General features: G+C 57.3%; 53 protein-coding genes, 1 tRNA gene, 1 other RNA gene and 2 pseudogenes (1 of these 57 cut by a window edge). 26 read left to right on the forward strand and 31 right to left on the reverse strand.

Going from position 1 to position 56093, the window contains the following annotated elements; genetic code table 11:
* Positions 1–158: 158 nt before the first annotated feature.
* Positions 159–896 (forward strand): DevA family ABC transporter ATP-binding protein, encoded by a 738-nt coding sequence (locus ACVWVQ_RS03370; RefSeq protein ID WP_414355769.1) that lies wholly within the window; start codon positions 159–161, stop codon positions 894–896.
* Here the strand turns inward: ACVWVQ_RS03370 and ACVWVQ_RS03375 are convergent.
* A complete protein-coding gene (locus tag ACVWVQ_RS03375; protein WP_457506874.1) occupies positions 893–1864 on the reverse strand; it encodes a GDP-L-fucose synthase family protein in 972 nt (323 codons plus the stop codon). The two genes, ACVWVQ_RS03370 and ACVWVQ_RS03375, sit on opposite strands and share 4 nt — an antisense overlap.
* Before the next feature lie 134 nt (positions 1865–1998).
* On the opposite strand from ACVWVQ_RS03375, the pseudogene ACVWVQ_RS03380 reads away from it, so the two are divergent.
* Positions 1999–3241 (forward strand): annotated as a pseudogene (locus tag ACVWVQ_RS03380) (RNA-guided endonuclease InsQ/TnpB family protein).
* 23 nt (positions 3242–3264) lie between these two features.
* On the opposite strand, the gene ACVWVQ_RS03385 reads toward ACVWVQ_RS03380, so the two are convergent.
* On the reverse strand, positions 3265–4245 hold the full coding sequence (locus ACVWVQ_RS03385) for an alpha-ketoacid dehydrogenase subunit beta (protein ID WP_414407965.1): 981 nt from the start codon (positions 4243–4245) through the stop codon (positions 3265–3267).
* A 183-nt stretch (positions 4246–4428) separates the two neighbouring features.
* On the opposite strand from ACVWVQ_RS03385, the gene pdxA reads away from it, so the two are divergent.
* The 3 genes from pdxA to ACVWVQ_RS03400 all read left to right on the forward strand — a co-directional run bounded on the left by pdxA (position 4429) and on the right by ACVWVQ_RS03400 (position 7331).
* On the forward strand, positions 4429–5517 hold the full coding sequence (pdxA, locus tag ACVWVQ_RS03390) for a 4-hydroxythreonine-4-phosphate dehydrogenase PdxA (protein ID WP_457506877.1): 1089 nt from the start codon (positions 4429–4431) through the stop codon (positions 5515–5517).
* A gap of 29 nt (positions 5518–5546) precedes the next feature.
* The gene (locus tag ACVWVQ_RS03395) at positions 5547–6662 is read left to right on the forward strand and encodes an aldo/keto reductase (RefSeq protein ID WP_414375131.1); all 1116 of its coding nucleotides are present in this window, start codon (positions 5547–5549) and stop codon (positions 6660–6662) included.
* Positions 6663–6749: 87 nt separating this feature from the next.
* A complete protein-coding gene (locus ACVWVQ_RS03400; RefSeq protein WP_457506879.1) occupies positions 6750–7331 on the forward strand; it encodes a hypothetical protein in 582 nt (193 codons plus the stop codon).
* Positions 7332–7366: 35 nt separating this feature from the next.
* Here ACVWVQ_RS03400 and ACVWVQ_RS03405 read toward each other — a convergent pair whose 3' ends face one another.
* Positions 7367–7597, reverse strand: a complete 231-nt coding sequence (locus tag ACVWVQ_RS03405) for a DUF2555 domain-containing protein (protein WP_457506881.1) — start codon at positions 7595–7597, stop codon at positions 7367–7369.
* 354 nt (positions 7598–7951) lie between these two features.
* Between ACVWVQ_RS03405 and ACVWVQ_RS03410 the strand changes: the two genes are divergently transcribed.
* On the forward strand, positions 7952–9730 hold the full coding sequence (locus ACVWVQ_RS03410) for a flavin reductase (protein WP_457506883.1): 1779 nt from the start codon (positions 7952–7954) through the stop codon (positions 9728–9730).
* On the opposite strand, the gene ACVWVQ_RS03415 is transcribed toward ACVWVQ_RS03410, so the two are convergent.
* The 4 genes from ACVWVQ_RS03415 to apcD form a co-directional block, all read right to left on the reverse strand.
* The gene (locus tag ACVWVQ_RS03415; RefSeq protein WP_457474468.1) at positions 9708–10280 is read right to left on the reverse strand and encodes a Uma2 family endonuclease; all 573 of its coding nucleotides are present in this window, start codon (positions 10278–10280) and stop codon (positions 9708–9710) included. The genes ACVWVQ_RS03410 and ACVWVQ_RS03415 overlap by 23 nt on opposite strands.
* A gap of 307 nt (positions 10281–10587) precedes the next feature.
* Positions 10588–11988: a chlorophyll a/b binding light-harvesting protein gene (locus ACVWVQ_RS03420; RefSeq protein WP_457387765.1), complete on the reverse strand. Its 1401-nt coding sequence runs from the start codon at positions 11986–11988 to the stop codon at positions 10588–10590.
* A 39-nt stretch (positions 11989–12027) separates the two neighbouring features.
* A complete protein-coding gene (locus tag ACVWVQ_RS03425) occupies positions 12028–12513 on the reverse strand; it encodes an allophycocyanin subunit beta (protein WP_099812041.1) in 486 nt (161 codons plus the stop codon).
* Positions 12514–12780: 267 nt separating this feature from the next.
* On the reverse strand, positions 12781–13254 hold the full coding sequence (gene apcD / locus ACVWVQ_RS03430) for an allophycocyanin subunit alpha-B (protein WP_099812040.1): 474 nt from the start codon (positions 13252–13254) through the stop codon (positions 12781–12783).
* A 331-nt stretch (positions 13255–13585) separates the two neighbouring features.
* On the opposite strand from apcD, the pseudogene rpsU reads away from it, so the two are divergent.
* Positions 13586–13729, forward strand: a pseudogene (gene rpsU, locus ACVWVQ_RS03435) (30S ribosomal protein S21).
* On the opposite strand, the gene ACVWVQ_RS03440 reads toward rpsU, so the two are convergent.
* From ACVWVQ_RS03440 to ACVWVQ_RS03455, 4 genes are all read right to left on the reverse strand, one after another.
* On the reverse strand, positions 13726–17448 hold the full coding sequence (locus ACVWVQ_RS03440) for a PAS domain S-box protein (RefSeq protein WP_457506885.1): 3723 nt from the start codon (positions 17446–17448) through the stop codon (positions 13726–13728). The pseudogene rpsU and the gene ACVWVQ_RS03440 sit on opposite strands and share 4 nt — an antisense overlap.
* 180 nt (positions 17449–17628) lie before the next feature.
* Complete coding sequence (locus ACVWVQ_RS03445) at positions 17629–18216, reverse strand: hypothetical protein (RefSeq protein ID WP_457506887.1); 588 nt, start codon at positions 18214–18216, stop codon at positions 17629–17631.
* 92 nt (positions 18217–18308) lie between these two features.
* A complete protein-coding gene (locus ACVWVQ_RS03450) occupies positions 18309–18923 on the reverse strand; it encodes a Uma2 family endonuclease (protein WP_457394103.1) in 615 nt (204 codons plus the stop codon).
* Positions 18924–19043: 120 nt separating this feature from the next.
* Positions 19044–20354, reverse strand: a complete 1311-nt coding sequence (locus ACVWVQ_RS03455) for a serpin family protein (RefSeq protein ID WP_457506889.1) — start codon at positions 20352–20354, stop codon at positions 19044–19046.
* A gap of 21 nt (positions 20355–20375) precedes the next feature.
* On the opposite strand from ACVWVQ_RS03455, the gene ACVWVQ_RS03460 reads away from it, so the two are divergent.
* The 11 genes from ACVWVQ_RS03460 (at position 20376) to ACVWVQ_RS03510 (ending at position 30605) form a co-directional block, all read left to right on the forward strand.
* Positions 20376–20552 carry a hypothetical protein gene (locus ACVWVQ_RS03460; protein WP_457506891.1) on the forward strand — a complete coding sequence of 59 codons (177 nt, stop codon included), beginning with the start codon at positions 20376–20378 and terminating at the stop codon, positions 20550–20552.
* 72 nt (positions 20553–20624) lie between these two features.
* Positions 20625–21149 carry a DUF192 domain-containing protein gene (locus ACVWVQ_RS03465; RefSeq protein WP_414344197.1) on the forward strand — a complete coding sequence of 175 codons (525 nt, stop codon included), beginning with the start codon at positions 20625–20627 and terminating at the stop codon, positions 21147–21149.
* Between the two features lie 145 nt (positions 21150–21294).
* Positions 21295–22590 (forward strand): bifunctional sterol desaturase/short chain dehydrogenase, encoded by a 1296-nt coding sequence (locus ACVWVQ_RS03470; RefSeq protein WP_457506938.1) that lies wholly within the window; start codon positions 21295–21297, stop codon positions 22588–22590.
* Positions 22591–22770: 180 nt separating this feature from the next.
* Entirely contained in the window at positions 22771–23541 is a 771-nt protein-coding gene (locus ACVWVQ_RS03475; RefSeq protein WP_414351985.1) for a DUF4397 domain-containing protein, read from the forward strand.
* Positions 23542–23715: 174 nt separating this feature from the next.
* Positions 23716–24615, forward strand: a complete 900-nt coding sequence (locus ACVWVQ_RS03480) for an FAD-dependent thymidylate synthase (protein WP_457506893.1) — start codon at positions 23716–23718, stop codon at positions 24613–24615.
* A 77-nt stretch (positions 24616–24692) separates the two neighbouring features.
* Positions 24693–25151, forward strand: a complete 459-nt coding sequence (locus ACVWVQ_RS03485; RefSeq protein ID WP_457506895.1) for a class I SAM-dependent methyltransferase — start codon at positions 24693–24695, stop codon at positions 25149–25151.
* Between the two features lie 18 nt (positions 25152–25169).
* On the forward strand, positions 25170–25430 hold the full coding sequence (locus tag ACVWVQ_RS03490; RefSeq protein WP_457506897.1) for a hypothetical protein: 261 nt from the start codon (positions 25170–25172) through the stop codon (positions 25428–25430).
* A gap of 353 nt (positions 25431–25783) precedes the next feature.
* Positions 25784–27343 (forward strand): sugar transferase, encoded by a 1560-nt coding sequence (locus ACVWVQ_RS03495; protein WP_457506899.1) that lies wholly within the window; start codon positions 25784–25786, stop codon positions 27341–27343.
* A gap of 10 nt (positions 27344–27353) precedes the next feature.
* A complete protein-coding gene (purC, locus tag ACVWVQ_RS03500; RefSeq protein ID WP_457410550.1) occupies positions 27354–28100 on the forward strand; it encodes a phosphoribosylaminoimidazolesuccinocarboxamide synthase in 747 nt (248 codons plus the stop codon).
* Positions 28101–28117: 17 nt separating this feature from the next.
* Positions 28118–29608, forward strand: a complete 1491-nt coding sequence (locus ACVWVQ_RS03505) for a DUF2157 domain-containing protein (RefSeq protein WP_457506901.1) — start codon at positions 28118–28120, stop codon at positions 29606–29608.
* A gap of 703 nt (positions 29609–30311) precedes the next feature.
* The gene (locus ACVWVQ_RS03510; protein WP_457506903.1) at positions 30312–30605 is read left to right on the forward strand and encodes a hypothetical protein; all 294 of its coding nucleotides are present in this window, start codon (positions 30312–30314) and stop codon (positions 30603–30605) included.
* Between the two features lie 95 nt (positions 30606–30700).
* Here ACVWVQ_RS03510 and hemC read toward each other — a convergent pair whose 3' ends face one another.
* Positions 30701–31687, reverse strand: a complete 987-nt coding sequence (gene hemC, locus ACVWVQ_RS03515; protein ID WP_457506905.1) for a hydroxymethylbilane synthase — start codon at positions 31685–31687, stop codon at positions 30701–30703.
* Between the two features lie 278 nt (positions 31688–31965).
* Between hemC and ACVWVQ_RS03520 the strand changes: the two genes are divergently transcribed.
* The 4 genes from ACVWVQ_RS03520 to serS all read left to right on the forward strand — a co-directional run bounded on the left by ACVWVQ_RS03520 (position 31966) and on the right by serS (position 36478).
* Complete coding sequence (locus tag ACVWVQ_RS03520) at positions 31966–32427, forward strand: YlqD family protein (protein WP_011433386.1); 462 nt, start codon at positions 31966–31968, stop codon at positions 32425–32427.
* A 187-nt stretch (positions 32428–32614) separates the two neighbouring features.
* Entirely contained in the window at positions 32615–34081 is a 1467-nt protein-coding gene (locus ACVWVQ_RS03525; RefSeq protein ID WP_457506907.1) for a glycosyltransferase, read from the forward strand.
* A gap of 63 nt (positions 34082–34144) precedes the next feature.
* Positions 34145–35137, forward strand: coding sequence for a ketol-acid reductoisomerase (gene ilvC / locus ACVWVQ_RS03530; RefSeq protein ID WP_457506908.1), 993 nt, complete (start codon positions 34145–34147; stop codon positions 35135–35137).
* Positions 35138–35170: 33 nt separating this feature from the next.
* Complete coding sequence (serS, locus tag ACVWVQ_RS03535) at positions 35171–36478, forward strand: serine--tRNA ligase (RefSeq protein ID WP_457474637.1); 1308 nt, start codon at positions 35171–35173, stop codon at positions 36476–36478.
* A gap of 344 nt (positions 36479–36822) precedes the next feature.
* On the opposite strand, the gene ACVWVQ_RS03540 is transcribed toward serS, so the two are convergent.
* The 12 genes from ACVWVQ_RS03540 to ACVWVQ_RS03595 form a co-directional block, all read right to left on the reverse strand.
* Complete coding sequence (locus ACVWVQ_RS03540) at positions 36823–37227, reverse strand: hypothetical protein (protein WP_457444170.1); 405 nt, start codon at positions 37225–37227, stop codon at positions 36823–36825.
* 62 nt (positions 37228–37289) lie between these two features.
* Positions 37290–37387, reverse strand: an RNA gene (ffs, locus tag ACVWVQ_RS03545) — signal recognition particle sRNA small type.
* Positions 37388–37459: 72 nt separating this feature from the next.
* Entirely contained in the window at positions 37460–38176 is a 717-nt protein-coding gene (locus ACVWVQ_RS03550; protein ID WP_457385246.1) for a carbon dioxide-concentrating mechanism protein CcmK, read from the reverse strand.
* A 32-nt stretch (positions 38177–38208) separates the two neighbouring features.
* Positions 38209–38892, reverse strand: coding sequence for a hypothetical protein (locus tag ACVWVQ_RS03555; protein ID WP_457506910.1), 684 nt, complete (start codon positions 38890–38892; stop codon positions 38209–38211).
* A gap of 66 nt (positions 38893–38958) precedes the next feature.
* Positions 38959–40920, reverse strand: a complete 1962-nt coding sequence (locus ACVWVQ_RS03560) for a ribulose bisphosphate carboxylase small subunit (protein ID WP_457506912.1) — start codon at positions 40918–40920, stop codon at positions 38959–38961.
* Between the two features lie 71 nt (positions 40921–40991).
* A complete protein-coding gene (locus ACVWVQ_RS03565; RefSeq protein WP_011433394.1) occupies positions 40992–41291 on the reverse strand; it encodes a EutN/CcmL family microcompartment protein in 300 nt (99 codons plus the stop codon).
* On the reverse strand, positions 41291–41632 hold the full coding sequence (locus ACVWVQ_RS03570; protein WP_011433395.1) for a carbon dioxide-concentrating mechanism protein CcmK: 342 nt from the start codon (positions 41630–41632) through the stop codon (positions 41291–41293). The genes ACVWVQ_RS03565 and ACVWVQ_RS03570 overlap by 1 nt, the downstream gene beginning before the upstream one ends.
* A 71-nt stretch (positions 41633–41703) precedes the next feature.
* Complete coding sequence (locus ACVWVQ_RS03575) at positions 41704–42012, reverse strand: carbon dioxide-concentrating mechanism protein CcmK (protein ID WP_011430450.1); 309 nt, start codon at positions 42010–42012, stop codon at positions 41704–41706.
* Between the two features lie 510 nt (positions 42013–42522).
* Positions 42523–43248 (reverse strand): energy-coupling factor ABC transporter ATP-binding protein, encoded by a 726-nt coding sequence (locus tag ACVWVQ_RS03580; protein WP_457506914.1) that lies wholly within the window; start codon positions 43246–43248, stop codon positions 42523–42525.
* 7 nt (positions 43249–43255) lie between these two features.
* On the reverse strand, positions 43256–44083 hold the full coding sequence (locus ACVWVQ_RS03585) for a cell division protein FtsQ/DivIB (RefSeq protein ID WP_457506916.1): 828 nt from the start codon (positions 44081–44083) through the stop codon (positions 43256–43258).
* Between the two features lie 57 nt (positions 44084–44140).
* A complete protein-coding gene (gene ndhO / locus ACVWVQ_RS03590) occupies positions 44141–44359 on the reverse strand; it encodes an NAD(P)H-quinone oxidoreductase subunit O (RefSeq protein ID WP_414343789.1) in 219 nt (72 codons plus the stop codon).
* Positions 44360–44488: 129 nt separating this feature from the next.
* Positions 44489–44893 carry a hypothetical protein gene (locus ACVWVQ_RS03595; RefSeq protein ID WP_414424310.1) on the reverse strand — a complete coding sequence of 135 codons (405 nt, stop codon included), beginning with the start codon at positions 44891–44893 and terminating at the stop codon, positions 44489–44491.
* Between the two features lie 1615 nt (positions 44894–46508).
* On the opposite strand from ACVWVQ_RS03595, the gene petE reads away from it, so the two are divergent.
* Both petE and ACVWVQ_RS03605 read left to right on the forward strand, forming a co-directional pair.
* Positions 46509–46919, forward strand: a complete 411-nt coding sequence (gene petE, locus ACVWVQ_RS03600; RefSeq protein ID WP_011433401.1) for a plastocyanin — start codon at positions 46509–46511, stop codon at positions 46917–46919.
* 183 nt (positions 46920–47102) lie between these two features.
* Positions 47103–47333, forward strand: a complete 231-nt coding sequence (locus tag ACVWVQ_RS03605; protein ID WP_011433402.1) for a hypothetical protein — start codon at positions 47103–47105, stop codon at positions 47331–47333.
* A gap of 36 nt (positions 47334–47369) precedes the next feature.
* Here the strand turns inward: ACVWVQ_RS03605 and ACVWVQ_RS03610 are convergent, their stop codons facing one another.
* Complete coding sequence (locus ACVWVQ_RS03610; RefSeq protein ID WP_011433403.1) at positions 47370–47582, reverse strand: DUF2997 domain-containing protein; 213 nt, start codon at positions 47580–47582, stop codon at positions 47370–47372.
* An 88-nt stretch (positions 47583–47670) separates the two neighbouring features.
* On the opposite strand from ACVWVQ_RS03610, the gene ACVWVQ_RS03615 reads away from it, so the two are divergent.
* Positions 47671–48720: a potassium channel family protein gene (locus tag ACVWVQ_RS03615; protein ID WP_457506919.1), complete on the forward strand. Its 1050-nt coding sequence runs from the start codon at positions 47671–47673 to the stop codon at positions 48718–48720.
* A 23-nt stretch (positions 48721–48743) separates the two neighbouring features.
* Here the strand turns inward: ACVWVQ_RS03615 and ACVWVQ_RS03620 are convergent, their stop codons facing one another.
* From ACVWVQ_RS03620 to ACVWVQ_RS03630, 3 genes are all read right to left on the reverse strand, one after another.
* Entirely contained in the window at positions 48744–49412 is a 669-nt protein-coding gene (locus ACVWVQ_RS03620; RefSeq protein WP_414399728.1) for a PHP domain-containing protein, read from the reverse strand.
* A gap of 111 nt (positions 49413–49523) precedes the next feature.
* Positions 49524–50684 (reverse strand): pyridoxal-phosphate-dependent aminotransferase family protein, encoded by a 1161-nt coding sequence (locus tag ACVWVQ_RS03625; protein WP_457506921.1) that lies wholly within the window; start codon positions 50682–50684, stop codon positions 49524–49526.
* A 34-nt stretch (positions 50685–50718) separates the two neighbouring features.
* Positions 50719–50790 (reverse strand) — tRNA-Cys (locus ACVWVQ_RS03630).
* 157 nt (positions 50791–50947) lie between these two features.
* Between ACVWVQ_RS03630 and ACVWVQ_RS03635 the strand changes: the two genes are divergently transcribed.
* Positions 50948–51913, forward strand: a complete 966-nt coding sequence (locus ACVWVQ_RS03635) for an ABC transporter permease (RefSeq protein WP_414357663.1) — start codon at positions 50948–50950, stop codon at positions 51911–51913.
* Between the two features lie 286 nt (positions 51914–52199).
* On the opposite strand, the gene ACVWVQ_RS03640 is transcribed toward ACVWVQ_RS03635, so the two are convergent.
* The 3 genes in view from ACVWVQ_RS03640 to ACVWVQ_RS03650 are tightly spaced (at most 36 nt apart) and all read right to left on the reverse strand, a layout consistent with a single transcriptional unit that may run on beyond the window.
* Entirely contained in the window at positions 52200–53378 is a 1179-nt protein-coding gene (locus ACVWVQ_RS03640; protein WP_457506923.1) for a CO2 hydration protein, read from the reverse strand.
* A 36-nt stretch (positions 53379–53414) separates the two neighbouring features.
* Positions 53415–54923 carry an NADH-quinone oxidoreductase subunit M gene (locus ACVWVQ_RS03645; protein WP_457506924.1) on the reverse strand — a complete coding sequence of 503 codons (1509 nt, stop codon included), beginning with the start codon at positions 54921–54923 and terminating at the stop codon, positions 53415–53417.
* Positions 54924–54935: 12 nt separating this feature from the next.
* Positions 54936–56093, reverse strand: the 3' portion of a protein-coding gene (locus tag ACVWVQ_RS03650; protein WP_457387805.1) for an NAD(P)H-quinone oxidoreductase subunit F. The gene runs 690 nt beyond the window's last position; 1158 of the gene's 1848 nt are visible here — the last part of the coding sequence; its start codon lies off the right edge, out of view — the gene reads right to left on this strand; it ends in the stop codon at positions 54936–54938.

A 56093-nucleotide genomic window follows, 5' to 3' on the forward strand; every position in this document is an offset into this window, starting at 1 on the left:
ATGGTGAAGGGTTTGAGCTAGGCTGTCTAAAAACTTCTGGGATCCTCATCAACGCTCTCCGGCCAAAGGTTTCTAAATGGTCTCATCTCAACGCTCCAAATGACGGCCTAAGTGGTCAATGAGTTGTCAACGCAAAGTTTTGAGATTTTGAGTTTCCTATGCTGACTCCTCTTCTCGATCAAGCTGCCCTTGCTTCTGCCCAGAATGCCGTTGAGCCAGTGGTGAAAGCCGAAGGTGTAAACCACTATTTCGGCGAGGGATCCCTGCGCAAGCAGATTCTCTTCGACATTAGCTTTGCCCTGCAGCCAGGGGAGATCGTGCTGCTGACTGGCCCTTCCGGCTCCGGCAAAACCACCCTGCTGACGCTGCTGGGGGCCTTGCGCTCGGTGCAGGAGGGCAGCTTGCGGGTGTTGGGACAGGAGCTGCGGGGAGCTCAGCCGAGCACTCTTATCCAAATCCGCCGCCAGGTCGGGTACATTTTCCAAGCCCATAACCTGCTGCGCTCGCTGACGGCAGCTCAAAACGTGCGCATGGCTCTGGAGCTGCACAACGGCCTTGCTCCTCAACAGGTGCAGCAGCGGGCAGAGGAAATGCTGGCGGCAGTGGGCCTAGGGGATCGCGTCCACTCTTACCCTGAGCAGCTTTCGGGAGGACAGAAACAGCGGGTGGCCATCGCGCGGGCCTTGGTCAGCCATCCCAAGCTGGTGCTGGCAGACGAGCCCACGGCAGCCCTAGATAGCAAGTCGGGTCGCGAGGTGGTGACCCTGATGGAGAAGTTGGCGCGGGAGCAGGGCTGCACCATCCTCATGGTGACCCACGACAACCGCATCCTGGACATCGCGGATCGGGTGCTGCACATGGAGGATGGCCGGCTGGAGAGCCAAGGGGTTGCCTAGCTTTGCCCAGAGCAGGCGTGGCGGCGGTACCAGTCGATGGTGCGCTGCAGCCCTTCCCGCAAGCCGACTTTGGCCACAAAACCCATCCTCTCTCGGGCTTTGGAGACATCCAGACAGCGGCGGGGTTGGCCATTGGGCTTGTCCGTTTGCCAGCGGATCTCTCCCCGGAACTCCATCAGCTCGCAGATGAGGGCAATCAGATCCCGGATGGAGATCTCTTCACCGGTGCCCAGGTTCAAGGGATCCGCCCCGTCGTAAAGCTGGGTGGCCATGACAATGCCGCGGGCCGCATCTTCGGCATAGAAAAACTCGCGGGTGGGGCTGCCATCCCCCCACACTTCGACATAGTTTTGGCCCCGTTGCTGCGCTTCGTGCACTTTGCGGATCAAGGCTGGGATGACGTGGGAGCTTTCGGGGTCGAAGTTGTCCATGGGGCCGTAGAGGTTCACCGGCAGGAGGTAGATGCCGTTGAAGCCGTACTGCTGCCGGTAGGCCTGCAGCTGCACCAGCAGGGCTTTCTTGGCGATGCCGTAGGGGGCGTTGGTCTCCTCTGGGTAGCCGTTCCAGAGATCCTCTTCCTTGAAGGGAACGGGGGTGAACTTGGGATAGGCGCAGATGGTGCCCACGCAGACAAACTTCTCCACCCCGGCCAGGTAGGCGGCGTGGATGAGCTGGGATCCCATGATGAGGTTGTCGTAGAAGAGTTCTGCCGGCTTGGCTTGGTTGAGGCCGATCCCGCCTACGTGGGCGGCCAAATGGATGACGATATCTTGCCCTTGCACCACCTCTTGGCAGACTTCCCAACGGCGCAGATCCTGGGTGCGGGAGCGCGGGATGCGCACCTGCTCCGGCTTTACCCCCAGCACCTGCAACTGTTCCAGCACATGTTTGCCCAAAAAGCCGCTGCCCCCTGTGAGCAAAATGCGCTTCTGGCTGAGATCAATGGAACCGGGCAAGCTGTTGGGCATAGATCCGACGCAGAGAACTCCCGGCTTTCATTATGCGGCAGAGGGGATAGCCGTATTTCAGCTTACTAGCGCAGGAGCCCCGCCCTCTGTCCGTAGGACGAGGGTCGGGAGGAATGCGGAGTTACGATACAACCATGACCCAAGTCCTGACCGTCTCCTGCAAGCTCAAGGTGTCCCAGTCGCAAGCCGCAAAGTTGGACGCGACCTTGGATGCCTTCGGCCAAGCCTTGAACTGGGTCAACCAAAACACACCCGAGAAAGTCGCCAACGCCGTTAAACTTCAATCTCTGGGCTACCACCAAATCCGTGCCCGGTTCGGCTTGTCCAGTAACTTGGCTCAGCAGGTCTGCAGACGGCTGGCAGGTGCCCGTAAGGTCGCCCGACAGAAAAACCGCCCGGTCAAAGCGTTCAAGGGGGGCTTTGCGACCTATGACGCTCGTATCTTTATCATTTCGCGAGAAAGACTGGACGGTGTCGCTGACCACGGTGGAGGGTCGAGAACGCTTTGAGCTGGCGATTGGTCATTACCAGAGAGAAAAGCTGGCGGGCTCCAATCCCAAATCGGCCACTCTGGTCAAGCGCAAAGGTTCCTACTACATTCAAATCCAAATCTGTGTGGAAACGGAACCGTTTCCACGCCAACGCACGGACAGGGTACTGGGTGTGGATTTGGGAAGGACAGATATTGCCCATACATCGGAAGGAGATAACTGGAATGGACAGCAGTTGAGCAGAGTCCGAGACCGTTATTCCAAGCTGAGAGCGGTACTCCAGCAAAAAGCCAGTAAGGGCACCCGCAGTTCGCGGCGCAGATGCAGAGAACTGTTGCAACGGCTGTCTGGCAAGGAGAGGCGCTTTCAAGCCTGGCTCAATCATCGCATCTCCAAGGCTGTTGTCTCTAGGGCGAAGGCCACAAACAGTGCCATTGCTCTGGAAAACCTGACAGGGATTCGGGAGCGTATCAACCAACAACCCCGCAGCAAAGCCGAGCGGCGCAGGGCTAACAGTTGGGCGTTCTACCAACTCCGTCAATTTCTGGAATACAAGGCGAGGGTTGCAGGGGTTTCTCTGATTCTTGTTCCGCCTGCCTACACGTCGCAGACCTGCCACCGGTGCTTGCATATTCATCCCGACCCTGAACAGTCCTACCGCAGTGGGAAGAAGTTTAAGTGTGGGCACTGTGGATGGGAAGGGGATGCGGATTTCAATGGTGCGAATGTGATTGCGCTTTTGGGGGCTGCTGTAAACCAGCCTAGAGGTCAAGCCTACGGCTCGCTTCGCGAACGTGGTTGGCTTGCCAACTACAGGGCTACCGAAAGCCTGCACTCTTTCGCTTTAGCGGCGCGGAGCACTCTGCGTCAGCATGAGTGCGGGTAGTTTACTGTTGTTTTGTAGGGGTTCTAATCCGCGTAGAGGAGCTGCTCCACCGCCGCCACGATATCTGCAGGTTGCACGATGGTGGCTGCCTCCAGGGTGCCGTTGTAGGGGGTGGGAATGTCCTGCGAAGCCAAACGCACCACCGGCGCATCCAGCTCATCGAACAGTTCTTCCATGATGCGAGCCGTCAGTTCCGCCCCAATGCCACCCGATTTCATGTCTTCCTCAACAATAATCACCCGATGGGTTTTGCGCACCGAAGCGGCAATGGTCTCCATATCCAGAGGCTTGAGGGAGATCAAGTCGATCACCTCAGGGTCGATCTCCTGCTGCACCAAAGTGTCCACGGCCTTGAGCACGTGGTAGCGCATGCGGGAGTAGGTGAGCAGGGTAACATCGGAGCCGGATCGGACGATTTCGGCTTTGTCCAGAGGCAAAAGGTATTCCTCTTCTGGCAGATCTTCTTTCAAGTTGTACAGGAGCACATGCTCGAAAAAGAGAACGGGGTTGTCGTCGCGGATGGCGGACTTGAGCAAGCCCTTGGCATTATAGGGAGTTGAACAGGCCACGATCTTAAGCCCGGGCACCGCTTGGAAGTAGGCCTCTAGCCGCTGCGAGTGTTCTGCTCCCAACTGACGACCCACCCCGCCCGGCCCGCGGATGACCATCGGGATCTTGAAATTGCCCCCGGAAGTGTAGCGCAGCATACCGGCATTGTTGGCAATTTGGTTGAAGGCCAGCAGCAGAAAGCCCATGTTCATCCCTTCCACCACCGGGCGCAAGCCGGTCATGGCTGCCCCGATGGCCAGGCCGGTGAAGCTGTTCTCGCAAATGGGGGTATCCAGCAGACGCATCTCCCCGTACTTGCGATACAGGTCTTTGGTGACTTTGTAGGAGCCGCCGTAATGGCCGACATCTTCTCCCAAAACAAATACGTTGGGATCCCGGGCCATTTCTTCGTCGAGGGCAGCACGCAAGGCGTTGTAAAGGAATGTCTCGGCCATAGAGGTTCAATATCGCTAAACCCTCATTAAACCATTTTGCCGGCATGGATCCCCTTGCAGCTGACTTGATAGGCTGAGCTCAGAATTCTTGCTCAAAGGGATGGCGACCTTCCCCACAGCTTTCCTCAGCACTCTCTTTCCCCTGGAACATGGGGATCGTCCGTCTTCTCAAGAAAAGACACCATGAGCCTTGCACTGCCCAAACTGGCGCTGACCTTGGGGGATCCCACGGGAATTGGGCCGGAAATTGTGCTCAAGGCGCTGGCGGATCCTGAGGTGCAGTCTTGCGCCCACATCACGGTTGTAGGGGATCGGCAGGTTCTAGAAGCCACCTATCGCCTGCTGAGAGATCGGTCGCCGGCTCCATTGGCCCATCCGGCAGGGATCCCGATGCTGGAATGCAACACGGGCTTTTGGTTGCAGCCTGGCCGTGTCGGTCAAGGGGATGCCGACAGTGGTGCGGTTAGTTTTGCTTACCTGAGAACGGCGGTCGAACGGACGTTGCAGGGGGAGTTTCAGGGGATCGTGACAGCACCCATCGCCAAATATCTCTGGCATCAAGCTGGCTACCGGTTCCCTGGCCAAACGGAAGTTTTGGCCCAACTGAGTGGGTCTGAACGCTACGGGATGCTGTTTGTCGCCCGTTCCCCCCACAGTGGCTGGCAGATGCGGGTTTTGCTGGCCACCACCCATATTCCCCTCGGCCAGGTGCCCACCGTGCTGACCCCAGAGCGGGTGCGGACAGCGCTGGATTTGCTGGTGGGATCCCTGCGCCACACCTTTGGGATCCCGGATCCTAGGATTGCAGTGGCCGGCCTGAATCCCCACGCCGGCGAACAGGGGCAACTGGGATCTGAGGAAAAAGAATGGCTGACCGAGCTGCTGCGCACCTATGCCCACGCCCAAATCTGGGGGCCGCTTCCCCCCGACACCCTGTGGGTGGCTCCCGCGCAAGCCTGGCATGGCCAGGGATCCCCAACTGTGGCAGATGCCTACTTGGCTCTCTATCATGATCAAGGTTTGATCCCGGTGAAGATGCTGGCTTTTGACCGGGCAGTCAACCTGACAATTGGGTTGCCTTTTGTTCGCACCTCTCCCGATCATGGCACCGCCTTCGACATTGCCGGCCAAGGGGTGGCCCGATGCGAGAGCCTCAAGCAGGCGATCCTGCTGGCGGCAGAACTGCTGGGCAAAAACCCCCAATCCCCTGAGGGAAATGCCGTCTGTACCCGACAATCTGAGGCCGTTTCTCGTTTCCAGGGGGTGGCTTGATGGAAGTTGCCGGTGCTACCTCAACCGGAATGCTTTACCGTCGCTTTGGGCGCACCCAACAGCTTGTCTCGGTTTTTTCTCTGGGCAGCATGCGCTTGGTCAATGTGCCCAGGGCTCAGGCTCAGGCAACCGTTGAGGCAGCCCTAGCCGCAGGGATCAACCACATCGAAACGGCTCAGGCTTATGGCCATGCCGAGGTGCTCTTGGGCGAGATTTTGCAAACCCTGCCCTTTTCACGCCATCAGTTGATTCTGACCAGCAAACTCACTCCCACAGATGGGTTGCGAGAGCGGCTTCAGGGATCCCTGCGCCGTCTGCGGGTGGATTACCTGGATCAATTTGCCTTTCATGGCATCAACTTGCCGGAACATCTGGAGTGGGTGCTGCAGAAAGGGTTGCCGATTCTCAAGCAGATGCAGCAAGAAGGCTGGGTGCGCTACATTGGTTTTTCCACCCATGGATCCCTGGAGTTAATTTTGCAGGCCATCCAGACAGGATGCTTTGACTTTGTTAATTTGCACTATCACTTTTTCCAACAGCGCAATGCACCGGCCCTAAAAGCAGCTGCCCAGCAGGATATGGGCGTGTTCATTATTTCTCCCGCCGATAAGGGGGGAATGCTCTATCGCCCGCCCCAACACCTGCAGGAGTGCTGTGCCCCTTTCAGCCCCTTGGAATTTGCCTATCGTTTTTTGCTGGCGGATCCCCGTGTTCACACCCTCAGCCTAGGCATCACCCATCCTGAGGAGTTGCAGGTGGCCTTGTCGGCCTTACGGGATCCCGACCGGTGGTGGGTAAATGGCCCTCAGGTGCAAGAACGGTTGCGCCAAACCGAGCAGGAACGCTTGGGATCCAGCCGCTGCGCCCAGTGCTACGCCTGCCTGCCCTGCCCAGAAGGGATCCACATTCCCGAAGTGCTGCGTTTGCGCAACTTGGCCATTGCCCACGAGATGACGGAGTTTGCCCAGTACCGCTACAACATGTTCGGCCAAGCTGGGCATTGGTTTCCGGGGTCACCTGCCGACCGCTGTACCGAATGCGGTGACTGCTTGCCCCGCTGCCCAGAGCATCTGCGGATCCCGGAGTTGCTGTCCGAAGCCCACCAGTTGCTGCATCGGTCTCCGATCCGGCGGCTCTGGGAATAACCATTCCACCTATCCTATTTGGCTGAGCTTAACTCCACTTATAATCGGATGGAGTTTATCGATTGCATCACAAGGCGAGGCATCGGAGTGAATAGTCAGAGCCAAGACCGCTTAGACCGGGTGGAACAACTGCTGGCTTGGACGGCTGAACAGACCGCTGCCAACAGCCGAGAAATCCGGGAGCTCTGCCAATCCATCCAGGAGCTGCGTCAGTCCATCCAAGAAAGCCGCACCCAGTCTGCCGAGGAGAACGCCGCCCGTCTGCGGGAAATCGAGGAGCTGCGTCAGTCCATCCAAGAAAGCCGCACCCAGTCTGCCGAGGAGAACGCCGCCCGTCTGCGGGAAATCGAGGAGCTGCGTCAGTCCATCCAAGAAAGCCGCGCCGAATTTGCCGAACAAGCTGCTGCCCAAGCTCAAAGCCTGCGAGAGCTACAGCAAGTTGTCAGCGAGACCCGCTCTGACTTAGCTCACCTTGCCGAGTGGGCAGAGGAAGTGACTCAAGCTCTTGTCACCCTCACCGCCCTACAACGAGAGCACGAACGCGCCATCCAGGCCATCAACCAACGGCAGGCGGAAACGGATCAGAGGTTCAACGTTCTCCTTGAAGAGGTGCGCTACCTGATTCGCCGGCAAGGCTCTGACGGAAATCCTCCCCCCTCGTTGCCCTGAGCACTGGGATCCCTTTAAGAACTGCAAGGACAGCCCTAATCTTCATCCACTTCCCACTCCAACAGATGTGCATAAGGGGCCACCAAGTCGGGGGCGTAAAAGGCGATGGCTCGAAGGGCATGCCAGTCTTCCAAGCAGCCAAAGACGGTCGGATACTCATTGCGCTCCAACCGCTCTGCAATTGCCGCCACATCAGCTTCAGTAAACTGGCGGGGATCCATCCCCTTAGCAGGGGCTTCCACTTTGGACTTGGATCGGGCAGACATAGGCAGCCTGAACACGCTACAAGCCGATCTTAGCCTCTTCTTTTCGCTGGCCAAAAACTTGAATACTCCCTGTCCCAAAGGGAGAAAATTCTTAATTACTGGTATTTCTTAGCAACACTGCGTGAACAGCTTTAAGACAGTCGTGTGGTTTTTTGGGCAGTTGAGTCTTCTCGCCACTGTATTTGCTGTAGCACAAAAGCCGCCCTACTGGTTGAGTTCCGCGTAGGGGTAGAACGGGGCTTCAGACCCAACTTTTGGGTAAGCCAACCCCTGTTCTCCCGAAACTCTGAAAAGGGATCCCCATTCCTCCAGTTTCGTGGCAAGGTGAGGACAGATACCGCATCGGAGGCTGCTATGGAGAGCAAGATCCCCGCCCGCGATGTCCAAGTTGCCCTTATCGGCCCGTCCACGCTGGTTCTCCGCTCCCGCACCTGGGATCGCCTGAAGTTTGAGCTGGAATACGCTCGGCAACGGGGCACCACTGCCAATAGCTACCTCATCCAGGCCCGCCAAACCCTTCTCATCGATCCTCCGGGGGAATCGTTCACCAGCATCTTTTTAGAAGAGCTGGCCCAACACCAGTACCTGCAGCGGTTGGACTTTATTTTGCTCAGCCACGTCAACTTTAACCGCATTGCCACTCTCAAGGCCCTATTGCCTCTGGCTCCCTACGCGATGGTGCTCTGCTCCAAGCCGGGATCCATTACGCTACGGGCTGCCTTTGAAGAGATGGATCCCTTGCCCCGCAGTCGCGACGAAGAAGAAGCCGCCGATCTGGGCATTTTCTACAATGGCGACCAGTCTTTCCGTTTGCGGGTCATCCGAGATGGGGATCGCCTGGATTTGGGAGAAGGGCATGAGTTGCACTTTCGCACCGTGCCCACGCCCCGCCACCCAGATGCCCTCTGTACCTACGATCCGGCCACCGGGATCCTCTACACCGATAAGCTGTTCGGCGCCCATGTGTGCGATGAGCAAGTGTTTGACGAACATTGGCGGCAGCTCAGCGAAGACCGTCGCTACTACTTCGACTGTTTGCACCGCAACCAATTGTCCCAGGTGAAGGCAGCCCTGGCCAAGTTGGAAGAATTTCCCGCCCAAATCTATGCCCCTGCCCACGGCCCCTTGGTGCGCCACAGCCTGCGGCGGTTGCGGCTGGACTACCACACTTGGTGCGAGGAGGATCCCGGCGAGCAGCGGGTAGCTCTTCTGTACACTTCTGCTTACGGGAATACAGGTTTGATGGCCATGGCCATAGCCCAAGGGTTGGAGCGAGCCGGCGTTAAGGTGGAGCGGATCAACTGCGAATGGGCCACCCCGGAAGAGATCGCCCAAGCTCTGGAGCGCTGCCAAGGGTTTGTTATCGGATCCCCGACTTTGGCCGGCCATCCTCCTGTGCAGATCCAAACCGCCCTTGGCATCATCCTTTCTTCAGTTCCCACCACCCGATTGGCCGGGGTTTTCGGCTCCTACGGCTGGAGCGGAGAAGCGGTGGATCTCATCGAGAGTAAGTTGCTCAATGCCGGCTTTTCCTTGGGGTTTGAGACGATCCGCGCCAAGTTTAAGCCCACCCCTGAAATCCTAGAAGCCTGTCAAGAGGCGGGATCCCAGTTTGCTCAGGCCCTGCGCAAAGCCAAACGAGCCCGCGCCCCTCGCCAAACCAGCAGCGAAACTCAGGCGGATCGGGTTGGGCAAGCCCTGAGCCGGGTGGTGGGATCCCTGTGTGTAGTCACCGCCCTGCAAGGAGAGACCCGCCGCGGCTTCCTCACCTGGTCGGTGGCCCAGGCTAGCTTCAATCCACCAGGGCTAACCCTGTCGGTGAACAAGGAACAAGAAGCCGAATTGCTGACCTATCCCCAGGCCCCCTTTGTGCTCAACATCTTGCGGGAAGGCAAAGGTAGCAATTTGCAACGGCACTTTCAGCGGCCCCAGCGCCCTGGAGAAGATCGGTTTGCCGGCTTGGCCACGGCCACTGCCGAAAATGGCTGCCCCATTTTGTTGGATGCCTTAGCTTACCTGGAGTGCCGTGTGAAAACTTGGATGGACTGCGGGGATCGCTACCTGGTCTATGCCGAGGTGGAACGGGGCAAGGTGCTGGATCCCACGGGGGTTACGGCCATGCGGCGGGGGTAGTGTATTGGAGAACAAAGATTTGTTGTGGAGTCAATGCTAACTGGATCCCGTCGATCACCTTGAGCTGACGATCTGCTCGGCAAATTTCCGGCTCTTGTTGAGGAGCAAATACCAAAATAGAGTAATCGTCTAAATCCACCATCCACCCTAATTTGCTGCCGTGCTTTAGGCAATGCAGGATATTATCGATTACACGGCTTACCCTTTGACCCGGCGAAAGAATTTCGATAATCCAGTCGGGTGCTGCGGTGAAGTCATCTTCTGGCTCGCCTGTTTCACTGAGGCGAATTCGATCCCACGCAATTACGGCAATATCGGGAACAATGGAACGACCGGAAAAAGTGCAACGCAGTTCGGGCAGGGCAGTATAGTCGGTGGTGCTGCCGTCAACCTCAGCCACGAGGCGTTTTTGCAAAATGGAGTGGCGGGCTTTGGGCAGCGGTTTTTGAATGGCAACTCCATCCACGTACTCCCATGCCGGAGACTCTTCTATGTGAGGCAACTTGAGGAAGTCTTCAAGAGTGAGAGCCAAATCTAGGCGAGTTGTCATAGGTTTAGGCAAAGCCCCCCCGGATCCCTGCCAGTACTGTATCCCAAACCCCAAAGCGAGGGGGAGCGGTGGAGTAGGGGTTAAAACTGCGGCAATTGGGGTAGATGGAGCGTGAAAGTCGTCCAACCAGCAGAGCTGCTGACTTCGAGGGATCCCCTCAGTTGATCCACCATTTGCTTCACCAAGGCCAAGTCTAGATCGGTACTCCCTTCCTTAGCCCACACTGCGGAGCCCTAGCAAAGCAAAAAGCCCCCAGGCAGGGTAATCACCTCTCCTGAGGGCCAAACCCCCTCAAATCCCAGGTAGGTTAAGCCTGAACTCTGCTCGGCTCGTAGAAGACTTTGGGCAGAGATCGAGCAAACTTCGAGAAATCAGCCCTTGACTTGCGCGAACCATAATCTGCCTTTAAGTCAGAACGATTGAAAGCTATCTTCTCTCTTGCGGGCTCGTAGAAGATCCACCTCCTAAGGGTGTAGTTCACTTCATAGAGAGTTTGCCGAACGCCGTTTATCAACGATAGAGATCTGGAGCTGGGAGCCTTTGGCGGCTGATACCAGTAGATATCCTCGGGAGATACAGATAGAGGCTCTGGACCTGCAAAGGGCGGCTCGTAAAAAGTTGCAAAGTCAGGCTGAGGTCGGCACTGAAATTGAACCTGATACACCGACTGAGAGGTCATTTCCTGCCGACTCTGCTGCCAAAGCTGCAGCATCTTGCCGACATCAAATCCCATCGCTCGCTGAAAATGCCACAGGGATCCTTGTAGAAAAAAGAAGGCTAAGTAGAAGTGAGCATTCGCCAGCCAAACCCTTGAGGAGTAGTTCCACGCTCCCGTTTGATTTGGATCGAAGTAGTAAGGAGTAAAGGCGGATTTCAGCTCCAGGGTGGGGCCGTAAAACTCCACCGGGTAGGCCAGCGAGTTAAACCCACAGTAGTAAGAAGCCGCAAAACCGGCTAGGGCGATGCCGAATAGAGAGTAGGAGAGGATCCCATCTGCTGAGAAGAGAAAGCGAGCTTTAACCCACTCAAACGGCGGAACCAGGATATGCCACACCCCTCCCAACAAGAGAAGAGCTCCCACATAGATATGGCCCCCCACCAAGTCTTCCAAATTATTGACATCAAACAGGTGGGTGCGGTAGTTCCAAAGGGTGGCAAAGTCCAAAGTTGGAGCCGTAACCAGGCGTACCTGACCGGTGTTGGCGTCATACAGCCCCCCGAACACCATCGCCTTGGCCACCAACAATAGGGATCCCAGGCCCAAAATCAGTAGGTGGTGCCCCAAAATCACTCCCAACGTTTTGGCATCATCCCAAGTGAAGTGAAACTTGGCAGCCCTGCCGAATTCCATATCTAAGCTGGGGGGAAGTTGGGTTTGGTGGAAGTAGGCTCCTCCAGCCAACACGCCGGCAGCCACCAGGTGAATTGAGGCAATGGCCACATAGGGAAAGGTATTGACGATCTGGCCACCGGGGCCAACCCCCCACCCCAATGTGGCCAAGTGGGGCAGCAAAATCAGCCCTTGCTCGTACATGGGCCGCTCTGGCGAGAACTTGGCCAGCTCAAACAAGGTAAAGCCCCCCGCCCAAGCCATGATCAAGGCCGCATGGGCCACATGCGCCACGATAAAAGTATTAGAGAGGTTCATCAATCGAGCGTTACCTGACCACCAGGGGTAGCCCGATGGGTGCATCTTTTTGGCATTCATAGATAGCTCCTCAGTGAGCCCTCAAAAATACAGGCACGTTTAGCTCAGACCGGCAATGATATGGTCAAGATAAACGGCCATTTCTTGACTTGCCTCTGTGTCGAGACTTTCGGTCAGGACCTCTTTCATGGCATTGAGGGCCTGAATGACGCGATCGATGGGAACGCCGAGGGTGATGTAAGTTTCTTTTAAACCCTGCAACACGCGCTCATCCAAAATTGAGGGATCGGCAGCCAACATGGCGTAGGTGGCATAGCGTAGAAAATAGGTCAGGTCCCGCAAGCAAGCCGCGTAGCGCCGAGTAGGGTACATATTGCCCCCCGGTAGGGTAATATCCCCGTAGAGCAAGCTCTTGGCAACCGTTTTGCTGATAATGCTGCTGGCGCTGGAGCTGATGGTTTTGGCCGCCTTGACGCGCATGTTGCCACTCTGGAAATAGCGATTTAATTGTTCCAGAGCTGCGGCATCTAAGTAAGAGCCTTTCTCATCGGCGGGGTTAATCAGGGAAGTGATGGTATCTTTCATGGATTTTTCTCCTCTAAGCACTAGTAGGGACTGATTTCTTGAGGCAATTGGGCAAATGCTGTTCGCGTTAGCGGGACGGAGTCCTTGCACCGCTTGCTCAGGCATTGCCTGTGAGAACTCTTATGGATTGCAACTTAAGACAACTTCACAGCTTGCAGGTCAAGCTCGCAAAGCCAGCCGAAACCTCAAGCTCGCAGAGGCAGGAGTAGCGCGCCTCAACTCTAAAACTGAGCGAGAGGGCAGCGATTTGTCTATCCATTCATCGATTCAAAAAGCGCGAATCAGTCGATCAAAGTAGGGGGCAGCTAGAGCCATCTCCTCTGAAGAAAGAATGCCGGCAGCTACCTCTTTTAGGCAGCTCATCGCCACCCGCAGGTTGGGTAGCGGCACGCCCAAAGAGATGTACATTTCTCGCATGCCGTTCAAGCCGATATCTTCCAGCGGCTTATCGTTGCCTGCCAAGATGCAATAGCTAACCAAGCGGATATACCAGCCTTGATCTCGTTGACAGAGGGCAGTTTTTTGAGGGTTGCCCTTATTGCTGGGGGTGTTGGGGCATTTGGCCCAAAACCGTTTGCTGCCTTCCTGGACAATTTTTTGCTCGTTCTCTGCTAACTTTTGGGCGGCTCGGATGCGAACTTGACCCTTGCTGAAGAAATCCTCTAGCTTGGCGATCTCGGCACTGCTGAGGAAGCGATCAGCCGCGTCCGACTGCGCGATGACTTGGGCAACAATGCTCATAGGTTTTTGGCAAGGAACACTCTACAGGTAACAAAGTAAGCCAGATCCTCAAGAACCGAAATCACTTATTAAGAAAAAGTTGTGAATTGAAACTTACTTGCAACAAATCCTCTCTGCCTCGCGTCTTCGGCAGCGTGACCAGATTGAGAAGGTTGGGTTGGCGGCCAATCCAGATCCCGGATACGACAGCAACCCTCAGAATACTCAGCCTCTATCTCTTCTGGCCGAGATGAGCATCTGTGTTGGGAACTATTTCCGTATCTGTTGCTACAGAACTTACAATAAGACGGGCTGTGCAGAGGTACCGGGGGAGAGAACCCCTAAGGTAGGGATCAAATCGGCGCTGCGCCGCTTTAAGGGCTAAGTTTCTGAGGCAGGAATCTTGCCAGATCTGCGTAACCATCGCTACTTTGAAACCAACCTGGAAAAGCGCAAGCGCAAAGCAGGAGTCCCCAGGGATCCGCTCAACCTTTAAAACTGGGGCAGAGGGGGCAGGTGGAGCGTGAAAGTTGTCCAGCCGGCGGCGCTGCTGACTTCGAGGGATCCCCTCAGTTGATCCACCATTTGTTTCACCAAAGCCAAGCCCAGACCGGTGCCCCCTTCTTTCCAAGGATCATGGCTGGGGATCCGGTAAAAGCGCTCGAAAATGCGGGTGAGTTCCTCAGCCGGGATCTCTTGGCTATTCCTGACTTGGATGCGAGTTCGGTTGGCCTCAACCCTGACTTCTAGGCGGATGGATCCCTGGCCGGGGGTGTATTTCACAGCGTTGTGTAGCAGCTCCCGCAGGATGCGTCCCAACAGCAAGGGATCCGTCGTGAGGGTGCTCTCCAGAGGGACACTGGCTTGAAAGGTTTGCCCTTTGGCGCGGGCCTGCTCTTCGGCAATGGCTAACAGATCCCCTAGCAGCTCCCGCCAGGTGAGGGTTTGCACACTTAGAGCGTAGGTCCCGGACTGCAACCGCTGCAGATCCAACAGGTCGTTGATGAGCTCGATTTCCCGCTGGCATTCTCGCTCTGCAATGGCTAAGTATTGAGCTCGTTTCTCCCCAGTGTGAGCCATCTGCAACATTTTCAGGGCCATTTTCATGCTGGCTAGAGGAGTGCGCAGCTCGTGGCTGACAGTGCTGATGAAATCGTCTTTCAAGCGGTTGAGGCGCTCCAGGGCTTGCACCTGCTCTTGGGCAGCTCGGAATAGGCGCGCCTGCCTTAGGCCGATAGCACATTGATTGGCCACTTGAGCTACGAGATTCATTTCCTGCTCATCAAAACTTTCCTCGCTGCTGCGAAAAACCCACAGATCCCCCAAGACTTGCTCCCCATCCCGCAGAGGGCAGACCAAGACTGATACTTGGCGGGGGTCGTCAGGAAGTAAACAAAATATGCAGGGCTCTCCTCGCAACAACTGGGCGTAGAGATCTGGATATTGGGCAAAGGGAATACAAGTATGCAAGGCCGACCCCAAGCGAGGACAATACTCGTAGCTGATGGTGGAAAGGGTGAGAGCTTGATTGTAAAGACCAATATGACAGCCATTGGCATCTAGACTCTCTCCCAACTCCTGTATAGCAGCGTTGAGGATCTCAGCTTCATCCAGAGAGTCGCGCACCCGGTCAGTGATGCGTTTCAGCAGGGCCTCAAATTGCAGGGATCGCTGCAACTCAGAGGTGCGTTGCCGAACCTTTTCTTCCAAGGTTTGATTGAGGGCTTGCAGTTGTTCATATAACTGGGCCTGTTGCAACGCGATGGCTAATTGATCGCTCAGCTCTTGTAAAAGCCGGATTTCCCACTCTTGCCAAGGGCGGCTGGATTGGCAGTGCTGAACTACCAATAGACCCCACAAAGCCTCACCCTGCCGAATCGGGATCACCAAGTTGGCTTGGGCTTGGAAAGACTCCAGCAACTCCCGATAGCAAGGATCCAAATCGGCTATTGCTACATCCCCCACTGCCTGGACAAAGCCCTCTTGGTACTTGCGATAGCACGGATCCCTTTGGAAATACTCATCCCACACGTAGCGGCCCAGGTGGCTGGGCCAGGGATCCGCTACCGACTCGGCGGCCACAATCCCACCCCCGTTTCCCTGCAGTCGGTAGATCATCACCCGATCTACCTGGAGAAACTCTCGCACTTCCGCAACCGTTGTTTCCAAGAGGGTTTGCAAGTCCAAAGCTTGGCGGATCCGCCGCAATAAGGCCCCCAACAGTCGCTCCCGCTCTGCCTCTTGCCGAAGCACTTCTTGAGCTTCTTTGAGGGGGGTGATGTCCACAACAACACCGCAAACGGCATAGGGATCCCCTTGCTGATCCCGCAGGGCAAATTTGGTGACCCACCTCGATATTTCTCGACCGTTACGAGAAACGACACTCTCACAGCTAATCGGATCAGGGGACTGGATAGCCCTTTGATCTTGCTCTCGAAACTTGAGGGCATCTTCTGGCGGAAAGAGTTCGGCATCGGTTTTGCCGAGGATCTCTTCCTGGTTACACCCTTGCTGCAAATAGGCAGTGTTTACCTGTAAGTAGCGCCCCTCCAAATCTTTGAGAAAGATGGGAAAAGGGATCCCATCCAGAATGGCCCTAAGCCGGGCCTCACTTTCTTGTAGAGCCAGCTCTGCTTCTTTCTGCTCCGTAATATCTTCGGTAATGCCTGCGATGTGAACGACTTCCTGCTGCTCGTTCAAGACAGGGTAACAAGAGGTACGCAACCAGCGCAGCCTGCCATCTGGGTGGAAAATCCGATAGGTAACTGACATTTTGCCTTGGGTGGCAAGAGACAGGGTTTCCATCACTCTTGGCAGATCCTCTGGGTGGATCCTTTCCTTCCACAGATCCGGCTGGCGATAAAGCTCCTCTGGTGTATATCCGAAAATCTGTTCACAACGAGGACTTTTGTAAAGAGCGCGGCTAAAGTCTGCCGACTGTAGGAAGAAAGTCATCGGTACAGCCTCTACAATTTCTCGGAAGCGGGCTTCGCTCTCTCGCAAAGCCAGTTCCACCTGCTTTTGTTGGGTGATATCGCGGGTACTGGAAACGATCCCCTGAACCAAAGGATCATCCAAGAGATTGGTGCAGAGGCTCTCCAGCCACACCCAATGGCCGTCGGCGTGTTGGGCCCGGTAAATAAAGCTGAGTGTCTCGCCAGGTCGAGCCTTGAGTTGCTCAAGAGCATTAGCAACGTTCTGCCGATCCTCGGGGTGAACCCAATCCAAGGGTACGGCCTCTCCCTGATTGGGAGCACGCCCCAAAATTTTCTCAGCAGCCGGAGGATTTAAGGCACGCAGCAGACCTTGGGCATCGATCCGACACAAAATGTCGTGGCTGTTGTTGAGGAAGGCGCGAAAACGCTCTTCTTGTTCCCACACCTCCTGTTCCAGCCGCTTTTGTTCGGTGATATCTAGGACAATGCCGAGAAGTCCCAAACCTTTAGACTGATCCTGAAGCTTTACGGCCAGGCGATAAGTATAGCGCTCCTGACCTTGAATTACTTCCTTGCCCTCGAGTTGGGAAAACCCTTGCCGCTCTAGATCGGCTAGAACTTGAGAGGTGTACTCCGGCCAGTGGGGATGTTGCTGAGCCACCTCCTCCAGAGAAGTACCCAGCAGATCGCCAAACCAGGCGCGGTCGGTGGCATTTTGCAAAATTAGCACTCCCTGGGGATCCCTGGCCCACACCGCCAATGGCAGGGCATCCAACAAGGTGCGCAGTTGGGCCTCCCGCAGCCGCAGGTTTTCTTCCAACTGTTTCTTCTCGGTAATGTCTCGGCCCACGCCGCGAATAAACTGCAAGCGGCCCCGCCGGTCAAAAATGCCTTGGTTGATCCACTCAAACCACCGCACCTGCCCCGCTGCATCCGCCACTCTGCTAATCCGGGTAAAGGTGGGCTGCTGAGGGGTAAGGTGGGCTATCTTTTGCTGCGCCTGCTCCTGCTCTTCTGCCGGCAGCACGTCGATCCAGCGCCTGCCCCGCCAATCCCCCAAGATTTTCTGGCAAGCTTCGTTACATTCCACCACCGTCGTATCTGCACGCGCCAGCATGATGACATCGGGAAAACCCACCTGATCCCGCTGCAGCCAGCGCTTTTGCCAGTACATCACCACGGCCAGTGAGGATCCCCAAAGGAGCAGCCAAAGCCATCCGGGCAGAGTGTTCCAGTTGAGTAAGGTAAGCAGGTTGACCAGATCCCAGGAGGCGCTCATGAAGGTTGTCGATTAAGTTAAGTTTATTAAGTTTAGAAAGTGTCAAGGAGTACACTGCTTTTCGGTAGTATTTCTAACCCAGGATCAAGCACTGTGCCAACAATTCCCCATCTCCCCGAAAAGGAGAGCAAAGTTTGAGTCTACTGGAACGGTGGGGCAGTATCCTCGAAAAGGGGGCTTTCAGGGTGAAGAGTTGTTTCTTAGGTTTCCTGAGTGTTCGGATAGATAGTTCTGAATCCAGCGCACCAGCCGCTGAGAGAGCACGAAAGCTTCTGGTTCGTCCCCTTTGATGCCGACTTGGCTGCTAAAGCAGGCGATGACCTCCTCGTTCAGCTCCGGTTTAGAAGGATCGCTGTGAAACTGCAGCCGCACTTGGCTTTGGACCTGGAAACTCTCTTGAGCTTGGTTATCCAAAACTTCCTGACCCACTCGATGCAGCCGCACTCCTTGCAACTGAGCCAAGGGATAAGAAAACACCTGCTGCCGCCAAAAGCCCCAAGGGCCACCCAGCCGGGTCAAGGTCACCCGTTGGCTTTGGCAATCTAGATTCAGGATCTGCCCCAACCCCCAAGGGATCCCAGCCCACAGGCCCATCCCCACAGCCACTAAACCCAACAGCGGCGAACGAGCCCACAGTTGGGATCCCAAAATTAGCAGCACCAAGCCTGCTGCCGCCCGCCAAGCCAGTTGCTGGGAAGTGAACCGTTGTAGGGCAATGCGCAGCCGTTTGGGATTGCGCTCCAGAACCTGCGGATAAACCAATGCCATGAAATGGGATCCCACTGTTGAGACTAGTTTAACAGGGCTGCTCTTCCCTAGGTGCTGAAGGCGTCTTATCCGTACATTGCGTTGGTGAAAAACTACAACTCCGGCTCGGCAAAAAACTCTGATAAATCCAGCGCAAATCCAGGGATCACCTCTCCACCTTCCAGGATGTCGCCGGGTTTCTTCAATGCTTCAGGCTCAGGCCGGCGATAGACCAGAACGTATTTCTCTTCAGGATGAATGATCCAGACCAGCCGGGATCCATTCTCGAAATACTCAACAACCTTGTCGTGGATCTCTCCAATGGTGTTGGCATCCGAGAGAACCTCTACAGCCAAGTCTGGGGATCCCTCAATATAACCCCTTGGGATCCCGCCCAGAGATTGCAGTCGTTCTTTGGAAAAAAAAGAACAATCCGGAGAGCGGCGATTACCGGATTTCATTTTGAAGGAAGTATCGGAATCGAAGGTAAATCCAATCCTTTGACTGCGAACGTACGAGCCTAGAATGATATGAATCAAACTTACGTAGTACCCATGCTTTGCGCCTGCCGAGCCCACAGTAACCAGTTCTCCATTCACAACCTCATAGCGATTGCCATCCTCCGGTAAAGCCATAAACTCTTCGTCAGTCCAAATTTTTCGAGAAGCTGCCGGAGAACTATCAGCAGGTGCCTCGGCCAATTTTTCTCTTTCCAAAACCTCGACCATCATGACCTCCGCAATGAAAAACGGCTAAACCAACCAAGGGAGCCGGTCTGGGGTCAACACATCCTGAAGAGCGATCTGCACGCCCGGTAAGAAGTCAGCAAGCTGCCCTGAGGGATCCCCTTATTCAGGATCCACCAGGGATCCCATGAACAACACGGTTTGAGCTTCGGCATTGCCGCCGGATCCGGAGGCCACAATGGCAAACCAGAAGGGCCGATCTGCCACAAATTGAAAGGGCTCTTGCCGGTCGACAGCAGTCCGGGAGACAATCACCCCAGTAGCGGCTGCCGCCTCGGATCCCTCTTCGTTCACTTCAATTGCTGCTTTGTGCAGGACTTTGCTGATCCGCGCTGGCTCTGGGGTCATCTGGCTGAAGTCGGCTCGGTTGGAAAAGGCAATCCCCAGGCCCAACTGCTGCAGAACGGAAGTGAGATCCGTTTCATAAGCCAATTCAAATCTCGGGATCCGCACCGAACCTGCACGGGGGCGCAGGGATCCCGTCCATTCTTGCCAAGTTTCCGGGCTCAGCTCTGCCCGCAGCGATTCCAGCTTCACTCCCTTCTTGGGCAGCAGGATCAGCATCTCCAGTTCTCCTTCCCCGTAGGGCAGGCTCACCACCTGCAACTGCTCGGTTTCCAGGTAGTTGTAACGACCTGATTGAACCATCATGGGTACTCGGACGCGGCGGCCATCCAACCGAGTAAAGGGCTGAGTTTGGGTGCGCTCCGGATCGAAGGGCTGAGTCCACTCGCCTTTGAAGTAGATGGCATTGAGCAAAACCATCAAATCCTCGCGGCTGAGGCGATCCACAATGCGGTTGATCTTGCCCTGGGTGCGCTCGGCCACCCAGCCGTTGATCTGGTTCACCGTTTGCCGGGATCCCAAATTCACCCGATTCACCACCGCTTGGTAGTAGGTGGCCAAAGCCTGCAAAAACTGGGGCTGTAAGGTGAGGGTTTGATCCACCCAGAGGCCGTTGGCCATTTGCACCTGGACTGGCCCTCCTGCCGGGGATCCCTCCGCCAGCCAGCCCACCATTTGGGCATTGCTCCAGTTCAACTCATTGAGGGAAAGGTCCTGTGCCTCCAGCACCTCGGCCATTGCCGTTTGAGTCTCCCCAGAGGCGCCGTTGTAGAGCATGCTCAGGGCCAGGCGGATGCTCAAGGGGGAGAAAAAGAGGTTCTCTTGGGGCTGCTGACGGAGCAGGTGATCAAACAGTTTCAGCGCAAAGCGGCTTTGGGCTTGTTGGGCCACGGTCTTTTCCCCATACCCTTCCCCATAGGTCACCGTTGGCTCAAAGGGAATCCGCACCGGGGTTTCCTGTGAACGGGATCCCATCCCGTGAGTGGGCCAGAGGCCCAGGCTCAGTAAACCCAGCAGAGCCAGAAGAGGGATCCGGCTCACCAAGGATCGATTGAACAGGTCTTTCATAGGGCTCTCCTGGCAGAGTCTATGGCTATGCTATCGGGTCGGTTGTGGACTTCCCTTGCCCAGAGCCGCCATTCCGGCTGCGCTCAAGGGGGAAAAGCACAGGCCGCTTCCGGCAAGCAAGAATTGGCAAGGCTCTCCCAGGGGGGAACTTCCTGCGTCTGGCTGGTCAAGTCGCAGCAGCAGCGTCTGGCGCGATAGGATGAAGCCTGCACAGGAGAGTGCCACATGGTTCTGTTCACGATACACGTTCCAAAAGGGTGCAGAGTCGCCTTGGGCCTGGCTCTACTGCTCCTGGGATCCGGCTTGGGATGTACTGCTGCCACGGAGAGATCTCCCGCCTCACAAACTCAGGTAACCGAAGCCATCTCTCCATCCCCCCCAGCCATAGGGCAGCCCCAGCAACTGCCGGTTGAAGCCGAAGTCACCCTTGCCGGCCAACGCTTTGAGCTAGAGGTGGCCCGCACCCCTGAGCAACAGCGCTTGGGCCTGATGTTTCGCACCGATTTGCCGCCGGATCGGGGCATGTGGTTTCCCTTTGATCCGCCCCAGCCAGCTTCTTTTTGGATGTTCAACACCCTGATCAACCTGGACATCATTTTCCTTCACCAAGGCAAGGTGGTGTACATTGCCGCCGATGTGCCCGGCTGCCCCGCCCAACCCTGCCCCACCTATGGGCCGCCTCCTTCCCAGTTGGTGGACGGTGTGCTGGAGTTCCGCGGCGGGACGGCTGCTGCTTTGGGTTTGGCCGTTGGAGATCCGGTCGAGATCCGAGAGCTTCAGCCCGTAGCCCCTTGATTTCTACCTCCCTTGGGGACAAAGAAGACGGGCTCGAAGATGATCTTTTGAAGAATTTTTGCGATGATTTTTGAGAGTCGCCAACTGAGTCCATAAAAGAGGCGACCGCGAGCTCAGGATTGGTTTGGCTACTGCGAGCGAGCCTATGGATGTCGGCAGCGCGAGTCATTGGATAGGGGTGGGGGCTGTCGCCCTAGCCTCCATCCTTTGGGCTGAGATCGTGCGGGATGTGCGCCATTGGCTGGCCCACCGGTGGCCCTGGCTGATGCCCAAACACATCCTGCACCACCGCCTGTTCCGCCCCGACCTTAGCGTGGTGGATGCACAGCTGTACCGAGAATCCCAGTGGCACCACGACGTTCCCGAAGCGGCGACGATGATCCTGGCCGGGATCCCTTGGGTGGTGGTATTGGGCCAGGGATCCCTGCTGTACGGCCTGGCGGCAGCGGTGGGGGTGGTCTACTCGGCCAGTTTCTGGGTGGCTGGTATGCTGCGGGGTTGGGGGCTGGCCCTGCAGACGGATATCACCCACCAGCCGGGGCCTTTCCCCGTTCCTCCCAGCCAATGGCATGTCAACCGCGCCTACCACTGGCGGCACCACTTCGACGATACCAACGCCTATTTTTGCGGCACCCTGACTCTCGTAGATCGGCTCATGGGCACCAGTCTCTCCTTGAAAGGCAAGCGAGTAGCCGTCACCGGCGCCTCCGGCACCCTGGGCCGGGCCTTGCTCAAGCATTTTCACCAGCAGGGGGCCAAAGTCATCGCCCTCAGCTCCCATTCGGATTCGGTTCACATCGAAGTGGACGGCCAAATCCAGCCGGTGGAGACCGTTCGCTGGCAGGTGGGGCAAGAGGGATCCCTGGCTGAGCTGCTGGAGCGGGTGGATATCTTGGTGCTCAACCACGGCTTCAATGTTCATGGGGATCGGGATCCCGAGGCCATTCGCCAGTCTTACGCCGTCAATACCTTCTCCAGTTGGCGCCTGATGGAGCTATTCTTCCAAACGGTTCGCGGCAACCCTGAGATGGCCACCAAAGAGGTGTGGGTGAACACCTCAGAGGCTGAGGCTAGCCCTGCTTTCAGTCCCCTCTACGAGCTCTCCAAGCGGGCCCTAGGCGATCTGGTTACTCTGCGCCGCCTCGATGCTCCCTGCACAGTGCGCAAGCTCATCCTCGGCCCCTTCAAGAGCCAGCTCAATCCCATTGGGGTTATGTCGGGAGATTGGGTGGCCGCTCAGATCTTGGCCCAGGCCAAACGAGACTGCCGCAACATCATCGTCACCATCAACCCCCTGACCTACTTGCTTTTCCCCCTGAAAGAGCTGGCTGTGAGCACTTATTTCCGCTTGTTTAGCCGTCGGTCTCCCCAGCCAGGGATCCCTGCCCCCAACCCAGATCCTGCAGGTGGGGCCGAGTCCGGTGATTTGCCTTTGGTTTAGTTAAAAGGAACTAGATCCCAACCCGTTCCATAGCTCTATGGCATTGGGCGCAAAAGTGGAGTAAGACAAGAGCAGGTTCCTTGGCGTGCCAATACGAACTTTTGGGGAGCGAGAGCGCCCCTTGGCTTGGCGGAACACAGCAGCTCGATCCCCGGTGAGCGTTGGGTGTGAGGAGTAGGAGTGAGCGTGAACATGGTGCGACAGTGGGTGAGCGCAGTACTCTGCGTGGTGGGTGGATCGTTGATGTCGGGGCTTTTGTCCGGCTGTGCCATCCCGATGCCTTCGGCATCTGCGGGAGTTTCTGAAGTCCAAGTGCGCTTGGTGCATGTGGCCCCCAATGCCCCTCGGATCGACTTGGAAGTGGGAGGGGTGAGAGCTGCTCGGGGCATAGCCTATGGCTCGGTGAGCGAGTACGTGCGCATACCGGCGGGCGAGTACGACATTGTTTTGTTTTCAACGCCTGAGAACCCTGGCCAGCCTGCGAGTTCTTTGGTTGCGGCCAGAACCGTAGCCAATCTCAGGGGCGGGGGAGTATTCTCGGTGGTTGCTGCCAACGAGCCGAATCGCATGACGGCCCTGGTGCTGGAAGACAACATCCATCCGCCCTTTGATCAAGCCCTGGTGCGGTTTGTCCACGCTGCCCCTGATGCGCCGGCCCTGCAATGGCAAGGGGAGCAAGGGCGGGTACTGCTGCCCCAGTTGGCGTTTGGACAAGTATCCACCTTTCAAGCTATGCGCCCCGGCTTTACCCAAATTCAAGTGGCCATAGCCCCTTCAGCCTCCGCGCCAGGTGTGCAGTCGGCTCCCAGCCGGAGCATTCCCCTGCAGCGGTTTGACCTGCAGCTGGAGGCGGGGAAAGTCTATACCCTCTATGTAGCGGGATTGTTGCGCAGCAATCCGGCCCTAAGCCTGGTGCTGGCAGAGGAAACTCGAGCTCGCAGGCTCCTATAGCCAAGGTGTTTCGGTCTCTCTTCTCCTTACACTGAGTTAAGGAATACCTCAGGGTGGGGGCAGATAGGGAATATGCTCTGTGGTGGAGCAGGCCAATGCCGTTGGCGTTCTCCGCTGCCAATATGATCTTACAAGGATCTCAGAATCCTAACATGCGGTGCGAAGCACTAGGGGATGCAGCCTGTGGATGCTTTGTTTCAAGTTGTGGTGCTGAATCAAACCCCAGATCCAGAACGGGTCATCTACCAGGCCATGCATCAGGATTACAGCCCTGATTTTGTCACTCCAGAGAGCCGGATCCCGGAAAAGTATGGAGAGGCCGTGGTGCGGCATTTGCTGGAGGGCAACCGTGGCCACTATGGGCCTCTAGAGCATCCTCAGATCACCTTTGGGGTGGGCTATTTTCCCCACGCCGTCATGCAACAGGCCCGTACTCATCGGGTGGGAATTTCTTTTGATGTTCAATCCTTCCGATATACAGGCCAGCAAATTGCCGATTTGGGCAAAAAGCTCTTGTTTGCGTCAGCGGTGCGGAGCACAACCGAGACTGCTGCTCCTGTTGGCGAGACCGGCTACGGTTGCGTCAGCGATCGCGTCAGCGGGCCGGAGGCCTATCGCGACAGCGGTGCGGAGCACATTGCGGAGCACAGTGGCGGGACGGAGTCCTCCTTGTCTTTGCAAGAGCTGGAAACTTTGTTTTACGTTCCTGCCAGCGTCAAGGAGGGCAAAGCCAAAACCCGCCAAGGCTGCAAGCCCATCTCCCCCGCAGCTTTGGATATCATTCTTGCGCAATATCGCAGCCAGGCCATTGCTTATTATCGCCTGGTAGAAGAGTGCGGATTGCCCTATGAAGATGCTCGCAACATCATTGGCTACGGGATCCGACAACACTTCGTGGTCTCTTTCAATTGCCGTAGTCTAATGCATTTTTTGGATTTACGAGCCAAAGAAGATGCTCAACGAGAAATTCAACATCTGTGTGAACTGATTTGGCCCCACTTTGAAGCGTGGTGTCCCCACGTGGCGGCCTGGTATCGTAAGCATCGCTGGGGAAAGGCTCGATTATCCCCCTAAACTTAGTTTAGATAGATATGCTCTGCTAACCCCTTCTGCGGCTAATCCTGTTTTTGATCTTTTGTTGGGTTACGGGTATGGATCCCGAAGCTTATGAGCAAATGGCAGGCTTGGAAGACCGGCATTGGTGGTTTTTGGGTCGCCGTCACATTCTGAGTCGGGTTATTGGATCCCTGTCGCTTCCCCCCTCTGCTTATATTTTGGAAGCTGGCTGTGGTAGCGGCGGCAACCTGGAGATGTTGTCCAGATTTGGCAAAGTTTGGGCTATGGAAAAGAGTGAAATTGCACTGCCGCTGGCCCAAGCTCGCGGTATTGGGATCGTGGCAGAGGGGGAGTTGCCAAACCGGATCCCCTTTGGTTCTCAACAATTTGATTTGATTGCTTTGCTGGATGTACTGGAACATCTGGAGAACGACAAGGAAGCTCTCCTAGCCCTCGGTCAAAGGTTAACCCCATCTGGCTACTTAGTTGTAACTGTTCCGGCTTATCCGTGGCTGTGGAGTTTACATGATGAGCTTAATCATCACAAGAGATGATATACCCGCGGGCAACTTTTGTCGTTGCTTAAAAGCTCAGGTCTAGAAGTTTATACCCTTGTTTTCTTCAACAGTTTTCTTTTCCCAATCATTTCAGGGATCCGCATAATGCAGAAAGTGCTTCGCCTGAGGGAAAGCCAAGATCTGAAAATGCCGCCGCTTTGGCTCAATCGACTGCTGACGGGTATTTTTGCTGCAGAAGCCTATCTGATACCTAAGTTTTCTCTGCCCTTTGGTGTATCTCTGCTGGCAGTAGCCGGCCCGGCAACGAAATCGTAGTATCCTGTCATCATTGCTGTTCTCAGACTGCACTTTGATCATTGCTTAAACTCTCATGTTTCGACATCTAATGTCTGCAATTCTGGTAGTTTCTACAACAGCCTTTTCCGACGGTACTTAACCCACTCAACAGGGATTTTTATCTCTTGCATGATGAGGATCCCAATTACTTAAAGAACTTATTTTGTGTCAGCAGCATGAAGTCCTTTGAAGCTGGGAAGGGCCGTCAATAGAATTATCTGGTGAGGGCTACCCATTCAAGTTTTGGTCAACACTGATCTTGTCCAATAGCCTCAGATGCACAATCTTTTCTGTAAGATTGTCAACAGTCTTGATGCCGAAGGAGATAACCCTTGGCCGAACGCGGCTATAAAACTCGTCTGGATCTGCATCGTTTGTGGGTGCCCTTGGCCTGTTTTGGCGATGGCCTTTGTATTTGGTTGGCCTTCGGGGCGGGCTACTGGCTGCGCAGCTTGCGTCCTCATCAGCTCTTGCCTTGGGATGTCTACGCGGCCTTGGGATTGTTGACCGCCCTCAGTTATTGGGGCATTCAGGCGGGCTTAGGCGGATACGGTGAGTCGAAGCGCTTGTCTCGCTTTGAAGAATGGGCCAGTTTGCTGGTGGGGTTGGGATTGACGTTTGGTTTGGTGCTGGCAGGGGCCTTTTTCGTTCGCTCGGTCTCTTTGTCGCGGCTGGTGGTGGGCTACGCCGGCTTGTTGGCTCTGCTGAGTTTGACTTTGGTACGGGTGGGGTTGCGGCTGGGCATGGGCTGGTTGTGCTCTAGGGGCTACGGTCGGCGGCAGGTCATCTGGGTGGGATCCTGGTCGGTGTTGGCGGAAGTGTTGGAGCGATTGCAGCGATCCCCGCAGTTGGGCTTCCAGGTAGTCGCCTGGGCAGGCGTAGAGCAAGGCTCTTTTGAGGAAGATCCCCCATCTCAAAATGGGGATCCCTGTCAAGATTCATATCCAGTACTAAACACCGCCCGCCCTACCTCTGGCGGAGTTGAGTCTGCCGACAGGACTCTGTCCGGCTCATCCCGAGGAACCCTCCCCTGCTTGTGCAGTCAGCTTGAGCCTTCCTGGTCGGCTCTTGAGCGGCTGGATCTGGCCCATTTGATCGCCTATCTGCAAGCCCACCCAGAAGTGCAGGAGGTGTGGTTTGGGCAACCGGAGCTGGCAACTGCTCCTCTGTTGCTCAGTTTGCAAACATTGTCGGTGCAGGTGCGCTTGGTGCCGGATATCTTAAGTTTTTTAACGGTGAACTTCAGCCTGCAGTCTCTCGACGGGATCCCTCTGCTAACTCTGCGTCAGCCCCCTTTGCGCTACGCCCACAACCGGTTCCTCAAGCGAGCTCTAGACATCCTAGGAGCTTCCCTGGGCCTGATCTTGCTTAGCCCTCTGTTTTTGATTATTGCCCTGCTGGTAGCCTGCAGCAGTCCTGGCCCCATTCTGTATTGGCAAGAGCGGGTGAGCTTGGACGGGCGTCGCTTTTGGATTGCCAAGTTCCGCACCATGCGAGTGGATGCTGAGGCAGCCGGCCAGCCGGGCTGGACGCGCCCCGGGGATCCGCGCCGAACCAAGATAGGAGCCTTTTTGCGCCGCACCAACCTGGACGAGCTGCCCCAACTGTGGAACGTCCTGAAAGGGGAAATGAGCCTAGTGGGCCCCCGCCCAGAGCGGCCCTACTTTGTCGAGCAGTTTAGCCAGGAGATCCCCAAGTATCCGGATCGGCATTTGGTAAAAAGTGGCCTCACTGGCTGGGCCCAGATCCACGGCCTGCGGGGAGATACCAGCATTGCCCGCCGCACCCAGTATGATCTCTACTATGTGCAAAACTGGTCGCTGTGGCTGGATCTGCGCATCTTGGCCATCACCTTCTGGCAAGGGATCCGCGGACGGCTGGCCGGATACTAGGGGTTAGCGTATGCCATTCTCCCCCCAAGAGCTGCTCTACGAGGGCAAGGCCAAGCGCATCTACCGCACTGCCGATCCCAGGGTTTATCTTTGCCAATACAAAGACGACGCCACAGCCTTCAACGCCCAAAAGCGGGGATCCATCGCCGGCAAGGGAGAGGTGAATTGCACCGTCTCCAGCCATGTGTTTGCCTACCTGGCGCAGCAAGGGATCCCCAACCATTTCTTGGCCCAAACCGGCCCCACCGAGATGCAGGTGCGAGCCTTGCACATCCTGCCTTTGGAAGTGGTGGTGCGCAACCGCACAGCGGGTAGCCTCTGCCGACGGCTGGGCCTGGAGCAAGGCCTTCCCATCGAGCCGCCGCTGGTGGAGTTCTATTACAAAAACGATGCCTTGGGGGATCCCTTGGTGACCCCAGATCACATCCGCCTATTGCAGTTGGCCACGCCGGAGCAGGTGGAGCGCTTGGGATCCCTGGCTTTGGCCATCAACAACCATCTGCAGGCTTTCTGGCGAAGCTGCCGCCTAGAGTTGGTGGACTTTAAGCTGGAGTTTGGCCTGGACGAGCAAGGGCAGATCTGGCTAGCGGATGAGATTAGCCCCGATACCTGCCGTCTTTGGGATCGGGGGGGATCCGAGCCGCGAGTGCTGGACAAGGATCTCTTTCGCTTTGATCTGGGGGATCCGGTGGCTGGCTATCAAGAGGTGTTGCAGCGGGTGCTTCAGGCAGTGGGATCCCAATTCCTTCTCTCCTAGAGGGAGAGGAGCCAGGGGTGAGGGACTATAATCGCCTCAGCGATCCCACTCCTTTAACGCCCGAGCCTCCTTTCGCTTGTCGGGATCCCGCCATGACCTCTCCCCGCCCCCCCTACCCCGGCGAGCGTTTCCGCCGCCAACTGGCCAACCTGCTGGATGCCTGGGTGGAGCAGGGGTTGATCGAACCTGCCCAACGGGATCGCCTGCGGGAGTATTACCAACTGGAGAGTTTGCAACGCTCAGCCGGCGGGCGATTTGCCCTGGTGCTGCTGCTGTTTGGCGCAGTTCTGGTGGGCCTAGGGGTGATCTCCTTTGTGGCGGCCAACTGGGCTGCCATTCCCCGCTGGGCAAGAGCCTGGGGGTGCTTGGCCCTCATGGTAGGGCTGCAGGTGGCTGGCTTCCAGGTTTGGCAGCAGGGATCCCGACGGCTGGGCAGCGCCCTGCTGATAGCCGGTGAACTGACCCTGGGAGCCTGTATTGGCCTGATGGCGCAGTGGGTTCAGCTTGGCGGATCCGCGGCAGGCCTGTTTTGGGCCTGGGGGATGGGCGGTTTGGCCATGGCCTACGGCTTGCGTCACAGCCCCAGTGGTGTACTGGCCTGCCTTCTGCTGGGCTTGGGGATGGTAGCCGACTTCGTGGATTGGGGGACTGTCAACTTCCTCTATCCTTGGTTGACCCTGGGCCTGCTGGTTCCTCTGGCCTATTGGTGTTGCTCTCGCTGGGTTTTTGCCCTGGCCGTGGTGAACTTTGGCCTGGCGTTGCAAGGGTTAGCCGAGCGTTTGGGCAGCTCTTTCCAAGGTTTAACCCTTTTGCATCTGCTTGGTGTTGCAGTTGTGTGGGGGTTGGGTCTGTGGCACCAACGCCATAAGCCTTGGCTAAGCCGGGTTTTAACTGAAGGAAGGGATCCAGAGCTTCCCGGCGAGCTGGAGCAAGGCTTGGATTTGGCCCCGACAGCCCAGAACTTGGCTCTGCTGGGGCTGGGTGTCCTGCTCTATGTCTGGAGCTTTGTCGGGAGGTGGGTCGATCTTTCCGAGGATCCCCTCTGGAACGTTGGGGATCCCTGGGCGAGCTTGTCGGCAGTGGGGTTGCTGCTGCTGGCGGGCTGGGGCTGGTGGCAGGGTTGGCAGGAGAAGGGATCCCAGCCCGTTTCGTCTTGGCTGAAGGATGCTGCTGTTCTGATTTCTCTGGTTGCCTTGGCGCTTTTGCTGGGGATCGGCAGCTCTGTGCCTTTGAACGTGACGGCAGGAGCAGCCTTGGTCCTCTTTGCCCCCTGGATAGTGACCTTGCTGTTGCTGGGGCTGTCAGCAGTGCTCTGCTGGGAAGGGCTACAGCAAGGGCGGCGGGGGCGCTTCTGGCAGGGACTGTTGGGGCTAACCCTGGTGGTGCTGACCCGCTTTTTCGAGTACCCAACCGGCCTGTTGGCCAAGTCGGCGGTGTTGGTGGCCTGTGGGATCGGGGTGATCTGGATTGGGCTGAAGTTTGAGCGGCGCATCTTCTCCAGATCCTAAGTTTTCTTTCCCTTCTGGGAAGCCAAGTCCGCTTGGTTTAATTTGGTTTAACTAAGCGCACCTTAAGGCAAAGACCTAAATTAAGCTTAATTAAATTTCACAAGGTTTGAGGAACCTGCTCGTATTCCGGAAAGTCTTTGCTACCAGGTTCCAGATTATTTTTCCTCTCCGTCGGCTTTAGCTGTAACTGAGGAAGAACGGGCATCTCTATACTTTTAAGGTTTGGAGAATACAGATGAAAGCAGGACTTCACTTGGGCATTTTGGCTCTACTACTCACACCGTTTTGGGAGAGTGGTTTTCTTCCAGGTACTGCCTTGGCTCAAGATCATTTTTTGGTGGCTCAGGCCCCGGAGCCAGCTAGGCAGCCTATGCCTTCTGTGCCTAGATCGATACCCTCCCCAGTTCCCATAGCTCCGGCAGAATCCTCAGAAACTGTAGATGAGCTATTCCGCCAGGTTCCTTTCCCCCCTTCGCCAAGACCTCTGCCTGGCCTTCCGTGCTCGAGACCCATGGTGCTGCGCTCAGTAACCCTCAGCGCTCCTCCGCCAAACCCTGCTTCACCCCTTCAATCGGAGCTTCCAGCCCAGATTTGGACAACTCTCCAGGGCCCTTTCGGGACAGTCAACTGGGGAGAGCCCCAAGCCAATAAACTCTTTGCTCATACCTTCCAATGGAGCCCCCCTTGTAAAACCGGCTGCCGGATGGGAGGCACCCTTACGTTTACCTATCGCAATAACTTGCAGGCAACAAGTAACACAACTCCTGATGCCGGGAACGACAAGTACTACCTATACAACGGCGGGACTTTAACTCAAGCGGGGTTTTTGTATACTTCCCCAAGTCCGCCTGGCCAAACCTTCACCAAAACTCTAACCCTCTCGCCGGCAGAGATTGCCAACAACCGAGTGACCTTAGTAGTTCAAGATGATACGGCGGTTTTGCAAGCTAAGCTAGAGCTTAAATACTGCTGCTGCGAATGCGAATTTCCCATTTGAGTGCAATTCACGTAGGGGGGACTTCATTGTTCCCCCTTTTCTTCAGCTGACCCTAGCTGAAGTTCTCAAAGCCTACTCAGAAAAAGTAGGAAAGCCTAACGGCGGGCCTGGGCAAAAATGGCTTGCAAAATCTCGTCGGCCCCCTGCTGTTTTAGCTTTTCTGCAAGAGCCATCCCCACTGCCTCGGGATCGGCGGTGGATCCCGTCTGAGTATCGCGGATGAGCCGCCGGCCATCCAGCTCGGCCACCATACCGGTTAGGTGCAGCTCCTCCCCTCGGACTTGGCTGTGAACGCCAATGGGCACCTGACACCCTCCTTCCAAAGCCCGCAGGAAAGCTCGCTCTGCCAAGCAGCGGGCTGTGGCCTCCGCATCGGCCAAGGGTCGGATAAGCTCCAGAATCCGCTCATCTCCCTGCCGACACTCGATTCCCAGGGATCCCTGCCCAACCGCGTACAGAGACACGCTGGGATCCAGCACCTCGTGGATCCGGTCGGCTTTGCCCAGACGCTTCAAGCCGGCCACCGCCAAAATCAGGCCATCGTACTCTCCCCGCTCCAGCTTAGCCAGGCGGGTGTTGAGGTTGCCCCGCACGTCCTTAAAGCGCAAGTGGGGAAAGGCATGGCGCAGTTGGGCCAGTCGCCGCAGCGATGAAGTGCCGATCACCGTCCCCTCTGGCAGGGTGGCCAGTCGGTAATCCCGGAACTTTTCCCCCACCACCAAAGCATCCAGGGGATCCTCCCGCCGCGTGATCGCCCCCAACACCAAGCCCTCCGGCAGGCGAGTGGGCAAGTCTTTAAGGCTGTGTACCGCCAAGTCGCTGCTGCCGTTGAGCAGGCTAACCTCCAATTCCTTGGTAAAGAGACCTTTGTCTCCAATTTTGGCCAGGGCTACATCCAGGATGATGTCTCCCTGGGTGGAGAGAGTGTTGAGCTCCAGAGGTAATCCCGGATGGTGTTCTTGCAACTGACCCATCACCCACTGGGTCTGCACCAAAGCCAACTCGCTTTTTCGAGAGGCAATCCGCACCGGCTCGGTGATCCCAGCAGAGGGCTTGGAAGGGGTCGAGGCCCGTTCGCTCATGGCTGCCGCAAAAAAGAACACTGTCTCTCACGCTAGCCGAATCTATGCCAGGGCAAGGCGGCGGCCTTTAAGATCCTTAACCAAAATTGCAGTTTCCCGAAATCAAGACTTTACCGCAGGGATCCCAGCCGGTAGGATAAGTAGATGGATTCTCCGGCTCGGCGGGGGAGGATCCGGTCTGTCAAGCTCCTCTTCCCCAACCCCAGAGCTTTTGAGGGGAGCTTTCTACAATGGGCACAAGCCCCTGGTTTGGTTGGTCGTCTGCCTGGATGAGTCTTATGGAAGAAAACAACGTCAGCAACGGCACTCAATTACTGCTCAAACGCAACATTCCCGTTAAGGTGGTGGTCACACCCCTTTGGAAAAAGGAAATGCAGGAGCAATTAGAGCGGCAGATCGAAGCCACCGATGCTCAGATGCAACAGCTGGAGTTTCAGGGCAAGCGGGCTATTGCCGAACTGGAGAAACAAAGCCCCAACCCCAACAGCCCCCAAGTGCTCCAACAGGTGGAAGCGGTGAAAAGCCGCGTGAACGAGCAGAAAATCCGCCTCTTGGATCAGAAAAACCAACTGTTGCAGCAGATCAACCAACTGAGCACCCTGGAGCTCAACCAAGAAGTGCTGCAGGGCAATGTGGAGAGCTTCTTCCGAGTCCAAAAAGGAGACAACCTGATCCAGAAAATGCAGGTCGAGATCCTTCTGGAAGATGGGGTGATCAAAGAGATTCGCGGTAACCCATAGGCTACTCACCCCCTTGCCGGAGAAGCGGCAGCCGGGATCCCCAGTTTTTCTCGCCTGTAGGTTCTCGAGAACTCCGTTTCGCCAACACAATGGGTGACAATAGGTAACAACCTCTTAACGGCCTTTGGGTTAACGCTTGGACAGGCTGGTGAGGTTGGGTAGCGTTGTCGCCCGTGGGAGGATCCCCATGTCTGAGTTCGTCTGGTCAGAGCCAGAGCCTCTCGAGGATCTTCATCTTCCCGATTGGTTGCTCACCTCGGCCCAGCGCCGCCGTCTCAAGGCTCTGCTGGTTCTGGCCATGGTGTGGGGGTTGGTCAGCCTGATGCATGTGGTGCCGACGGCCCGTTGGATCACCGTTGGTTTGGCCACGTTCATGGTGATCCACATTAGCCGCTTATTTCGCCTGCAACCGGCGACCTCCCTGCCCCCTCTGAGACTTCCTCCTGCCGCTGCGACCCGCCGGGATCCCAGGTCAACAGATAACAACAATGACTCTGTCCTGCCAATGCAACGGGATGGGCAGAGCGGGCTTTCTGAGTTGGGCGGGCTGGCCTTGCCCCGTGTGGCTGTGTTGATCCCAGCCAAGAATGAGAGCGCAGTGCTCCCACGGCTGTTGCACAGCTTGACCCAGCTCCGTTACCCCACCAGCCATCTGGAGCTGTGGGCCATCGACGACAACAGCAGCGATGCCACCCCTGACGTTCTGCGGGAAGCCCAAAAGCGGATCCCGCATCTGCGGGTTTACCGGCGGCAGCCAGGACGAGGGGGGGGCAAGTCCGGTGCCCTCAACGAGGTACTGCCCCTGACTCAAGGGGAGATCATCCTGGTCTGCGATGCCGATGCTGTGGTGCCCTCGGATTTTCTTGCCCGCACTCTACCCTTATTTGTTCAAGTGAGCAGCCTGCGCAGCCGTTTTGGCAGACGGATGGTAGGGGCTGTACAGGTGCGCAAGGCCCTGAGCAACCCCAAGGTCAACTTCTGGACTTTGGGGCAGGTGGCGGAAATGGCCTCTGATGCTTACTTCCAGCAGCAGCGCGTGGCCGTGAGGGGTATTGGCGAGCTACGTGGCAACGGCCAACTGGTGCGGCGAGATGTTTTGGAAAAGTGCGGCGGCTGGAACGAGGCCACCCTCACCGACGACTTGGATCTCACCTTTAAGCTGCACCTGGCGGGCGTAGATATCGCCTTTCTGCCAGAGCCGGCCATCGTCGAAGAAGGGGTCACCTCTTGGAAAAGTCTCTGGCACCAGCGCTGCCGCTGGGCGGAAGGGGGCTACCAGCGCTATCTCGACTACTGGCCAGGGATCCTCGGTCGCCGCATGGGGATGGCCAAAACGGTGGATCTCTGGGCCTTCTTTATTTCTCAGTACTTGCTGCCGATGGCCTTGGTTCCCGATACCCTCTGGGTGCTGTTGACGGGCCACTCCTCGGTGCTGCTCCCCTTGAACGCTCTGGTGATGGGCTGCTTGACGGTGGCCTTTTACCGGGGGCTACGCCAGGTGGAGGGCTTGCGCGGACGGCGACTTTGGTGGCACACCGCCCTGGGCTTGGTCTACATGCTCCACTGGCTGCCGGTTATGATCGCCACAACCGCTCGCATGTGTGTACAGCCCAAGCGCCTAAGGTGGGTGAAAACTGTTCATCACGGCGCTTGAGGTCAGCAAGTTGGATCCAATCCTGCTATCCTAGTCAAGCACCTGCTCACGCCCTGCTCGACCATGGCCCGCCTCTACTACGACACCGACGCCAATCTGGAGCTTCTGGCCGACAAAACCGTTGCCATCATCGGCTACGGCAGCCAAGGCCACGCCCACGCCCTCAATTTGCGCGATAGCGGTGTCCAGGTCATCGTTGGCCTTTACCCTGGCAGCCCTTCCTGGCCCAAAGCCGAGCAAGACGGCTTAATGGTCAAAACGGTGGCGGATGCTGCCGCTGCCGCCGATTGGGTAATGGTTTTGCTGCCCGATGAAGTGCAAAAGGCCGTTTTCCAGGGCGAAATCCGTCCCCACCTGCAGCCGGGGAACGTGCTTCTCTTTGCCCATGGCTTCAACATTCACTTCGGGCAGATCCAGCCGCCGGCAGACGTGGATGTCATCATGGTTGCCCCCAAAGGCCCTGGGCACTTGGTGCGGCGCACCTACCAAGCGGGGGAAGGGGTGCCCTGCCTGTTTGCCGTCTATCAAGATGCCTCGGGAATGGCACGGGAGCGGGCCATGGCCTATGCCAAAGCCATCGGTGGCACGCGGGCCGGCATTTTGGAAACCACCTTCCGGGAAGAGACCGAAACCGACCTCTTTGGCGAGCAGGTGGTGCTCTGCGGTGGGCTGACGGCTCTGATCAAAGCGGGGTTTGAAACCTTGGTGGAAGCGGGCTACCAGCCGGAACTGGCCTACTTCGAGTGCCTGCATGAGGTGAAGCTGATCGTGGATCTCATCGTCGAGGGCGGCCTGGAAAAAATGCGCCAGAGCATCTCCAACACGGCAGAATACGGCGACTACACCCGTGGCCCCCGCATCATTACGGAGCAAACCCGCGCTGAAATGAAACGGATCCTCGCCGAGATCCAAAGCGGCCAATTTGCCCGTGAGTTTGTCTTGGAAAATCAGGCCGGCAAGCCGGGGTTCACAGCGATGCGGCGGCGCGAGGCCGAACACCCCATCGAACAGGTGGGCAAGGAGCTGCGGGCCATGTTTAGCTGGCTAAAGAAATAGTCGGGTATCTGGAGCTAAGTGTAGGCCGTCTCTGTGCTGGATCTGAAGCTGCTGCGGGATCGCCCTGAACAAGTACGCCAAGCCCTGCAAAATCGCCGGGCCACAGTCGACCTGGACGGGATCCTGCAGTTGGATCGGGAGCGGCGGCAGTTGGAGGCCCGCAAGGGATCCCTGCAGGCCGAAAGCAACAGCCTCGGCAAAAAAGTCGGCGAGATCATCCGCCAGGGGGCGGATCCCCAAGGCCCCGAAGTGGCGGCCCTGCGGCAGCGGGGGGTGGATCTCAAGGCCGAGATTGCCCAACTGGAGCAGCAGGAACGGGAGCTGGAAGAGGAGATTCGTGCTCGGCTGCTTACCCTGCCCAATTTGCCCCTGCCCAGCGTGCCGGTTGGCCGAGATGAGGCCGACAATGTAGAGGTGCGCCGCTGGGGTGAGGAGCTAAAGCCGGCCCATCCTGTCCTTCCCCATGACGAGATTGCCGAAAAACTGGGGTTGCTGGAGATTGGCCGTGCGGTCAAAGTGGCCCAAAGCCGCTTTGTGGCTATGGTAGGGGCGGGCGCGGCCCTGGAACGGGCTTTGATTGCCATGATGCTGGAGCGCCACGTTGCAGCCGGCTACACCGAGGTGATCCCACCCTTTTTGGTCAACAGCGCCGCTTTGCAGGGGACGGGGCAGTTGCCCAAGTTTGCCGAAGACAGCTTTCGCTGTGCTGACGACGACCTGTGGCTGATCCCGACGGCGGAAGTTCCCCTTACCAATCTGTACCGGGATGAGGTAATCCCTGCGGAGTCCCTCCCTCTTTACTTCTGTGCTTACACCCCTTGTTTTCGCCGTGAGGCGGGCAGCTATGGCCGCGACACCAAGGGGCTGATCCGGTTGCACCAGTTTCAAAAAGTGGAGCTGGTCAAGGTCACTCGCCCAGATCAATCGGAAGCCGAACACGAGAAGCTGGTGCAGGATGCCGAGGCCATCTTACAGATGCTGGAGCTGCCCTACCGGGTGGTGGAGCTGTGTAGCGGCGATTTGGGCTTTGCGGCAGCCCGCTGCTTTGACTTGGAGGTGTGGTTCCCCTCCCAAAGTCAATACCGCGAGATCTCCAGTTGCTCCAACTGCTGGGACTTTCAGGCCCGCCGTGCTAACCTGCGCTACAAAGAAGCCGGCCAGAAAGGCACCCAGTTTGTCCACACCCTGAACGGATCTGGCTTGGCGGTGGGGCGCTCTCTGGCTGCCCTGCTGGAAAATCACCAACAGCCGGATGGCTCAATTCGCATTCCCAAGGCGCTGCGTCCCTTTCTCAGCTCCCGCTTTCTCTCGGAAGACGGGATCCTCATTCCTGCTGCCTGAGCTCAAACTCAACCCAGTTTGATTGAGACTCGATTGAGACGCTCCTGCCCAGATAGGCAGGTGTTCCCATCTTTTCTCCGACGACGGAGAATTGCAAGCTGTCTCACGGCAGTTTTTTGAAACCTCTGAAATGAACAACCTTGACCTGCCCCCGGCTCTAAAGGGCGAGGATCCCTAACACTTCACAGAGACGATCCACCTGACGGTAGCCTCAATCTTTAGGGTCATTTCAAGTTAGGTTGAGACACTTCCCAAGTGCTCTGCGGTACCACTTCCGCTATGCAAAAGGGGAGAGGAGCTAGGAAGCAATGCATTCCTACCTTCCTGCCGGGCTGTCCTTCCGCTCAAGATTTGCCCTTGAGGCGATCCAACTCAGCTTGCAATTCGGCGATCTTCTGGCGCAAACGGGCCGCTTCTGAAAGTTCGATGGCCGTGCCTGCCTCGCCCTCGGCATTGCTAATGTCGTCGATGGTGATCTTGCGGGGACCGGCAGTTTGTCTGTCTTCTCCCTTGCGGTTGGCGTTGGCGGCGATGGCATCCATGTAAGCCCGCGCCTCTTCAGCGGTCATCGCCCCCCGCTCCACCAGCTCGTCCACCAAAGCTTGCGCCTGCTTGCGCAACTCCATCAGACGGATACCCGCTTTGCTGGCCACCTTGGCAGCATTATCCGCCGCCACAGCCGCCAAACCCATGCCGAGGTAGAAAGCCTTTTGAGCCCAGTTGGCGAGGGGATTGTCTGTTTCGGACATAGTGTAATGCGCTGCTAGGGCAAGGAGGAGAGAACCCAGCAGAGAGAAGTAGGGCTGCAAAGGGCGACCCGGGTTGACGCGCCTGCTCAGAGCATCCCGTGGTGCTGCTATCTTCCGATCCTGACACGGTTTGGGCGTCGGAGCTGCACGGACCCAGGTCTTCCAGTAGCCTAGCATTTTTCCCCTCTGCCCTGCTCGGCTTTCTTGGGCAACAGATGGGTTTCTCAGGGGGCTAGGGAGTTTCAGGCGGCTCCAGATAAACAGGGATCCGCTCTACGGCTGTATCGCTGCGCTGCACCTCCTGTTCCTGAACTTGAGGAAGGGTTACCGGCAGGGTAACCGGTTGAGCAACAAAACAACTGGCCACGGGCAGCGCTTGCTCCAGTTCGTCCAGAGGGCGGGGGATCACTGCCACCGCGTGCAATTCCCCAATGCGCTCTGCTTCGTACATGCCGGCATCGATGGCAATGGCCACGTTGGCCACTGTACCGCGGATAATGGCCGTACATAGGCCATCCCCAATGGTCTCGTAGGCCGCCAGTTGGACATCCGCGGTTTTGAGCATGACATCGGCAGCTCCCACCATTGCCGGGAAGCCGCGAGTTTCCAGCAGGCCCACGGCCAAGTTACTGAGGCGGCTGTAGCCGCGGTTTTGTGCCAGTTGAGACAGCTTGCTGCTGATCGGCAGTACCACTTCCAAGTTGGGCAGGGGGCGCGGGATCACCAAACTGGAGATCTCCTCTTGGTCAAACTGGCGGGCCAGCTCAATGCCCTCCTCAATGGCAATGCGCACATCGGCAATTCCCCCCCGCACAATGGCTGTGCAATAGCCCCCCGAGGTTTTCTCAAAGCCGATCAGCGTCACGCCTGCCGACTTGGTCATGGCGTCAGCAATGCGCACAATGACCGGAAAGCTGCGCGTCTGAATCAGGCCCAGGGAGGTTGACATCGGCATCCTAACCACTCATGCCAGTTTAGCCATCAGAGCCGGCCATCCCCAGAGGAGAGCACCTGTCGATAGGGATAAATCTTGCCCAAGAGGCGATCCAATTCCGAATGGCCAGGGATCCCGTTGAGGTTGCGCGTTTTGGTCCTTGGGGAACCGGACTTTTCTTGGGTTTGCTCGGCAGCTTCCTGCCAGCGGCGGGTTTGCTTTTCAACATTGGCCACCGGAGAACTGGGCGGGGGGGCTGACTCAGGCAGCGTCTTTTGAGCCCCTTCCACTTCCGCCGGCGAGAGTTCTGCCGGGGTGAGCTTGCTGCCGTCCGCCTCCTGGAGATCGAAACCATAGGTGGGATCCCCGAGCAGCGAGCCGGGGGGAATGACTGCTTGGCTGAGCACCGAACAATTCAGCACTGTGGTTTCTGAGCCGATGCAGGCGTTTTTGCCGATGGTGCCCTGCCCGATCACCAGCACCCCCATTCCCAAGGTTGCTCCCGCCTCCACGATGAGGGATCCCCCACAGGCGTGCAGAACGGATCCCATGCCGATACACGCGCCGCGCCCGATGTGAATTCGACAGCCGGGGTTGGCCCGCAGCAGCACCCCTGCCCCAATCCCCGCCCCGGCTTCCACCTGTACCTCACCACTGACAAAATAGCGAGTTTCGTCGTTCTGGCCAGGCAAGGCGCGGAGCGTCATGGAGTTGGGCAAAGTAGAGGCCAACAAAGTGCTCCTCATCGCTGGGGGGTTGGGCTTGAACCAACAGAGGTCAAAAAAAGCTGGGATCCCTCAAGGGGTTTGGATGATCTGCTCCAGCACTCGCCGTTTGGCCTTGGGATCGATCCCCAGCAGGCGAACGTATTCTCCCTGGTGTTCCGCCAGGCAGGCTTCTAGAGCCGCCACCACTTGGGGCACTTGGGTGGCCTCGATGGGGCTACAGCTTTGCCAAGAAGAGGTGCGAAAACGGCGCTTGTCCGCATGTTCGGTGCCGATGCGGTAGCCTTGGCTGAGCAACTGCTGCACCTGAGCCACCACCTCGGCGCTGAGGCGGGTGCCAGAAGGGGATCCCTTGGGGGCAGAGGCAGGAGCCGCGGCAGCAGCAGCAGATTTTCCGCTAGGGGTTTGGATGATGCGCTCATAGACCCGCCGTTTGCCTTTGGGATCGATCCCCAGCAGGCGCACATATTCTCCCTGGTGCTCCGCCAGGGCAGCCGTCAGCTTAGCCAACACCTCTGGCCCGCGGGTGGCGCGAATGGCCGGCCCACTCTGCCAGGAAGAGGTTTTGAAGCGGCGCTCGTCGGCATATTCGTAGCCGATGCGATAGCCCTGAGCCAGCAGCCGATGCACCTCCTCCTGCACCTCCAGATCCAGGCCGGCACTGCCCCCTGCCGCAGGAGCCGTATCTGCCACCACGCCGGTTCCTGCAGGACTGCTGCTCACCTGGCCTTGCGGGGTTTGAATGACCTTCTCCAGCACCCGCCGTTTGCCTTTGGGATCGATCCCCAACAGGCGCACATATTCTCCCTGGTGCTCTGCTAGGGCAGCCTGAACAGCGGCCAGGATCTCCTGCGGCTGACCGCTCAAATTGCTCAAGGTCTGCCAAGAAGAGGTGCGGTAGCGGCGGGCATCAGCCACCTCCAGGCCAACGCGATACCCCTGCGCCAACAAAGTCCGGATCTCCTCCTCCAGCCCTGAGCCAGACTGAGGGCCGGATGTGCCAGAACCCGGAGCAGCGGCTGCCGAGACGCGGCTGGGCATCCCAGAGACCAGCGCCGGCCCATCGGGGGTTTGGATGATTTGCTCCAGCACCCGCCGTTTAGCCTTGGGATCGATCCCCAGTAGGCGCACATATTCCCCTTGGTGCTCCGCCAGGATGGCCCCCAGCGATCGCACCACCTCCGCCTCGTGGGTGCTGGCGATTGGGCTTTCGCTTTGCCAGGAAGAGGTTTTGAAGCGGCGAGCATCGGCATATTCCAGCCCCACGCGATAGCCTTGGGCCAACAGGGCACGAATTTGCTCCACCACCTCCGGCTTGAGAGGGGATCCGCCGCCGTTCCGGCCATTGCCGCGATGGGAAGAATGAGTCATGGGTGCCGTCTCCGTAGCCGTTGAGTGAGAGGTGCGCTGCAGTTCGTTGCGGATGGGAGCGATACAGACGAGGTTTTCGCTGCACTGGTAGCCCTCTCGCAGGGCTTGGTTGATGCCGATCACGTGTTGGGCAAACTTGGCATCGCTATCCTGGACGTCGGGCAGCCGGTCGGCCTCGGCCTGGGTGGTGATGATGGATCCAGAAGGCACATACTTGCCTGGGGGGATCTCCACATCCTGGATCAGGCAATGCAACATGATGATGCAGCCATCCCCAACCCGAGCGTTGAACACCGTCGAGCGGAAGCCAATAAAGCAGTCGTTGCCCACGTAGGCCGGCCCATGGATTAGAGCCATGTGGGCGATGGAAGTGTTTCTGCCAATCCAAACGGAGTAGGGTTGGCCGTCTTCTCCTATCACCCGCCCCTGTTCCAGGCCGTGGATGACCACCCCATCCTGAATGTTGGATCTGGCGCCAATGTGGAAGGGGGATCCCTCGTCAGCGCGAATGGAAGTTCCCGGGGCGATCAGCACCTCCGCTTCCACCCGCACATCCCCAATGAGGTTGGAGAAAGAATGCACGTAGGCTGTGGGATCGATCTTGGGCTCCGCCAGTCGGCGAGACCAGGGCGTTGGCGGTGCAGCATAGGTGTGAGCAGGCATAACCGTGAGCCTCTAGAACGCAGTAGGGCGGACAAGGGCAGCAAGAGAGATGAGAAGGGAAGGGATCCCAGCTAGCGTTGATCGCGCTTGTTGTAGAGAGAGCGACCGCCAACGCTGACGGTATCGATGATCGCCATCACCACCGCATCCAGCGGGCGAGTCTGGTTTCCTTGCGGCTGGCGAGCGGCACTGCCTTGGCTAACCAGCACCCACTCGTCAATGCCGGCCCCCACCGGATCGGCAGCCACAGCGTAATCGGGTTGCGGCTGGCCCTCGAGATCGACGTACTGCACCAACAAAAACTTCACGCCCGTCAAGCTGGGATCCTTTTGAGTGCTGGTAACGGTGCCCCGCACAATGGCAATACGCATCAGGGACGGGTGAAGGGACGGATGGCATTTACCCCTTCGCGGAACTGAGCCACATCCTCGGTGTAGCGAATGGGCAACACGTACTCCAGGTTCTCGTGGGGACGGGCGATAATGTGCCAAGACAACAACTGGCCGCCGTTCACCCGCTTCACCGAGTCAATGCCGGCAGCCACCGAGGCTTGCACCTCCGAGACATCCCCCCGCACGATCACGGTGACCCGACCGCTGCTGATTTTTTCGTAACCCACCAGGGTAACGCGGGCGGCCTTGACCATGGCGTCGGCAGCCTCCACCACTGCCGGGAAGCCCAGGGTTTCGATCATTCCAACTGCAATAGCCATAGGTACTCCTTACGCTGAAAGTGAAAGTGGGGTGCGAACTTTCTGGGGTGCGAACTTTACTGAAGTGGGGACTAGGTGCGGAACTGCTCTACCGCCTCGGTATAGCGGATGGGCAACACAAACTCCAGGTTCTCGTGGGGACGGGCAATGATGTGGTGGGAGAGAATCTCACCCCCGCTCACCCGCTTGGCAGACTCCAAACCGGCAGCCACCGAGGCTTGCACCTCCGAGACATCCCCCCGCACGATCACCGTGACCCGACCGCTGCCGATTTTCTCGTAACCCACCAGGGTAACGCGGGCTGCCTTGACCATGGCGTCGGCAGCTTCTACCACTGCCGGGAACCCGCGGGTTTCGATCATTCCAACTGCAATAGGCATATCAACTCTCCACTTTTGAACACACTCAGTTCCTGAACGCTGTCGAACCCAGCAACAAGGCAAATTGATCTCGCTTATTGGGTTCGCTCATGCAATCTCCTTTCGATTTCATCAGAGAGATCCTCTGCCCAAATCTCGATTGACAGCTTTTCCCGGCGACACCTACCCCAGCCACCAGAGACCCCCCTCTGAGGGGAGAAGGCTCTGAGCCACAGACCTCCGACTGAAGTCAGAACAGGTTGTAGGAGCCATCAGGGTTAACCGCAACTGTCACTCAGGCGGGCAAAGCTGCCAACTCTGAGCTAAGTCCACATCTTTCTTGTACACAATCGATCATACAAAATCGATTAGGACGACTCAGAGAAGGGATCCCCGACTTAACAAAATGATATCCCCACTCAATCCTGGACGAAAATCAATATTTTTAATTAGCACGATAGCTTTTTATTAAGAGAGGCAAAAATGTTGTCAGCTTAAAAATAATTCTTGATATCTTTTCAACTTTTGTCGTTATCGGCGCAGTGAGGGGGGCACTTCCAGGCCGTGGGCTTCCATGAGGTCGGCTTGGCCCATCAGGTGGGCCGGGGATCCCTGGGCCCAGATCCGCCCTTGATCCAACAGGATGACCTGATCGCACACCTCCAAGATCAGCTCCAGATCGTGGGAAGCCAGCAGAAAAGTGTGGGCAGCCTGCTGCAAAAAAACCATCAACCGGCGCCGGGCTCGCAAATCGAGGTTGGCCGTCGGCTCATCGTAGAGCACCAACTGGGGCTGCATCGCCAGGATCCCGGCAATGGCGACCATGCGCTTTTCCCCACCGGAGAGGTGATGGGGGGGACGATCGGCCAAGTGCAGGGTGCCGGTCATCTGCAAGGCCGCTCGAACCGCAGCCGCAATCTCCCCCTCAGGACGGGCCAAATTGCGCAGTCCAAAGGCCACATCTTCGGCCACCGATGGGGCAAACAGTTGATCGTTGGGATCCTGAAACACCAACCCCACCTCGGGGCGAAACTGGCCGGGCCGCAGTGGCTGGCCAAACAAACTCACCTGGCCGGAGCAGGGGGGCAACAGGCCGCAGAGGGTGAGGAACAGAGTGGTTTTGCCCGCGCCATTTGGGCCGATCACCCCCAGATGTTGCCCGACCTCGACCCGCAGATCCAGCCCTTGCAGCACCGGCGGATGACCGGGATAAGCTGTCCACAATTGGTTCACCTCCACCGCCGGCACCGGGTTCATAGCAAAGCTAGGGCATCCGCACGTCTTTCCAGCGCTCCTGGGTGGCCGTGGGGGTAAGTTGCAAGGTGGGCACACTGGGGCTGGTGAGGTCAATCTGGACGATGTCGTCGGGCGTACACTCGCAGTAGCAGCGCAGATCCCGCATTTGGTTGAGGGTCTGAATTTGCAAGGGCAAGCGGTCGGAAATCGGCCCCAGGTAGACGTTGCCCAGCTCAGTATGCAGGGTAATTCCCGCTCCAGATTGCCAATCCACTGCCCTAATCTGGATTTCGGATTGCTGCAAAGCCTTGAGCAACAGCGCCCATTGGTCTGGGGTGTGGTTCTCCCAGCCCAGCAGCTCCAGCTCAGGCCAAGACTTGGGGGAACGGTAGGGATCCGGAGACAGCCAGTTGCCCTGGACATCCACCCAGCCCATCTGGTCGCCCCATCGCGCGCGCGCCACAGGTTGCCGTTCTCGCACCTGGACGATGACACCCACCGGCAGCAGCCGTCGCTGCACCTGGACGCTTTCGATGGGAGAGGGGCGGGTCGGGGATCCCAGCAAAGCCCTTTCCAAAACAGCCGGTTGCACCTGCCAAATGTTGAGGGGATACTGCAGGGGCAATTGTGCCCGTATCCAGGCGGGATCGACCCAGTGGGCACCCTTTACCTGAATCTGTTCTGACTGACGAATTTGCCAGTGGGGCTGCCGTAGGCCCAGCACCAGCAGCGCCAAGAGGGTCATCGAACCGGTCAGGCGCCAGGATCCCTGCCAGAATCGGCTGCGCCGTTGCCGACGCAAAAGCCGCCTGCGCTGCAGGATTTGTTCACGGTTGGGAGCAGCCAGGAGTGCCATGGATCCCCCTTCACCCCATCACAGGGTATGCAGATGGGGAACATTCCGTGCTTCTACTCAACCCGCCATCTCCTGAACCTGATCCGCCCGCAGCCAAACCGTAGGGGTGGGAACAGCCCCAAACTTAATCTGCAGGTAGTCACCTTTGATATCCACGACTTCTCCGGGGGTCTCGAAAACGTAGTTGGGAATAAAAGAATCGCTTGCCTGCGCTTCTAAGCTACCCTCCAGTTTCTCGCGGATAGCCCGCACCAAGGTGCCTCGCTTAATCGCCATTGCTCCTCCTCAGTTCAGTCGCAGATTAGCCGGTTCGATAGCAGTTGTATCACGCCTGTCGCTGCTGCGAAGAGGAAAGCTGGGATCCAGCCTCTGGTTGGCTCTGACAGGGATCAACCTGAATTTGGCCTATTTGCGTCTCAGGCTGCGGGCCATATTGCGGAAGGTATCCATGTCCGATCCCCCTTGACGGCGTGGGCTTGCTCCGCTGCTGCTTGAAATGGAAGACCCCTGCTCAGAACCAGTTTCAGGAGTTTTGGCTTGCTCTGTGGACAACTTAACTTTACCGAGGGAAGAGACCTGCTCCACCACCTCCACCTTCTCCTTACTGCCGAAATCCTGGAAGGTGTGCTTCACGATCCTGGGGGTGCGCATATACTCGATGTTGCCAAGGGTTTTGGCTTCATCTGGGTCGAGAAAAAAAGTATTGTCGTTTTTCGCTTTCTTTGGGGTTGGCTTAGCAACAGTTTCCGGTGAGGACGTGGCCGCAGCTTTGCCGCGCGAGCCGAACAAGCGCTTGAAGATGCCTACCATGGTCGTTTTGCCTGCAATGGGAAGGAAGTTGAGCCGAACCCTGGGCAGGCCAGCTGCCCTCGACAAGGTGAAGGCCAAGCCCAGTCATGAAATAATGTTAAGCCAACTGAGAGCGCCGTGCCCCCTTGGCAGAAGGTTTTCTGGGCCAAGTGCTTGTGGCTGCTCTGACCAGTTTGAGTTCCCCTGCTCTCCGGCCTGCTGGGCGACTGTCCTCACCCCTTTTCCCAAAACGAGAGAGCTGACCTGGGAGGATTAGACCGCCTTACGGAAGCCATCATCCAGGGGATTGTTCAGAACTAGCTCTTGTTCAGAACTAGCTCTGTAGACTCCGCACGCAGTTTAATATGACCTGCAGGTTTTTCAGCCCTAAGGCTTTGGACGAACGGGATCCCTGCCCCACAGAAGCTGCATTGCGCATTGCTAAATACAATCACTTTAAGCACACTTTAAGCAGGAAGGAGACTTTTCCGTTGTGTTGCTTCCTAGCTCCTCTCTCCCTATAGGAGAGGGGTTGGGGGTGGTTGCGGAAGCGGCGCAGAGCGTTTGGACGGAACTGCGTAGCAATTAGTAAAGTGTCTTAATCTAACTTGAAATGACTATGTGATGATGTAGTGAATAGAGTTGTCTCAATCCAGCCAGACTAAAATCGTCGGCTTATGCCCAGCTCCTCTCTTCTAGAGAGACCTCAGGTGTGCTGTTCCAGCCAGCAGTGACTATACGGACATACAACGAAATAAGAAGCCCAAAAATCACTCTAGCCCCAGGCAAGCACAAACCATAGTAGCAGCTGTGCCCCTAGAGCGGCCTGCCAAGAAAACCTTGCTACCGAGCTTGTGAGGTGTAGTGCACTTCAACCCTGAGAGGAGCGCCCAGGTTCAAGGCAGTGCCAATACACCGGGCCAAGATTTGAATGTTAAGCCGCTGATCCGTCGATTCTAAACTTGTTGCAAGCCGACTCTTGCTTGGACCAACTACGGGTGAACGCTGTACGCTCATCCTAACAGACTCCCTATTTTGGTGAGGGCTGAACAACCAACTGACTTTCAGGTGATGTTATTGAGGAATCTCAAAGGAATACCGACCAGCAGCATCCAAGAACCTGCTCTTTGAGATTAGGATGATTTGCCCTTCTTGTGCATCGACAACCCTACGGATTTGTTAGGCAAGACACTCTTGGACTTTAAGGGATCCCACGGAAAAAGAATCTCTACTTTGCGAAGTGCCCTTGGGTAGAGATGAGATCAACCCAGAAAACTTGCTCTCGGTCACCTGCGCACGCTCACCAACCGCCAAAACATCCTGCCCCAACTGGCCGGGGATCCAGCCGCATCGGATTGCCCAGCAGAAGTGTTGCCATAGACCCGCGAGAGAGTTCTGTTGTTTGACGGGTTCGGTCTGCTGTGGCCTTCTGTTATGTGGCCTTCTGTTAAAGAACGGATGCTACCGCTCCATAGGTGGGCATGCTCTATTTTGGGATGAGCCCCCTTATAATGAACATTGGGAATCCAACTGTCCCTGCTGTCCCTCCGCCTGGCTGGGTTCTCTTCACTACCTGGAAGGGAACAACGGAGCCGCAAAGTCTGGGATAACTGCTGTTGCGTTTTGAGAGGAATCCATGTCTCTAGTTTTTAACCTGGTGAAGCGTTTGCAGCTCATCCTGCTCAGCCTTGTGGTTGGGGGGTTGGCTGTGGCGTTCTTGTCCAACCCTGCTGCTGCCGAAACCTACATCGTCAAAATGGGATCCGACAAAGCCCAGTTGGTCTACGATCCGCCTTCTCTCACCATCAACCAAGGGGATACCGTTCAGTGGGTGAACAACAAGGTCTACCCCCACAACGTCGTCTTTGACAAGGTGCCCGGTGGAGATGCGGCTCTGGCCGCCAAGCTCTCCCACAAGGCACTGCTCACTGCTCCTAAGCAGGTGGTGGAGTCGGCTTTTGTTGATGTTCCTCCAGGTGAGTACACCTACTACTGCACGCCCCACCGTGGGGCCGGAATGGTCGGCAAGATCATCGTGAACGGCTAAATCCACACCCCAAGTGCTGAACTTCTAGGGATCCCACTTTTGGTTTTGCCTTGCTGGACAGGGATCCCTGGCTTTAGCATAAAAGTTAGCCCTCTCAGGAGTGGGAGGGCTTTTTAGCGAATGAATACGCATTCGACCGGCTTGCCCTGTACTGCGCAAGTGTAGTTCTCAAACGGGTTCTCTATGACCACCAGCGTTAAAGGTTACCTGCTCTTGGCCGTTTCCTGCCTCAGCGCCATTGCTGCTGTTGGCTCAATTTTCGAGTTGGCTTCTGGCGAGCCGGATTTTGGCGTCGGCCCCACCAGCATCATCTTGGTTGTCGCTGCTCCATTGGCTGTTTGGCTGTTTCAGGCTGCGGTTGGAGCGGCACGAGCCGGCAATACTGCCGGGAAGGGGAGCAAAAAGAAAAAGTGAGAAGATGGTGAGAACCCTAGGCAAATGGATATGGAGTCAGCGGGTTTGCTTCAAAGAGACCTCAGACTCCCTCTCGATTTCAGTCAGTTGGTGAAACTCCGGCAAGAGCTCCCGTTTCTGCACAGTTCCAAGAGCTGATTCCAAGCCGGCGGTAGCTAGGGTACAACTGGAGCCAGAACCATTCAGTACGGTCTCGGTGACCTGTCCGTTTTTGTCGATCCGATATTCCACTTTGATGTATTCAGGCATCCGCACTCCACTTGTTACCGAACAACAACGGGTTCTTCCCCATTCTAGTTCTTGCTTCCTTTTCCTGGGCTAGATCTGGCTGGGCTCTATGGCTTCTGCTCGTCCCCCCTTCCAGGCTGCCAAAAGGGATCCCGGGATCCGGCGAGACCTCGGCTTGGGCGTGGGGGCATTGGTGTGTGTGGTGCTGATCGGCACCCTCTGGTACCACGGGGTGGAGCAGTGGCCTTGGGTGGAAGCTTTTTACATGACCGTTATCACCCTAACCACCGTGGGCTTCATGGAGGTGGGGCCGCTGGGGGAGCGGGGTCGTTTGTTTACGGTGGCCTTGATCCTGATGGGGGTCTTGAGCATTGGGTTCATGGTGAATCGCTTTACAGAGGCCCTCATCCAGGGACATTTTCAGGAAGGGATCCGGCAACGGAAATGGAAGAAACAGATGGAAGCGCTGAACAACCACTACATCATTTGCGGTTTCGGGCGCATTGGCCGGCAGGTGGCCCAAGAGTTTCGAGCAGAAGGGGTGCCATTTTTGGTGATCGATCAGTCTGCTGAGGCGATTCAGGTGGCTCAAGAGCTGGGATACGTGGCCCTCCAGGGGGATGGTACTCTGGATGCCACTTTGCTGGAAGCGCGGGTGCAACAGGCGGAGGGACTGATTGCCGCCCTATCTTCCGATGCCGAGAACCTGTACGTGGTCTTGTCGGCCCGCACCCTGAACCCCCGCATTCGCACCATTGCCCGCGCCAATACGGAGGAGGCTTTGCAAAAACTGCAGCGGGCGGGCGTTGCCCATGCCATTTCTCCCTACATCACGGGCGGAAAACGCATGGCGGCGGCTGCCTTACGCCCCCGGGTTGTGGACTTTGTGGATGGCATCCTTGTCGGTCGGGATCGCACTTTCTACCTGGAGGAGTACGAGCTGGCAGCCCAAGAATGTCCTTATGTCGGGCAAACCCTACGGAAAGCCGATTTGCGCAACCGATCCGGAGCTTTAGTGGTGGCGATTCGACGGGCGGATGGCCAGTTGATTGGTGGCCCCAGCGGAGAAACCCTGTTGCAGCCGGGGGATCTGCTGCTGTGTATGGGCACCGCAGAGCAGTTGCGCCGGCTTGGACAGTTGCTCTATCCACGCCCGTAGCAGCTTGTTCTGGGTAGCCTGGCTCAAATCCGCCTCAGAATACTGGGGCCATGAGAGTCAGTGCCACAGGTTTTCAAAAGTCCGTAGGTCTCGGCCAGCTCTTCGGCTTTCTCCGTCACTTCCGGGCTAGGGATCCAAATCTCCGGGTTTTTGTAGGCGTAGTAGACCTCAAGGCCGTCTATTCCCAACTCCGCTGCTGCTGGGACAATTTCCTCTGCAGGCAGGCAATAGCGAAAGGGATGGGCCAACACCGCCAAGCCTCCTGCCGCTTGAATGGCCTGGATCGCGTCGGCGGCGGGCAAGCCGGGAACCTGCTCCCCTTGGGCAAAGGGATCCAGGACACCATCGGTGGGATCGAAGCCGTAGCCGAGAATATGCACTTCACAGCCCAACAGGTTTGCGGTGATCTCGATCCCCGGCCACAGGATGGGGTCGTCGGGACGATCCAAGTGGGTGCGTGCTCGTTCGTAGCCCTTCAGGGTGTGGTGATCGGTGATGGCTAGGCCCTTGAGGCCGTGCCGGCGCGCCTGCTCCGCCAGATCCACGGGATCCATCTGCCCATCCGAACAGCGGGTATGCAGGTGAAAGTTGTACTGCAAGGGACAAGAATGGGGGCCAACCCTCTGCAGCACCTGCCGCAACTCCACAGCGGAAGCCACCACGCAGGGATCCCGTTCCAAGCTGACAGCCATAGCCACCCTTGGGTTCTGAAGTTTTATTAAGCATGTCCCCCCATTGTAGCCAGGGGTAGGGGTCAGTGCCATGTGTCAAAGGCCGCTGAGCTGAGGGTTCAGAAGGGATCCCTAGCCGTGGGCCAGTACTTCCTCAGCAGCACGAGTTCCTGCCCCTGGAGTGAAGTCGCTGTAGCCCGCCGTGTGTAAAGCCGACTCCAGAGCAGCCAAGGTCATCAGCACATCGCGGTCGCTGATAAAGCCCAAATGGCCGATGCGGAAGATCTTGCCCTTGAGGTGATCTTGTCCGGCAGCAGTGGCCAGATCAAATTGCTTCTTCAAGATGCTGCGAAGGGTATCGGCATTGATCCCTTCGGGAGCCAGCACGGCTGTCACGGCGGGGCTAGCCGCAGATTCTGGATCAACCAAGAGCTTAAGGCCCAGAGCCTTAACACCGGCGCGGGTGGCTTGGGATAACCTGGCATGACGCCGGTAAATGGCCTCCAAACCCTCTGCCCGCATCATCTGTAACGTCGTTCGCAGGGCATAAAACAGGTTCACCGCCGGGGTAAAGGGAGTGGTGCCCTGGTGCAGAGCCTTTTGCGCCAGCTTAAAGCTCCAGTAGTACTTGGGAAAGGTCGAACGTTGTGAAGCGGCCATGGCCCGTTGGCTCACGGCTACAAATCCCAAGCCCGGTGGGATCATGTAGCCTTTCTGGGATCCCGAGGCCACCACATCCAAGCCCCATTCGTCCATCAGCACCGGCATTGCCCCCACGCTGGTGACCCCATCCACCAGGACGAGGGCTTCCCCGTGCTCGCGGGCAGCAGCAGCAATGGCTTGGACATCGTTGGCTACGCCGCTGGAAGTCTCCGAGTGGGTGAGGATGACGGCTTTGATGGTTTTTTCCCGGTCGGCAGCCAGCTTTTCTTGGAAGATCTCGACGGGGTAAGGGATCCCCCAGGGGGTTTCCACCCGCTCACACTGAAGGCCAAACTGCTCGGACATTTCCGCCCAGCGCTCCCCAAACTTGCCGTTCACCCCCACCAAAACCCGATCCCCAGGGCTGAGGGTGTTGAGGATCCCGGCTTCCATAGCGCCGGTGCCACTGGCGGAAAAGACAAACACATCTGAGGTGGTTTGGTGCAGCCAGCGCAACCCATCGGTGACCTCTTCCAAAATGGCGGTGAACTCTTTGCTGCGGTGCTCGATGGGCCCCCGTGCCATCGCCAGCAGAGCACTCTCGGGAACGGGAGTGGGGCCGGGGATCATCAATATCAGCTTGTCTTTCATGCTTGCCCTGCTTGGGATGCAAGTGAGGTTTGAAAGGTGGCGGCCAGATTCGAACTGGCGCATAGAGGTTTTGCAGACCTCTGCCTTACCACTTGGCTACGCCACCCCACAACTCAACCAGAAAACACTCGCCTAGAGAGAATATTCTAGCCGAAAACCGGATCCCACTTCCAAGCCTTAACGTGGTGTTCTGTGATTCTGCTTGGGCCGTGAGAATGGTTTTGGATAGAAGGTGACTGGGTTAACGCAATTCCCAATTGGCCATGCAACCGGCTGTACCTGCTTCGTTCAACCTCTGGAAGGGCCTGCTTGTTTGGAGAGACGAGATCTTCTACCTCTGGGGTCTGCTGGCTTTGGGGATCCTGCGAGGAACGGTACCAGAAGCAACGCCAAGCTGGTTTTTGCCGGCAGTTTTGCTGGCCGCCTGGATTGGGGGAACAGGCTGCTGGGGCTTGGGCCGACGCGGGCGGGGATGGGGGCCCCCCTTGCTGATTTTGCTGTTGGGACTACTGCTTACGGAGACATTGCTGGTGGGCTATCGGGTGCCGCCGGGATTAATGCCTACCCCAACGCGGGTGTTGCAGGCCGCCTGGATGGCGCGAGCTGCCCTGATGCGAGATGCAGTGCAAACTTTTGTGCGACAGGCGCTGGTGGGGTTTGGCTTGGGGGTGGGATCCGGCCTGTTGCTGGGGGCGCTCTTGGCCCGTTTTCCCAAGATCGAACAGGGGGTTTTGCCCTATTTGGCAGCCCTCTCCAGTATTCCCATTCCGGCTTTGGCCCCGGTCATGGTGGGGGCATTTGGCATCGACTGGCCCTCGAAAGCAGCAGTGGTGGCGGTGGTGGTGCTGTTTCCGGTGGTGCTCAACACGGTGCGAGGGTTGCGTTCGGTGGATCCCAGCCAATTGGATTTGATGCGCTCTTACGGGGCCGGTGCCGGGCAAGTGTTTTGGCAGGTGCGGATCCCTCAATCTTTGCCCTACATTTTTAATGCCCTCAAGCTGGCGCTCACCTTGGCGATGATTGGATCCATTGTGGGGGAATTCTTTGCCGCTCCGGGGCTTGGTCTGGGCTTCCGCATCCGGATCGAGGCGGCTCGCTTCAATTTCGACATCGTCTGGGCGGCCATCATTTATGCCACCGTTATCAGCGCCCTAGCTTATCAGTTGATTGTAATGGTCGAAAAGCGGCTGACTTTTTGGCACAGTTCCTTTCGCTCTGGGGGCCGTTAGCCCTTAGATTTCCTACATATTTAGCAAAAGGAACAGAATCAAAATATGGAAAGACCACCCTGAAGACTTTCGGCAGTTGGCTCCGACCGGGTTGTTATGCGGTGGCTTTACTCACCACATTGCTATTTGCAAGCGCTCTACTTCTTGAAAACGAGCGTCGCGTGTTACCAAAAACAGAGCATGTTACAGTGCAAGGGCTGCAATCCAGACACCATTCTCAGATAACGGACGCCCCTCGAGCCTTAACTTGTCTTTGACATCACCGTATTGCCGCGCAGTTTCAGCATCACATACCAAAAACTTCCTGCATGCTTAACAGCCGGGATCCCGCCAATCGCTGCAACCAAGGGGTGAGAAACTCTCGGTTGGCCATTTGCTGCTGGGGATCCTGAGTTTCCAGAGGAAAAGGGGCGAGGGCACGCAGGGCGGCAGTGGTGACGCAGAACATGGCTTTCTGGAAGCTCAAGCAGATTTTGACCCGCAGATCCTCCTCCCCGCGCAGGTTGCGGCGGTAGTGTTCCCGCAAGCGAGGGGGCAAGTGCCGCATCATGTCCTGCATCAACAGGGTGGGTGGGATCCCGGCGCTCCCCACCGGCAGTGGGTCGGCATACAGGGCCCCATAGGCAAAATCCGCCTGCTCTTGCGGAATCTGACCGGCCTGGGCGTTGTAGGAAACCGTGCCCATAAAGGGAAAGGAGCGGAAAAACACCGCTTCCACATAGGGGATAGCCGTATCTGATAGGAAAGTCAGACCCGCCGAGAGAGGGATGATCTCGTAGCGGCGGCCCCAGATGCAGGGAGCGTAGGTGATAGGCTTGTCGGCAGCTGCCACCAACCCCTGCTGGATGTGAGCCACCACGTCGGGAATGGTGAGGTGGGGTTCTGTCTCAGAGCGCTTGGCCAGCGCCAGGAAAATATCGCTCATCACCCGCCAAAACTGGCCCAAGCCGCTGTACATAGCCAGCATGCGCACCTGTTCTAGAGCAAAGTCGGGAAACAAGATCCCCAAGCCCTGCAAGAAGGGATTGAAGCGGATTTTGGCCCGGATGGCTCTCTTGGCCCGCTCGACAAATTCAGGGGTATCCAGGTAGCGGTCTAGCCCCCCTCCCCCATGCCAGAGCATAGCCTTCATGCAGTATTCGGCAAACTCGTAGTTGATGCGGTCATGCCACAGGTAGCGCAGCCATTTGCCCAGGGTAATCTCGCCGTTGAAATACTTGAACGCCGGAAAAAGCTCCAAAAATTGGTGGTCGGCAATAAAGATCAAATTGCGCGAATAGGCATCCAGCACCTCGCCGTAGCTATGCAGGATGCCAATGACCTCTAGGCGATTGGCAGGGGCATCCGGCACAAGGGCTCCCCCTGCCTCTAGGCGCTGGACAATAGGAGCCAGTTGCAGTTGCTCCAGAGGAGATAAGCCGGCCAGAAAGAAGCAGGAAGGAGCAGGAGCAAGAGTGGCAGTCATGGGAGCAAAAGAAACTCCGTCGATCTCATCAAATCATCAAAAGGAAGACAACCCAAACTGAAAGGCAGTGACCAGTCCTGCAACACCAGCTAGGTTAGCCTTGGCCAAGGCCAAGGTGGTGGACTCCACCCAGCGGGTTGCCCAGCTAGGCTGCAGGCCCAGTAACACCACCAGCGTTGCCAAAACAACAGCAGGCAGGCGCTCTTCAGTGGCGTGGCGTTGCATGGCTATGGCCACTTGCGAGAGGCGCCCAAAAAAGACACGGTTCACCATCAGCAGAAAATAGGCCGCCGTCAATCCCGTCCCCACCATGCACAGGAGCGTTTGCAGGGGAAAGACGGCAAAGCTGCCCCGAAAGAGGGTGAACTCAGCTATAAAGCCCACCATGCCCGGTGTGCCGCCACTGGCCATCACCCCTAGCACCATCAAGCTGCCAATAAGCGGTAAGCCCCGCTCCGGGTTGAGCAATCCCCGCAGCAGCTTGAGATCCCGTGTGCCGGTGTTGGCATAGACGGCTCCCACCAGAAGAAACAGCAGCGCCGAGATCAGGCCGTGGCTGACCATCTGGAAGACGGATCCCACCAGGGAGAGGGGAGTGGCTGCTGCTACAGCCAAGAGGATGTAGCCCATGTGGGCAATGGAGCTGTAGGCCACCAGCTTTTTCATATCCTGCTGCACCAAGGCGTTCAGGGATCCATAGAGCACGTTAACCACCGCCCAACCGGCCAGCCAAGGCCCTGCCTGCTGCCAAGCATCCGGTAAGAGCTGCAGGCCAAAGCGCACCAGGCCGTAGGTGCCCAACTTCAAAAGCAAACCCGCCAGCAACACGGAAATGGGGGTGGAAGCCTCCACATGGGCATCCGGCAACCAGGTGTGGAAGGGCACCAAGGGGATCTTGATGGCCAGGCCCAGCAGAATGGGAATGAGCAAAAGGATCTGCGACAGCCGAGGTAAAGGGTGGGCCTGCAGGACGGTGTAGGTAAAGCTGTGGGCATCGCTCAGCCAACTGAGGCCGAAAAAGCCTACCAACAGCAGGATCCCTGACAGAGCTGTGTAAATCAAGAACTTGGTGGCTGCATAGGTGCGCTGTGGCCCTCCCCAGATGGCGATGAGCAAATACAGGGGGATCAGCTCCACTTCATAGAACAGGAAAAACAGCAGCAAATTCTGAGCCAAAAAAGCTCCGGCCACCGCTGCCGCCAGCATAAGCACCAAGCTGTAGTAGAGGCGGGGCCGCTCCACCTGGCCGCTGGCCCAAATGGCCATCAGCACCAGCAGCCCGGTCATCACCACCAAAGGCAGAGAGATCCCATCGACTCCCAACTCGTAAACCAAGCCCAACTGGGGGATCCAGGCCATCTTTTCCGCCAATTGCAGGGATCCAAGGTGGGGGTCAAAGATCAGCAACAGCCCCGCGCTCAGGCCAAACAAAACCCACCCAAACCCCAAGGCCAAAGCCCGGTGCAAGCCCTTCCCCGCCTGCTCGGGAATCAACCCAATCAAGATGCTCCCCAACAACGGGATCCCAATCAAAAGGCTCAACATGGCTCTCTCCCATCAATAGGCCAACCCCAAATGGGGCGAACGCAGTAGCCAAGCTGTAACCAACACCACCCCCATGACAATCACCAGCACATAGAGTTGCATCCGCCCCGACAGGGTGTACTTGAGGGCTTCGCCGCTGAAGAAAAAGGCCAGGCTCACCCCGTTCACCAAGCCGTCCACTCCGTTGCGATCCAGCCACTCCAATCCGCGGGAGAGGGCGCTGACCGGTTGCACCACCAGGGCTTGGTAGAGGTGCCCCGTGTAAAAGTCGTGGGCCAGCAGATCCTGCAACTCCGGCCAGGGCAGGTGCACCCTCCGTTGGCCTCCCCAGTACAGCCAGCCGCCAATGGCTGCCCCCACCAGCCCAGCAGCCGTCAGCAGGGCTGCCATCCACCTCAGCTCCGGGCTCCAGTCGGGATAGAGTCTCCACCGCCCAAACAGCCAGGGCATGAGCAAGGTTTGCACCGTCAGGATGCCCATGGGCAGAGCCATCAGCCAGCCCACCTCAGGGGCCCGGCGGGTTTTGGGTTGAGGGGATCCCAAAAAGACCAGGCCAAACACCCGCGCCAGGTTGAGAGCCGTCAGCCCATTCACCAGCAGCAGCACCCCCACCAGGGCCGGCTGCACCCCGCTGTAGACCAGCGCCAGGCGGGCCAGCGTCCAAAAGCACCCCAGCGGCAGCAGGGCCACCATCCCCAGGGATCCCACGGCAAAAGCGGCCACCGTGGCCGGCATGCGGCTGCGCAGGCCCCCCAGCTCTGTCAAATCTTGGGTAGAGGTGGTGTAGATGAGGGATCCCACCCCCATAAACAGCAACGCCTTAGCCAGGCCGTGCATCAGCAGCAACTCCAGGGCCAGCTCCGGCTGCTGCATTCCCACTGCCACAAACACCAACCCCAAGTAGGCACTCGTGGAGTAGGAGAAGGTGCGTTTGATATCGATTTGCGCCAAGGCCACCAGGGATCCGCCCAGGGCTGTGATCGTGCCGATGGCCACCAAGACCCCATTCGTAATCGGCGACAGGGCCAAGAGCGGCTGCAGCTTAATCAGCACAAAAGCCCCGCAGGCCACCACTGCCGAATTGCGCAAAATCGAAGCCGGGTTGGGCGCTTCCATCGCCTCATCCAGCCACAGGTGCAGCGGAAACTGGGCGCATTTCCCCAAAGGCCC

It is taken from the genome of Thermostichus sp. MS-CIW-36, from assembly GCF_054059035.1.

Coding starts and splice junctions, on each gene's coding strand:
- ACVWVQ_RS03370 (WP_414355769.1), top strand. CDS start 159: ATGCTGACTCCTCTTCTCGATCAAGCTGCCCTTGCTTCTGCCCAGAAT.
- ACVWVQ_RS03375 (WP_457506874.1), bottom strand. CDS start 1,864: ATGCCCAACAGCTTGCCCGGTTCCATTGATCTCAGCCAGAAGCGCATT.
- ACVWVQ_RS03385 (WP_414407965.1), bottom strand. CDS start 4,245: ATGGCCGAGACATTCCTTTACAACGCCTTGCGTGCTGCCCTCGACGAA.
- pdxA (WP_457506877.1), top strand. CDS start 4,429: ATGAGCCTTGCACTGCCCAAACTGGCGCTGACCTTGGGGGATCCCACG.
- ACVWVQ_RS03395 (WP_414375131.1), top strand. CDS start 5,547: ATGCTTTACCGTCGCTTTGGGCGCACCCAACAGCTTGTCTCGGTTTTT.
- ACVWVQ_RS03405 (WP_457506881.1), bottom strand. CDS start 7,597: ATGTCTGCCCGATCCAAGTCCAAAGTGGAAGCCCCTGCTAAGGGGATG.
- ACVWVQ_RS03410 (WP_457506883.1), top strand. CDS start 7,952: ATGGAGAGCAAGATCCCCGCCCGCGATGTCCAAGTTGCCCTTATCGGC.
- ACVWVQ_RS03415 (WP_457474468.1), bottom strand. CDS start 10,280: ATGACAACTCGCCTAGATTTGGCTCTCACTCTTGAAGACTTCCTCAAG.
- ACVWVQ_RS03420 (WP_457387765.1), bottom strand. CDS start 11,988: ATGAATGCCAAAAAGATGCACCCATCGGGCTACCCCTGGTGGTCAGGT.
- ACVWVQ_RS03425 (WP_099812041.1), bottom strand. CDS start 12,513: ATGAAAGATACCATCACTTCCCTGATTAACCCCGCCGATGAGAAAGGC.
- apcD (WP_099812040.1), bottom strand. CDS start 13,254: ATGAGCATTGTTGCCCAAGTCATCGCGCAGTCGGACGCGGCTGATCGC.
- ACVWVQ_RS03440 (WP_457506885.1), bottom strand. CDS start 17,448: ATGAGCGCCTCCTGGGATCTGGTCAACCTGCTTACCTTACTCAACTGG.
- ACVWVQ_RS03445 (WP_457506887.1), bottom strand. CDS start 18,216: ATGGCATTGGTTTATCCGCAGGTTCTGGAGCGCAATCCCAAACGGCTG.
- ACVWVQ_RS03450 (WP_457394103.1), bottom strand. CDS start 18,923: ATGGTCGAGGTTTTGGAAAGAGAAAAATTGGCCGAGGCACCTGCTGAT.
- ACVWVQ_RS03455 (WP_457506889.1), bottom strand. CDS start 20,354: ATGAAAGACCTGTTCAATCGATCCTTGGTGAGCCGGATCCCTCTTCTG.
- ACVWVQ_RS03460 (WP_457506891.1), top strand. CDS start 20,376: ATGGCTATGCTATCGGGTCGGTTGTGGACTTCCCTTGCCCAGAGCCGC.
- ACVWVQ_RS03470 (WP_457506938.1), top strand. CDS start 21,295: ATGGATGTCGGCAGCGCGAGTCATTGGATAGGGGTGGGGGCTGTCGCC.
- ACVWVQ_RS03480 (WP_457506893.1), top strand. CDS start 23,716: ATGCAGCCTGTGGATGCTTTGTTTCAAGTTGTGGTGCTGAATCAAACC.
- ACVWVQ_RS03485 (WP_457506895.1), top strand. CDS start 24,693: ATGGATCCCGAAGCTTATGAGCAAATGGCAGGCTTGGAAGACCGGCAT.
- purC (WP_457410550.1), top strand. CDS start 27,354: ATGCCATTCTCCCCCCAAGAGCTGCTCTACGAGGGCAAGGCCAAGCGC.
- ACVWVQ_RS03510 (WP_457506903.1), top strand. CDS start 30,312: ATGGGAGGCACCCTTACGTTTACCTATCGCAATAACTTGCAGGCAACA.
- hemC (WP_457506905.1), bottom strand. CDS start 31,687: ATGAGCGAACGGGCCTCGACCCCTTCCAAGCCCTCTGCTGGGATCACC.
- ACVWVQ_RS03520 (WP_011433386.1), top strand. CDS start 31,966: ATGGAAGAAAACAACGTCAGCAACGGCACTCAATTACTGCTCAAACGC.
- ACVWVQ_RS03525 (WP_457506907.1), top strand. CDS start 32,615: ATGTCTGAGTTCGTCTGGTCAGAGCCAGAGCCTCTCGAGGATCTTCAT.
- ilvC (WP_457506908.1), top strand. CDS start 34,145: ATGGCCCGCCTCTACTACGACACCGACGCCAATCTGGAGCTTCTGGCC.
- ACVWVQ_RS03540 (WP_457444170.1), bottom strand. CDS start 37,227: ATGTCCGAAACAGACAATCCCCTCGCCAACTGGGCTCAAAAGGCTTTC.
- ACVWVQ_RS03550 (WP_457385246.1), bottom strand. CDS start 38,176: ATGTCAACCTCCCTGGGCCTGATTCAGACGCGCAGCTTTCCGGTCATT.
- ACVWVQ_RS03560 (WP_457506912.1), bottom strand. CDS start 40,920: ATGCCTGCTCACACCTATGCTGCACCGCCAACGCCCTGGTCTCGCCGA.
- ACVWVQ_RS03565 (WP_011433394.1), bottom strand. CDS start 41,291: ATGCGTATTGCCATTGTGCGGGGCACCGTTACCAGCACTCAAAAGGAT.
- ACVWVQ_RS03570 (WP_011433395.1), bottom strand. CDS start 41,632: ATGGCTATTGCAGTTGGAATGATCGAAACCCTGGGCTTCCCGGCAGTG.
- ACVWVQ_RS03575 (WP_011430450.1), bottom strand. CDS start 42,012: ATGCCTATTGCAGTTGGAATGATCGAAACCCGCGGGTTCCCGGCAGTG.
- ACVWVQ_RS03580 (WP_457506914.1), bottom strand. CDS start 43,248: ATGAACCCGGTGCCGGCGGTGGAGGTGAACCAATTGTGGACAGCTTAT.
- ACVWVQ_RS03585 (WP_457506916.1), bottom strand. CDS start 44,083: ATGGCACTCCTGGCTGCTCCCAACCGTGAACAAATCCTGCAGCGCAGG.
- ndhO (WP_414343789.1), bottom strand. CDS start 44,359: ATGGCGATTAAGCGAGGCACCTTGGTGCGGGCTATCCGCGAGAAACTG.
- ACVWVQ_RS03595 (WP_414424310.1), bottom strand. CDS start 44,893: ATGGTAGGCATCTTCAAGCGCTTGTTCGGCTCGCGCGGCAAAGCTGCG.
- petE (WP_011433401.1), top strand. CDS start 46,509: ATGTCTCTAGTTTTTAACCTGGTGAAGCGTTTGCAGCTCATCCTGCTC.
- ACVWVQ_RS03605 (WP_011433402.1), top strand. CDS start 47,103: ATGACCACCAGCGTTAAAGGTTACCTGCTCTTGGCCGTTTCCTGCCTC.
- ACVWVQ_RS03610 (WP_011433403.1), bottom strand. CDS start 47,582: ATGCCTGAATACATCAAAGTGGAATATCGGATCGACAAAAACGGACAG.
- ACVWVQ_RS03615 (WP_457506919.1), top strand. CDS start 47,671: ATGGCTTCTGCTCGTCCCCCCTTCCAGGCTGCCAAAAGGGATCCCGGG.
- ACVWVQ_RS03620 (WP_414399728.1), bottom strand. CDS start 49,412: ATGGCTGTCAGCTTGGAACGGGATCCCTGCGTGGTGGCTTCCGCTGTG.
- ACVWVQ_RS03625 (WP_457506921.1), bottom strand. CDS start 50,684: ATGAAAGACAAGCTGATATTGATGATCCCCGGCCCCACTCCCGTTCCC.
- ACVWVQ_RS03635 (WP_414357663.1), top strand. CDS start 50,948: ATGCAACCGGCTGTACCTGCTTCGTTCAACCTCTGGAAGGGCCTGCTT.
- ACVWVQ_RS03640 (WP_457506923.1), bottom strand. CDS start 53,378: ATGACTGCCACTCTTGCTCCTGCTCCTTCCTGCTTCTTTCTGGCCGGC.
- ACVWVQ_RS03645 (WP_457506924.1), bottom strand. CDS start 54,923: ATGTTGAGCCTTTTGATTGGGATCCCGTTGTTGGGGAGCATCTTGATT.